The organism is Streptomyces sp. NPDC107562, from assembly GCF_055657325.1.
Genome location: NZ_JBVKBE010000013.1, coordinates 113,525 through 166,783, shown reverse-complemented (window position 1 = coordinate 166,783; position 53,259 = coordinate 113,525). Strand labels below are relative to the sequence as shown.

General features: G+C 70.4%; 71 protein-coding genes and 1 tRNA gene (1 of these 72 running past the window's edge). 57 read left to right on the top strand and 15 right to left on the bottom strand.

Features of this window, described 5'->3' with window-relative positions:
- Positions 1–71 precede the first annotated feature (71 nt).
- Positions 72–2,069: a Stk1 family PASTA domain-containing Ser/Thr kinase gene (pknB, locus tag ACZ7LV_RS30065; protein ID WP_471943885.1), complete on the top strand. Its 1,998-nt coding sequence runs from the start codon at positions 72–74 to the stop codon at positions 2,067–2,069.
- An 83-nt stretch (positions 2,070–2,152) separates the two neighbouring features.
- On the opposite strand, the gene ACZ7LV_RS30060 is transcribed toward pknB, so the two are convergent.
- From ACZ7LV_RS30060 to ACZ7LV_RS30040, 5 genes are all read right to left on the bottom strand, one after another.
- Positions 2,153–2,905 (bottom strand): class E sortase, encoded by a 753-nt coding sequence (locus ACZ7LV_RS30060; RefSeq protein ID WP_471943883.1) that lies wholly within the window; start codon positions 2,903–2,905, stop codon positions 2,153–2,155.
- A gap of 13 nt (positions 2,906–2,918) precedes the next feature.
- The gene (locus ACZ7LV_RS30055; RefSeq protein WP_471943882.1) at positions 2,919–4,088 is read right to left on the bottom strand and encodes a class E sortase; all 1,170 of its coding nucleotides are present in this window, start codon (positions 4,086–4,088) and stop codon (positions 2,919–2,921) included.
- Entirely contained in the window at positions 4,085–4,723 is a 639-nt protein-coding gene (locus tag ACZ7LV_RS30050) for an aminodeoxychorismate/anthranilate synthase component II (RefSeq protein ID WP_471943880.1), read from the bottom strand. Before ACZ7LV_RS30050 ends, ACZ7LV_RS30055 begins: the two co-directional genes overlap by 4 nt.
- A gap of 212 nt (positions 4,724–4,935) precedes the next feature.
- Entirely contained in the window at positions 4,936–5,631 is a 696-nt protein-coding gene (locus ACZ7LV_RS30045; RefSeq protein WP_471943878.1) for a class E sortase, read from the bottom strand.
- A 21-nt stretch (positions 5,632–5,652) separates the two neighbouring features.
- Entirely contained in the window at positions 5,653–6,432 is a 780-nt protein-coding gene (locus tag ACZ7LV_RS30040; protein ID WP_471943876.1) for a DUF881 domain-containing protein, read from the bottom strand.
- A gap of 142 nt (positions 6,433–6,574) precedes the next feature.
- On the opposite strand from ACZ7LV_RS30040, the gene crgA reads away from it, so the two are divergent.
- On the top strand, positions 6,575–6,829 hold the full coding sequence (gene crgA / locus ACZ7LV_RS30035; protein ID WP_365457356.1) for a cell division protein CrgA: 255 nt from the start codon (positions 6,575–6,577) through the stop codon (positions 6,827–6,829).
- Positions 6,830–7,153: 324 nt separating this feature from the next.
- Here the strand turns inward: crgA and ACZ7LV_RS30030 are convergent, their stop codons facing one another.
- Together ACZ7LV_RS30030 and ACZ7LV_RS30025 are read right to left on the bottom strand one after the other, a co-directional pair.
- Positions 7,154–8,038, bottom strand: a complete 885-nt coding sequence (locus tag ACZ7LV_RS30030; protein WP_471943874.1) for a rhomboid family intramembrane serine protease — start codon at positions 8,036–8,038, stop codon at positions 7,154–7,156.
- A gap of 152 nt (positions 8,039–8,190) precedes the next feature.
- Positions 8,191–8,724: a peptidylprolyl isomerase gene (locus tag ACZ7LV_RS30025; protein ID WP_471943872.1), complete on the bottom strand. Its 534-nt coding sequence runs from the start codon at positions 8,722–8,724 to the stop codon at positions 8,191–8,193.
- Between the two features lie 319 nt (positions 8,725–9,043).
- On the opposite strand from ACZ7LV_RS30025, the gene ACZ7LV_RS30020 reads away from it, so the two are divergent.
- Positions 9,044–9,757, top strand: a complete 714-nt coding sequence (locus tag ACZ7LV_RS30020) for a DUF5324 family protein (protein ID WP_471943871.1) — start codon at positions 9,044–9,046, stop codon at positions 9,755–9,757.
- Positions 9,758–10,303: 546 nt separating this feature from the next.
- Here ACZ7LV_RS30020 and ACZ7LV_RS30015 read toward each other — a convergent pair.
- Positions 10,304–10,376 (bottom strand) — tRNA-Ala (locus tag ACZ7LV_RS30015).
- A gap of 182 nt (positions 10,377–10,558) precedes the next feature.
- On the opposite strand from ACZ7LV_RS30015, the gene ACZ7LV_RS30010 reads away from it, so the two are divergent.
- Both ACZ7LV_RS30010 and ACZ7LV_RS30005 read left to right on the top strand, forming a co-directional pair.
- Entirely contained in the window at positions 10,559–11,107 is a 549-nt protein-coding gene (locus tag ACZ7LV_RS30010) for a helix-turn-helix domain-containing protein (protein WP_471943869.1), read from the top strand.
- Between the two features lie 187 nt (positions 11,108–11,294).
- Positions 11,295–12,983, top strand: coding sequence for a serine/threonine-protein kinase (locus tag ACZ7LV_RS30005; protein ID WP_471943867.1), 1,689 nt, complete (start codon positions 11,295–11,297; stop codon positions 12,981–12,983).
- 58 nt (positions 12,984–13,041) lie between these two features.
- Here ACZ7LV_RS30005 and ACZ7LV_RS30000 read toward each other — a convergent pair whose 3' ends face one another.
- Together ACZ7LV_RS30000 and ACZ7LV_RS29995 are read right to left on the bottom strand one after the other, a co-directional pair.
- Positions 13,042–14,103: a hypothetical protein gene (locus ACZ7LV_RS30000; protein ID WP_471943865.1), complete on the bottom strand. Its 1,062-nt coding sequence runs from the start codon at positions 14,101–14,103 to the stop codon at positions 13,042–13,044.
- A gap of 592 nt (positions 14,104–14,695) precedes the next feature.
- Positions 14,696–14,824, bottom strand: coding sequence for a DLW-39 family protein (locus ACZ7LV_RS29995; protein ID WP_003999697.1), 129 nt, complete (start codon positions 14,822–14,824; stop codon positions 14,696–14,698).
- A 371-nt stretch (positions 14,825–15,195) separates the two neighbouring features.
- Between ACZ7LV_RS29995 and ACZ7LV_RS29990 the strand changes: the two genes are divergently transcribed.
- Positions 15,196–15,579 carry a DUF6344 domain-containing protein gene (locus tag ACZ7LV_RS29990; RefSeq protein WP_471943863.1) on the top strand — a complete coding sequence of 128 codons (384 nt, stop codon included), beginning with the start codon at positions 15,196–15,198 and terminating at the stop codon, positions 15,577–15,579.
- Between the two features lie 349 nt (positions 15,580–15,928).
- A complete protein-coding gene (locus tag ACZ7LV_RS29985; RefSeq protein ID WP_471943861.1) occupies positions 15,929–16,804 on the top strand; it encodes a hypothetical protein in 876 nt (291 codons plus the stop codon).
- A 30-nt stretch (positions 16,805–16,834) separates the two neighbouring features.
- Here the strand turns inward: ACZ7LV_RS29985 and ACZ7LV_RS29980 are convergent, their stop codons facing one another.
- Complete coding sequence (locus ACZ7LV_RS29980; RefSeq protein WP_471943859.1) at positions 16,835–17,230, bottom strand: HGxxPAAW family protein; 396 nt, start codon at positions 17,228–17,230, stop codon at positions 16,835–16,837.
- A gap of 84 nt (positions 17,231–17,314) precedes the next feature.
- On the opposite strand from ACZ7LV_RS29980, the gene ACZ7LV_RS29975 reads away from it, so the two are divergent.
- Entirely contained in the window at positions 17,315–17,815 is a 501-nt protein-coding gene (locus ACZ7LV_RS29975) for a MarR family winged helix-turn-helix transcriptional regulator (protein WP_471943858.1), read from the top strand.
- Here the strand turns inward: ACZ7LV_RS29975 and ACZ7LV_RS29970 are convergent, their stop codons facing one another.
- From ACZ7LV_RS29970 to ACZ7LV_RS29955, 4 genes are all read right to left on the bottom strand, one after another.
- Positions 17,816–18,535 carry a hypothetical protein gene (locus ACZ7LV_RS29970; RefSeq protein WP_471943856.1) on the bottom strand — a complete coding sequence of 240 codons (720 nt, stop codon included), beginning with the start codon at positions 18,533–18,535 and terminating at the stop codon, positions 17,816–17,818. It abuts the gene before it with no gap.
- A 433-nt stretch (positions 18,536–18,968) separates the two neighbouring features.
- Positions 18,969–20,399 carry a tyrosine-type recombinase/integrase gene (locus tag ACZ7LV_RS29965; protein ID WP_471943854.1) on the bottom strand — a complete coding sequence of 477 codons (1,431 nt, stop codon included), beginning with the start codon at positions 20,397–20,399 and terminating at the stop codon, positions 18,969–18,971.
- A 15-nt stretch (positions 20,400–20,414) separates the two neighbouring features.
- Positions 20,415–20,660, bottom strand: a complete 246-nt coding sequence (locus ACZ7LV_RS29960; protein ID WP_471943852.1) for a hypothetical protein — start codon at positions 20,658–20,660, stop codon at positions 20,415–20,417.
- Positions 20,661–20,876: 216 nt separating this feature from the next.
- Positions 20,877–21,308 carry a helix-turn-helix domain-containing protein gene (locus ACZ7LV_RS29955; RefSeq protein ID WP_471943851.1) on the bottom strand — a complete coding sequence of 144 codons (432 nt, stop codon included), beginning with the start codon at positions 21,306–21,308 and terminating at the stop codon, positions 20,877–20,879.
- Between the two features lie 240 nt (positions 21,309–21,548).
- Here ACZ7LV_RS29955 and ACZ7LV_RS29950 point away from each other — a divergent pair, with 240 nt between their 5' ends.
- From ACZ7LV_RS29950 to ACZ7LV_RS29710, 49 genes are all read left to right on the top strand, one after another.
- Positions 21,549–22,061 carry a hypothetical protein gene (locus tag ACZ7LV_RS29950; protein WP_471943849.1) on the top strand — a complete coding sequence of 171 codons (513 nt, stop codon included), beginning with the start codon at positions 21,549–21,551 and terminating at the stop codon, positions 22,059–22,061.
- An 82-nt stretch (positions 22,062–22,143) separates the two neighbouring features.
- A complete protein-coding gene (locus ACZ7LV_RS29945; protein ID WP_471943847.1) occupies positions 22,144–22,737 on the top strand; it encodes an RNA polymerase sigma factor in 594 nt (197 codons plus the stop codon).
- On the top strand, positions 22,734–23,420 hold the full coding sequence (locus ACZ7LV_RS29940; RefSeq protein ID WP_471943845.1) for a BN159_2729 family protein: 687 nt from the start codon (positions 22,734–22,736) through the stop codon (positions 23,418–23,420). Before ACZ7LV_RS29945 ends, ACZ7LV_RS29940 begins: the two co-directional genes overlap by 4 nt.
- On the top strand, positions 23,417–23,707 hold the full coding sequence (locus tag ACZ7LV_RS29935; protein WP_471943843.1) for a hypothetical protein: 291 nt from the start codon (positions 23,417–23,419) through the stop codon (positions 23,705–23,707). The genes ACZ7LV_RS29940 and ACZ7LV_RS29935 overlap by 4 nt, the downstream gene beginning before the upstream one ends.
- Positions 23,704–24,969 (top strand): AAA family ATPase, encoded by a 1,266-nt coding sequence (locus tag ACZ7LV_RS29930; RefSeq protein WP_471943841.1) that lies wholly within the window; start codon positions 23,704–23,706, stop codon positions 24,967–24,969. The genes ACZ7LV_RS29935 and ACZ7LV_RS29930 overlap by 4 nt, the downstream gene beginning before the upstream one ends.
- Before the next feature lie 75 nt (positions 24,970–25,044).
- Positions 25,045–26,514, top strand: a complete 1,470-nt coding sequence (locus ACZ7LV_RS29925) for a UvrD-helicase domain-containing protein (RefSeq protein ID WP_471943839.1) — start codon at positions 25,045–25,047, stop codon at positions 26,512–26,514.
- A 92-nt stretch (positions 26,515–26,606) separates the two neighbouring features.
- A complete protein-coding gene (locus tag ACZ7LV_RS29920) occupies positions 26,607–27,032 on the top strand; it encodes a hypothetical protein (protein ID WP_471943837.1) in 426 nt (141 codons plus the stop codon).
- Between the two features lie 77 nt (positions 27,033–27,109).
- Positions 27,110–27,538: a WhiB family transcriptional regulator gene (locus tag ACZ7LV_RS29915; RefSeq protein WP_471943836.1), complete on the top strand. Its 429-nt coding sequence runs from the start codon at positions 27,110–27,112 to the stop codon at positions 27,536–27,538.
- A 75-nt stretch (positions 27,539–27,613) separates the two neighbouring features.
- Positions 27,614–28,684 (top strand): hypothetical protein, encoded by a 1,071-nt coding sequence (locus tag ACZ7LV_RS29910; RefSeq protein ID WP_471943835.1) that lies wholly within the window; start codon positions 27,614–27,616, stop codon positions 28,682–28,684.
- Positions 28,681–29,379, top strand: a complete 699-nt coding sequence (locus tag ACZ7LV_RS29905) for a hypothetical protein (protein ID WP_471943834.1) — start codon at positions 28,681–28,683, stop codon at positions 29,377–29,379. The genes ACZ7LV_RS29910 and ACZ7LV_RS29905 overlap by 4 nt, the downstream gene beginning before the upstream one ends.
- Complete coding sequence (locus ACZ7LV_RS29900) at positions 29,376–29,663, top strand: zinc finger domain-containing protein (RefSeq protein ID WP_471943832.1); 288 nt, start codon at positions 29,376–29,378, stop codon at positions 29,661–29,663. Before ACZ7LV_RS29905 ends, ACZ7LV_RS29900 begins: the two co-directional genes overlap by 4 nt.
- The gene (locus ACZ7LV_RS29895) at positions 29,660–29,959 is read left to right on the top strand and encodes a hypothetical protein (protein ID WP_471943830.1); all 300 of its coding nucleotides are present in this window, start codon (positions 29,660–29,662) and stop codon (positions 29,957–29,959) included. Before ACZ7LV_RS29900 ends, ACZ7LV_RS29895 begins: the two co-directional genes overlap by 4 nt.
- The gene (locus ACZ7LV_RS29890; protein WP_471943828.1) at positions 29,956–30,177 is read left to right on the top strand and encodes a DUF6011 domain-containing protein; all 222 of its coding nucleotides are present in this window, start codon (positions 29,956–29,958) and stop codon (positions 30,175–30,177) included. Before ACZ7LV_RS29895 ends, ACZ7LV_RS29890 begins: the two co-directional genes overlap by 4 nt.
- Entirely contained in the window at positions 30,168–30,494 is a 327-nt protein-coding gene (locus ACZ7LV_RS29885) for a hypothetical protein (protein ID WP_471943826.1), read from the top strand. The genes ACZ7LV_RS29890 and ACZ7LV_RS29885 overlap by 10 nt, the downstream gene beginning before the upstream one ends.
- Positions 30,491–31,003: a single-stranded DNA-binding protein gene (ssb, locus tag ACZ7LV_RS29880; protein WP_471943824.1), complete on the top strand. Its 513-nt coding sequence runs from the start codon at positions 30,491–30,493 to the stop codon at positions 31,001–31,003. Before ACZ7LV_RS29885 ends, ssb begins: the two co-directional genes overlap by 4 nt.
- A gap of 8 nt (positions 31,004–31,011) precedes the next feature.
- A complete protein-coding gene (locus ACZ7LV_RS29875; RefSeq protein WP_471943822.1) occupies positions 31,012–31,293 on the top strand; it encodes a hypothetical protein in 282 nt (93 codons plus the stop codon).
- A 1-nt stretch (position 31,294) separates the two neighbouring features.
- Complete coding sequence (locus ACZ7LV_RS29870) at positions 31,295–31,468, top strand: hypothetical protein (protein WP_471943820.1); 174 nt, start codon at positions 31,295–31,297, stop codon at positions 31,466–31,468.
- A 60-nt stretch (positions 31,469–31,528) separates the two neighbouring features.
- Positions 31,529–32,098, top strand: coding sequence for a hypothetical protein (locus ACZ7LV_RS29865; RefSeq protein ID WP_471943819.1), 570 nt, complete (start codon positions 31,529–31,531; stop codon positions 32,096–32,098).
- A 182-nt stretch (positions 32,099–32,280) separates the two neighbouring features.
- The gene (locus ACZ7LV_RS29860; protein WP_471943817.1) at positions 32,281–33,828 is read left to right on the top strand and encodes a 3'-5' exonuclease; all 1,548 of its coding nucleotides are present in this window, start codon (positions 32,281–32,283) and stop codon (positions 33,826–33,828) included.
- A gap of 68 nt (positions 33,829–33,896) precedes the next feature.
- Positions 33,897–34,223, top strand: a complete 327-nt coding sequence (locus ACZ7LV_RS29855) for a hypothetical protein (RefSeq protein ID WP_471943815.1) — start codon at positions 33,897–33,899, stop codon at positions 34,221–34,223.
- Between the two features lie 2 nt (positions 34,224–34,225).
- Entirely contained in the window at positions 34,226–34,444 is a 219-nt protein-coding gene (locus ACZ7LV_RS29850; protein WP_471943813.1) for a hypothetical protein, read from the top strand.
- 88 nt (positions 34,445–34,532) lie between these two features.
- Positions 34,533–35,231 carry a hypothetical protein gene (locus ACZ7LV_RS29845; RefSeq protein WP_471943811.1) on the top strand — a complete coding sequence of 233 codons (699 nt, stop codon included), beginning with the start codon at positions 34,533–34,535 and terminating at the stop codon, positions 35,229–35,231.
- 48 nt (positions 35,232–35,279) lie between these two features.
- Positions 35,280–35,480: a hypothetical protein gene (locus tag ACZ7LV_RS29840; RefSeq protein ID WP_471943809.1), complete on the top strand. Its 201-nt coding sequence runs from the start codon at positions 35,280–35,282 to the stop codon at positions 35,478–35,480.
- Between the two features lie 294 nt (positions 35,481–35,774).
- Entirely contained in the window at positions 35,775–36,584 is an 810-nt protein-coding gene (locus tag ACZ7LV_RS29835) for a hypothetical protein (RefSeq protein WP_471943807.1), read from the top strand.
- Positions 36,585–36,594: 10 nt separating this feature from the next.
- Entirely contained in the window at positions 36,595–36,747 is a 153-nt protein-coding gene (locus ACZ7LV_RS29830) for a hypothetical protein (RefSeq protein WP_471943806.1), read from the top strand.
- A 6-nt stretch (positions 36,748–36,753) separates the two neighbouring features.
- Positions 36,754–37,272 (top strand): hypothetical protein, encoded by a 519-nt coding sequence (locus ACZ7LV_RS29825; RefSeq protein ID WP_471943804.1) that lies wholly within the window; start codon positions 36,754–36,756, stop codon positions 37,270–37,272.
- The gene (locus ACZ7LV_RS29820; RefSeq protein WP_471943802.1) at positions 37,269–37,898 is read left to right on the top strand and encodes a hypothetical protein; all 630 of its coding nucleotides are present in this window, start codon (positions 37,269–37,271) and stop codon (positions 37,896–37,898) included. Before ACZ7LV_RS29825 ends, ACZ7LV_RS29820 begins: the two co-directional genes overlap by 4 nt.
- 78 nt (positions 37,899–37,976) lie before the next feature.
- Positions 37,977–38,126, top strand: coding sequence for a hypothetical protein (locus ACZ7LV_RS29815; RefSeq protein ID WP_471943800.1), 150 nt, complete (start codon positions 37,977–37,979; stop codon positions 38,124–38,126).
- On the top strand, positions 38,123–38,332 hold the full coding sequence (locus ACZ7LV_RS29810) for a hypothetical protein (RefSeq protein ID WP_471943798.1): 210 nt from the start codon (positions 38,123–38,125) through the stop codon (positions 38,330–38,332). The genes ACZ7LV_RS29815 and ACZ7LV_RS29810 overlap by 4 nt, the downstream gene beginning before the upstream one ends.
- Positions 38,333–38,487: 155 nt before the next feature.
- Positions 38,488–38,877 (top strand): hypothetical protein, encoded by a 390-nt coding sequence (locus ACZ7LV_RS29805; RefSeq protein ID WP_471943796.1) that lies wholly within the window; start codon positions 38,488–38,490, stop codon positions 38,875–38,877.
- Positions 38,878–39,025: 148 nt separating this feature from the next.
- Positions 39,026–39,427: a hypothetical protein gene (locus tag ACZ7LV_RS29800; protein ID WP_471943794.1), complete on the top strand. Its 402-nt coding sequence runs from the start codon at positions 39,026–39,028 to the stop codon at positions 39,425–39,427.
- 184 nt (positions 39,428–39,611) lie between these two features.
- On the top strand, positions 39,612–40,046 hold the full coding sequence (locus ACZ7LV_RS29795) for a PASTA domain-containing protein (RefSeq protein ID WP_471943792.1): 435 nt from the start codon (positions 39,612–39,614) through the stop codon (positions 40,044–40,046).
- Between the two features lie 71 nt (positions 40,047–40,117).
- Positions 40,118–40,618, top strand: coding sequence for a helix-turn-helix domain-containing protein (locus ACZ7LV_RS29790; RefSeq protein WP_471943791.1), 501 nt, complete (start codon positions 40,118–40,120; stop codon positions 40,616–40,618).
- Positions 40,602–41,855, top strand: coding sequence for a PBSX family phage terminase large subunit (locus ACZ7LV_RS29785; protein WP_471943789.1), 1,254 nt, complete (start codon positions 40,602–40,604; stop codon positions 41,853–41,855). The genes ACZ7LV_RS29790 and ACZ7LV_RS29785 overlap by 17 nt, the downstream gene beginning before the upstream one ends.
- The gene (locus tag ACZ7LV_RS29780; RefSeq protein WP_471943788.1) at positions 41,855–42,010 is read left to right on the top strand and encodes a hypothetical protein; all 156 of its coding nucleotides are present in this window, start codon (positions 41,855–41,857) and stop codon (positions 42,008–42,010) included. The genes ACZ7LV_RS29785 and ACZ7LV_RS29780 overlap by 1 nt, the downstream gene beginning before the upstream one ends.
- Entirely contained in the window at positions 42,010–43,602 is a 1,593-nt protein-coding gene (locus ACZ7LV_RS29775) for a phage portal protein (protein ID WP_471943786.1), read from the top strand. Before ACZ7LV_RS29780 ends, ACZ7LV_RS29775 begins: the two co-directional genes overlap by 1 nt.
- A complete protein-coding gene (locus tag ACZ7LV_RS29770) occupies positions 43,562–44,701 on the top strand; it encodes a phage minor capsid protein (protein ID WP_471943784.1) in 1,140 nt (379 codons plus the stop codon). The genes ACZ7LV_RS29775 and ACZ7LV_RS29770 overlap by 41 nt, the downstream gene beginning before the upstream one ends.
- A gap of 276 nt (positions 44,702–44,977) precedes the next feature.
- On the top strand, positions 44,978–45,736 hold the full coding sequence (locus ACZ7LV_RS29765; protein ID WP_471943782.1) for a hypothetical protein: 759 nt from the start codon (positions 44,978–44,980) through the stop codon (positions 45,734–45,736).
- A gap of 12 nt (positions 45,737–45,748) precedes the next feature.
- The gene (locus ACZ7LV_RS29760) at positions 45,749–46,948 is read left to right on the top strand and encodes an SU10 major capsid protein (protein WP_471943780.1); all 1,200 of its coding nucleotides are present in this window, start codon (positions 45,749–45,751) and stop codon (positions 46,946–46,948) included.
- Between the two features lie 6 nt (positions 46,949–46,954).
- Positions 46,955–47,248 (top strand): hypothetical protein, encoded by a 294-nt coding sequence (locus ACZ7LV_RS29755; protein ID WP_471943778.1) that lies wholly within the window; start codon positions 46,955–46,957, stop codon positions 47,246–47,248.
- Complete coding sequence (locus ACZ7LV_RS29750) at positions 47,248–47,754, top strand: hypothetical protein (protein ID WP_471943776.1); 507 nt, start codon at positions 47,248–47,250, stop codon at positions 47,752–47,754. Before ACZ7LV_RS29755 ends, ACZ7LV_RS29750 begins: the two co-directional genes overlap by 1 nt.
- Positions 47,755–47,765: 11 nt before the next feature.
- Positions 47,766–48,185 (top strand): head-tail connector protein, encoded by a 420-nt coding sequence (locus tag ACZ7LV_RS29745; protein ID WP_471943775.1) that lies wholly within the window; start codon positions 47,766–47,768, stop codon positions 48,183–48,185.
- The gene (locus ACZ7LV_RS29740) at positions 48,179–48,496 is read left to right on the top strand and encodes a hypothetical protein (RefSeq protein WP_471943773.1); all 318 of its coding nucleotides are present in this window, start codon (positions 48,179–48,181) and stop codon (positions 48,494–48,496) included. Before ACZ7LV_RS29745 ends, ACZ7LV_RS29740 begins: the two co-directional genes overlap by 7 nt.
- Complete coding sequence (locus ACZ7LV_RS29735; RefSeq protein ID WP_471943771.1) at positions 48,493–48,843, top strand: hypothetical protein; 351 nt, start codon at positions 48,493–48,495, stop codon at positions 48,841–48,843. Before ACZ7LV_RS29740 ends, ACZ7LV_RS29735 begins: the two co-directional genes overlap by 4 nt.
- Positions 48,836–49,261 carry a minor capsid protein gene (locus ACZ7LV_RS29730; protein ID WP_471943769.1) on the top strand — a complete coding sequence of 142 codons (426 nt, stop codon included), beginning with the start codon at positions 48,836–48,838 and terminating at the stop codon, positions 49,259–49,261. Before ACZ7LV_RS29735 ends, ACZ7LV_RS29730 begins: the two co-directional genes overlap by 8 nt.
- 63 nt (positions 49,262–49,324) lie before the next feature.
- A complete protein-coding gene (locus tag ACZ7LV_RS29725; protein ID WP_471943767.1) occupies positions 49,325–49,774 on the top strand; it encodes a phage tail tube protein in 450 nt (149 codons plus the stop codon).
- A complete protein-coding gene (locus ACZ7LV_RS29720) occupies positions 49,771–50,265 on the top strand; it encodes a hypothetical protein (RefSeq protein ID WP_471943765.1) in 495 nt (164 codons plus the stop codon). Before ACZ7LV_RS29725 ends, ACZ7LV_RS29720 begins: the two co-directional genes overlap by 4 nt.
- A gap of 164 nt (positions 50,266–50,429) precedes the next feature.
- Complete coding sequence (locus tag ACZ7LV_RS29715; RefSeq protein WP_471943763.1) at positions 50,430–52,613, top strand: phage tail protein; 2,184 nt, start codon at positions 50,430–50,432, stop codon at positions 52,611–52,613.
- Between the two features lie 9 nt (positions 52,614–52,622).
- Positions 52,623–53,259: the start of a hypothetical protein gene (locus ACZ7LV_RS29710; protein ID WP_471943761.1), read on the top strand. It continues 3,122 nt past the right edge of the window; the window shows 637 of its 3,759 coding nt (coding positions 1–637); the start codon lies at positions 52,623–52,625; its stop codon lies off the right edge, out of view.

Here is a 53,259-nt window from a genome sequence, read left to right as displayed (position 1 = left end):
TAGGCCCGGACGGCAGTCTCCGGCCGCACGACATGCCGGCCGGGACCGACGGAGAGGGCTGGTAGGTAGCTATGGAAGAGCCGCGTCGCCTAGGCGGCCGGTACGAGCTGGGCCCGGTGCTCGGCCGTGGTGGCATGGCGGAGGTTTACCACGCGCATGACACCAGGCTGGGGCGCCAGGTGGCCGTGAAGACGCTGCGCGCGGATCTCGCACGCGACCCGTCGTTCCAGGCCCGCTTCCGCCGGGAGGCCCAGTCGGCCGCCTCGCTCAACCACCCCGCGATCGTCGCGGTCTACGACACGGGCGAGGACTACATCGACGGGGTCTCGATCCCGTACATCGTCATGGAGTACGTCGACGGCTCCACGCTCCGTGAGCTGCTGCACTCCGGCCGCAAGCTGCTGCCGGAGCGCGCCATGGAGATGACGATCGGCATCCTCCAGGGCCTGGAGTACGCCCACCGCAACGGCATCGTCCACCGCGACATCAAGCCGGCGAACGTCATGCTGACGCGCAACGGCCAGGTCAAGGTCATGGACTTCGGCATCGCCCGGGCCATGGGCGACTCCGGCATGACGATGACGCAGACGGCCGCCGTGATCGGCACCGCGCAGTACCTCTCGCCCGAGCAGGCCAAGGGTGAGCAGGTCGACGCGCGCAGTGACCTGTACTCCACCGGCTGCCTGCTGTACGAGCTGCTGACGGTACGCCCGCCGTTCGTGGGCGACTCCCCGGTGGCGGTCGCGTACCAGCACGTCCGGGAGGAGGCCCAGCCGCCGTCGGTGTTCGACCCCGAGATCACGCCGGAGATGGACGCGATCGTCCTCAAGGCGCTGGTCAAGGACCCGAACTACCGCTACCAGTCCGCCGACGAGATGCGCGCCGACATCGAGGCCTGCCTCGACGGCCAGCCGGTCGGCGCCACGGCGGCGATGGGCGCGGTCGGCTACGGCGGCTACCCGGACGACCAGCCGACGACGGCCCTGCGCTCCGACGGCCACGGTGGCGCGACCACCCTGCTGCCCCCGACCAACCCGGACGACGGCGGCTTCGGCTACGACGACCGGCCCGACCGGCGTCGTCAGAAGAAGTCCAACACCTCGACGATCCTGCTGGTCGTAGCGGCGGTCCTGGTCCTGGTCGGCGCGATCCTGATCGGTCGCTGGGCGTTCGGCGGGGACGGGGTGAGCAACGACTCGGTGCAGGTGCCGAACTTCGTGGGGCTCACCCAGGACGACGCGCAGAAACAGGCGACCAACGCCGATCTCGAGCTGTCCGTCAGCAACAAGCCCTGCGAGGACCAGCAGAAGGGCAACGTCTGCTCCCAGGACCCGCCGCGGGGCACGGAGGTCGACAAGAACACGGCGATCAACGTCGTGGTGTCGACCGGCGCCCCGAAGGTCGCGGTGCCCAACGTCATCAACGAGAACGTCGAGGACGCCACGGCGAAGCTCGAGGGCGACGAGTACGAGTTCAAGGTGAAGACGGAGGTCCGCGAGTCCTCGGACGACCCGGGCACCGTCCTGGAGCAGGACCCGGTCTCCGGCAAGGAGGTCGAGAAGGGCTCCACGATCACCCTGACGATCGCGAAGGCCGAGGAGAAGGCGACCGTCCCGAACGTCGGCGGCCAGTCCTGCGACGACGCCAAGAAGCAGCTCGAGGACAACGACCTCACGGGCAACTGCACCGACGTGCCGGTCACCGACCCCAACCAGGACGGCAAGGTCATCGAGGTCAACCCGCCCGCCGGTTCGCAGATCGACAAGGGCTCGACGGTGAACCTGAAGGTCGGCAAGCTCCAGCAGCAGAAGGCCAAGGTCCCGAACGTCGTCGGACAGACGGTGGGACAGGCCAAGCAGATCCTGAACGCGGCCGGCTTCACCAACATCCAGTTCGAGAACGGCAGCGACCAGAGCGACGGAGCGTTCGTCGCCGCGCAGAACCCGCCGGGTGACCAGGAGGTCGACAACCCGGGCGGGACGCAGATCACGCTGCGCACCGTGGGACTGGGCGGCAACAACGGAGGCAACAACGGCGGCGGCATCTTCGGAGGCAACGACGGCGACTGACCGCCCTCGCCGCACACGACGGAGCCCCGGCACCCCCTCTCAGGGTTGCCGGGGCTCCGTCGTACGTGGCCGTGCGGCGCGGTCTAGCGGCGCAGTTCCTTCGGCGGTGTGCGGTCGCCGTTCACCTTCTCCACGCGGTCCAGCTCGCCCCAGACGACGTACCGGTAGCGGCTGGTGAAGACCGGGGTGCAGGTGGTCAGGGTGATGTACTTGCCGGCCTTCTTGCGCCCGGACTCCGCGGGGATCGCGTCGAGGACCTTGACGTTGTACTTCGAGGTCTCGGGCAGGACGGCGTAGACCTTGTAGACGAACCACTTGTCCTTCGTCTCGAAGACGACCGGGTCGCCCTTCTTGAGCTTGTGGATGTCGTGGAACTTGGCGCCGTGGCCGTCCCGGTGGGCGGCGAGCGAGAAGTTGCCGTTCTTGCCGCTGGTGGGGAGGGTCGCCTTGACGGGGTCGGTGTAGTAGCCGGCGACGCCGTTGTTGAGCAGCTCCGTCGAGGTGCCCTTCTTGATCAGGATCTCGTCCCTGTTCATCGCCGGCACGTGCAGGAAGCCGATGCCGTCCTTGGTGTCCAGCCGGCCGGGACCGGTGGGCTCGGAGGTGGCCCAGTGGTCGCGGACCCTGTCGCCCTCCTGGTGCGCCTTGCGGTCGGCGAGGACGTTCGTCCACCACAGTGAGTAGACGACGAACAGGCCGAGCACGAGGCCCGCGGTGATGAGGAGTTCACCGAAGACGCTGACCGCCATGGCGATCCGTCCGGGTCCGCGGCGCCGTGGCTCGGGAGCCCCGGGAACGGCGTCGGTGTGCTCTTCACGATCGGTGGTCGCTGCCACGTGTCATCTGCCCTTAACTGACGAGCGCATCCGGCTTGCCCTTGCTGCGCGGCCGTTCCTCGACCATCTTGCCCCAGACGATCATCCGGTACTTGCTGGTGAACTCCGGTGTGCACGTCGTCAGGGTGATGTAGCGGCCGGGCTCGGTGAAGCCCGACCCCGGGGGTACCGGTTCGAGGACGCTCACGTTGCTCGGCGAGGTCACCGGCAGGATCGACGCCATGTCGTAGACAAAGTACGTGTCCTGCGTCTCGACGACGATCGGATCGCCCGGCTGGAGCTTGTTGATGTAACGGAAGGGCTCGCCGTGCGTGTTGCGGTGGCCCGCGAGCCCGAAGTTGCCGGTCCTGTCGTCGGGCATCGCCGTCTTCAACGCGCCCTCGGCGTAGTGACCGACCATTCCCCGGTCGAGCACCTTGTCGCTGTTGATGCCCTCGGCGATCGGCACGACCACGTCCAGCTTGGGGATGTGCAGCAGCGCGAAGCCCTGCCCCGGCTGGAAGGCACCCGGGTTGCGCTTGCCGTTCGCCCAGTCGTCCTGGAGCTGGCTGGCCTCGTTCCCGGCCTGCGCGTGCGCCCGGACGTTGGTCCACCACAGCTGGTAGGTCACGAAGAGCAGCATCAGCACGCCGGTGGTGATGAACACCTCGCCGATCAGCCGGCTGGCCACGACGGCGGCACCGGGCTTGCTCTCCCGCGCGAGCCTGCGCGCCTCGACACGGGAGAGCGGCCTGCCCCGGTCGCCGCCCTCCGCGGGTGATCCGGCCGGGGTGGCGGGGTCGGCGTGGGCGCCATGGCGCCCGTGGCGGCGCTTGGCGGCCTTTCTGCGGGCCGCACGGCCACCCGGAGCGGCTCCGGCCGCACCGGAGCCCGCCGACGTTCCTGTGGCTCCTGTGGCGCCCGCGGCTCGTGTGGTCCTGCCCCGGCCCGCCGCGGCCCCCGTCGCTCCGGGTCCGCCCGGCGGCTCCGGTATCCGCAGGGCCATCGTCTCGTCGTCCACCCGGGCCCCGCCCGTCGGTGCGGGGCCCGGGACACCGCCCGCCGGCCCCGGGTAGGGCTGCTGCCCGTACCAGTCCCCGAACGCACCCGCCGCCTCGTACGGCTGCTGCCCGTACGAGGTGCCCTGGTCGCCGGCGTCGCCGTAGGCGGTGCCGGACTCGCGCTCGGGGCGCAGCGCGGTCACGCCGTGGCCCTGCCCACCACCGGGGCGAGCCCCGCCGACCTCGCCACCGCGCCCTCGTCGCCGCACTCCGTCAGCCAGTTGGCCAGCATCCTGTGACCGTGCTCGGTCAGTACCGACTCGGGATGGAACTGCACGCCCTCGACCGGGAGTTCGCGGTGCCGCAGGCCCATGATGATGCCGTCGTGCGTCCGCGCCGTGACCTCCAGCTCCGTCGGCACGGTCGGTGGCTCGGCGGCCAGCGAGTGGTAGCGGGTCGCGGTGAACGGCGTCGGCAGGCCGGCGAAGACGCCCTTGCCCTCGTGCTCGACGAGCGAGGTCTTGCCGTGCAGCAGCTCCGGCGCGCGGTCCACGACCCCGCCGTAGGCCACCTGCATGGACTGCATGCCGAGGCAGACGCCGAAGACGGGCACGCCGGTGGCGGCGCAGTGCCGGACCATCTCGATGCAGACGCCGGCCTGCTCGGGGGCACCCGGGCCGGGTGACAGCAGCACGCCGTCGAAGCCGTCGCCCGCGTGCGTGGTCGAGACCTCGTCGTTGCGCAGGACCTCGCACTCGGCGCCCAGCTGGTACAGGTACTGGACCAGGTTGAAGACGAAGCTGTCGTAGTTGTCCACGACGAGAATGCGCGCGCTCACTGGTTGTCCACCGTCACATCGTTGAAGGGCAGCAGTGGTTCGGCCCAGGGAAAGACGTACTGGAACAGGACGTAGACCGCGGCCAGGATCAGTACCAGTGAGATCAACGCCCTGACCCAAGCGTTCCCCGGCAGATGCCGCCAGATCCAGCCGTACATGCCGTCCCTTCCGTCGCACCACGGCACCAGAAACCCACGCCGTACTCCACCAGACTAACGGCGCAGGGCGGCTGGTTTCCCGGCCTCCACGGGCTGCGTGGAATCCAGATGGGCCCAGACGATCAGGCGGTGGCTGTGGCCCCACTCCGGTTCGCAGGTCGTGAGGGTCAGATAGCGGCCCGGGCGTGTGTACCCCGACATACGTGGCAGCGGGTCGATCACCTCAACGTCCGTCGGCACGGTCTTGTACGGCCCCTTGTCGACCCGGTACGTGAACCAGGTCGTCCCGTCCGTCAGCACCACCGCGTCACCGGGCCGCAGCCGCGGGAAGTCCTTGAAGGGGTCGCCGTACGTCCGCCGGTGCCCCGCGACGGAGAAGTTGCCCCGCTGCCCGAGGTGCGCCGTACCGGCGTAGTGCCCGAGGCCCTTCTTCAGGGTGTCGGTGCGGGTGCCTTCGAGGACGGGCTTGTTCCACGTGAAACCAAGCCGCGGGATGTACATGATCGCGAAAGCCCGGCCGTTCTCGTAGGCCGCGGGTTCCGCGGGCGCGGCGGGGGTGCCCGGGGCCGCCGCCGTCTGCGACGGACGGACCTCACCCTCGGCCCACTGCCGCTGGAGCCGGTCGATCTCGTCGTCCATGACCGTGTCGGCCTTCACGCCGGTCCAGAAGAGCACGTAGGCGACGAACAGCACGATCACGGTGCCGACGGTGATGCACAGTTCGCTGACGGTCCTGACGACTAAGCGCACCGGCGGCTCCTGGGAAGGCGCTCACTCCATGGGCTGGGCGTACCGCAGATCCACTGTGCCCGAGTAGCCGGGCAGAGTCACCGTCCCGTTCTCCTCGACTTTCCAGCCGAGGCCGTACACGTTGACGTACACCATGTAGTTCTGGATCGCCGGGGAGGCGGAGAGCGCCTGCTGGAGCTTCTCGGGGTCCCCGACCGCGGTGATCTTGTACGGCGGGGAGTAGACGCGGCCCTGGAGGATCAGGGTGTTGCCCACGCAGCGCACGGCGCTGGTGGAGATCAGCCGCTGGTCCATGACCTTGATGCCCTTGGCGCCGCCCTGCCACAGGGCGTTCACCACGGCCTGGAGGTCCTGCTGGTGGATGACCAGGTAGTCGGGCTGGGGCTCGGGGTAGCCGGGGAGCTTGGCCGTGGCGTTCGGCGGGGCGTCGTCCAGGGTCACCGAGATCGCCTCGCCGGTGAGCTTGTGGGTCCCCGCCTCCTTCTCCAGTGCGGCGAGCTTGTCGTCCTCCGCCTTGGTGCTGCCGTCGCCCCGGTCGGCCAGGGACTCCACGTCCTCACGCAGGGCGGCGTTGGCCTCGCCCAGTTCGCCGTTGTTGCGGCTGCGTTCGTGGATCAGGTCCGAGAGCTTCAGCAGGGACGTGTCCGTGCGGATGTTGGTGCCCTTGGCCGTGTGGAAGCTGGTGAAGAAAATGAGGCCCGCGAGAGCGAAGACCGCCACCGTGAGCAGCCGCACGGGCCGGAAGGCCCATCGGCGCCCAGCGCTGGATCCCGTCCCGGGGGAGTCGGCAGAATTGCTCAACGTACCCTTATCTCCTTCGGCGCCACGGAAGCACTACGCTAACGGACGCCCGGGGGAGCGCTCAGTGTCCCCTTGTACGCTGCCCCCGAGCCCGACCCAGTTCCCTGCGCGGCCACGCAGCGCATCGACAGGAGAGACCCTCGTGCCGAAGTCACGTATCCGCAAGAAGGCCGACTACACGCCGCCGCCCTCGAAGCAGGCGACCAGCATCAAGCTGACGAACCGTGCATGGGTCGCACCGGTCATGCTCGCCTTGTTCCTCGTGGGCCTGGCCTGGATCGTCGTCTTCTATGTGACCAACAGTTCGCTGCCCATCGAGTCGCTGGGCAACTGGAACATCGTGGTCGGCTTCGGCTTCATCGCGGCCGGGTTCGGCGTCTCCACGCAGTGGAAGTAGCCGGTCTCCGCCCGGTGCGCGGCCCGTCGAAGGGCAGGCCACCGGGCGGTGAACGGAGTTCTGCCCACGGCTATCCGCTGAGTTATCCACAGCCCGGGGAGAATTTCCACACCTGACCTGGGGAAAAGACGACGATCTGTGGATAACCCATCGGACGTTGACGCCGGTACGACCGTCACACGATCCCCCGAATGCCCGTTCGCCCCCTTCCTGACCTGTACAAACACCGGCCAGCGACAGGGGGCACATGTGTTCTCGCACAGCGTGCACAAGATCCGACACACGCTGTGGACAACTGTCCAGCTCAGTGGATAACCCTCGGGCTCAAGTGAGCTGCGCTGTTCGCAGCAGCGTCACTCCGACCACCACGGCCAGCATCAGCGCGCAGACGCCGTACTGCACCAGGGCCCTGCGCTCACGCGGGGCGTGGACCATCACGTAGCCGATCACCAGGCCGGCGAAGAGACCACCCACGTGCGCCTCCCAGGCGATGCCGGCCACCGTGAACGTGAAGATCAGGTTGATCACCAGCAGCGCGAGGACGGGCCGCAGATCGTAGTTGAGCCGACGCATCAGGACGGCTGTCGCGCCGAAGAGCCCATAGACCGCACCGGAGGCACCGAGCGAGGAGGTGGTGGGAGCCGCCAGCAGGAAGGTCAGGGCACCGCCCGCGAGTCCGGAGATCAGGTACAGCGCCAGGTAGCGGACGCGGCCGAGGGCCGCTTCCAGGGGGCCGCCGAGCCACCAGAGGCTGAGCATGTTGAACGCGATGTGCCAGATCGCCTCGTGCGTGAACATCGAGGTGACCAGGCGGTACCACTCGCCCTCGACCACGCCCTCCGTTTGTCCCCAGGGCGCGGGCGGCCACGCACCCGTGAGCACCAGATCGTTCAATACCGAGGGACGGGCCTTGACGAGGAGGAAGACCGCGAGGTTGATCCCGATCAGGATCTTGGTCATCAGCCGGGGGTCGGCGGCGACCGTGCCGCCCGCGAGGGTGCGGGGGCGGGAGGCACCCGGCGCGTGACCGGTGCCGGCGGAGCCGCGGACACATTCGGGGCACTGGAAGCCGACCGAGGCGCTGATCATGCAGTCGGGGCATATCGGACGATCACAGCGCGTGCAGCGTACACCGGTCTCACGACCCGGGTGGCGATAGCAGACGGGCGCGCTCTCCGCGTCCGGCCGGCTGCCCTGCGCCTGGTCCATGAGCTCCCCTAAGTCGTCGTCGTGGCACTGCAACGCCCCGCTCATCTTTACGGACGAGCGGGGCGTTTGGTTCCCCACCGGGAGGTCTCGGGCCCCGCGTCAGGGCCCCGACCTCGGCACTCACGGGAACCAAGCCCGTGCGGGAGCCGGACTCAGGCCTCGCGGGACTCGACGACGACCGACTCGATGACGACGTCGTTGAGCGGACGGTCGGTGCGCGGGTTGGTCTGGGCGCCCGCGATGGTGTCCACGACCTTCTGGCTGGCCGCGTCCGTGACCTCGCCGAAGATGGTGTGCTTGCGGTTCAGCCAGGCCGTCGGGGAGACGGTGATGAAGAACTGCGAGCCGTTGGTGCCCGGGCCGGCGTTCGCCATGGCCAGCAGGTACGGCTTGTCGAACTGCAGGTCGGGGTGGAACTCGTCCCCGAACTGGTAGCCCGGGCCGCCCGTGCCGTTGCCCAGCGGGTCGCCGCCCTGGATCATGAAGCCGCTGATGACGCGGTGGAAAACCGTGCCGTCGTACAGCTTGTCCGTGGACTTCTCACCCGTCGCGGGGTTGGTCCACTCCCGCTCGCCGCCTGCGAGCTCGACGAAGTTCTTGACCGTGTTCGGCGCGTGGTTCGGGAACAGCCGAACCGCGATGTCGCCGTGGTTGGTCTTCAGGGTGGCGTAAAGCTGCTCAGCCACGATCTGCCTTCCGTTGTCTTCCTGTGACTCCACGATCCTCGCACGGTCCACGCCCGGCGTCGCCCGGCGCCCGCCTCCAGCCGTGTATCCGGGCGTTTCGCTTGCGGAATTCCCGACGAGTCGCCCCGGGACACGGGCGCTCAGCCCCGATCCGTGGCATTGTCGACGACAAGCTCCTGTTGTCCCTTATTCATCCGCTATTGCACCGCAATCGTGACCCGGATGCCCGCCCTCGCATGCCGCATCGCGCTCCGACAGGCATGATCCGTAAAAGGGTGGAAAGTCGAATTACCGTACGCCACCGAGGAGGAGGAAACCCGTGACCCGCATCGACAGCGTGCGCGCCGCGACCGGCTCGGCGAAGGACAGCGTGCTGCACGCCGCGGAAGTGGTGGCGCCCTACGCCGACACGGCCAAGGACCGGGCAGCGCACTACGCACACGAGGCACGCGTACGGCTCGCGCCCAAGGTGTCCCAAGCCGCCGGACAGGCTCGTGTCCAGTACGCCGCGCATCTCGCGCCGCATGTGGAGCAGGCCCGCTACCAGGTCCGCACGCATGTGCCGCCGAAGGTCGACCACGCCGCCCACGAGGCCGCGTCCCGCGCCCGCGGGGCCGCCCGCCAGGCCGCCGACTACTCCCTGCCGAGGATCGAGCAGGCGGTGGCCGCGGCCGGACCCGTCAAGGACGAGGCCGCGGCTCGGGGCGTCGCCGCACTGGCCGCGCTGCGCGGCCAGGTCTCGCCCAAGGAGATCCAGAAGCTCGTCCGCAAGCACGAGCGCCGGGCCCGGACCGGCCGGGCCATGAAGGTGCTGGCCGTGATCGGCGTCGTCGCGGGTGGCGCCTTCGCCGCCTGGAAGTGGTGGGACAAGCAGGCCAACCCCGACTGGCTGGTCGAGCCCCCCGCCGCGACCGAGGTCTCCGAGTCCGGCCGGCTCACGTCGGTGGACGGGAGCGGCCAGTCCGTTCTCGACCCCGAGGTGCAGGCCAAGCAGGCCGAGGACGAGGCCGCCCACCGCGACGACCGCGGCTGAGCCGAGATCGCCGAACGACTGTGGGGCGGGTGACCTGAGGGTCGCCCGCCCCACAGCGATGTTTCACGTGGAACCACAACCGACCTCCGGTGGCGGACATTTGGGGCCCTGGAGGTGCGGCGAGCCGCATGCGCCGCGATGAGAGTGATCGCGGATGCAATGGCGAGCCGGGTTCGTACCTCGTCACGGTGTGACGGGAGAGATAAGCGGCGGGCATTTGCGCAAAGGGGAGACCGCTCTGCTGGGCGGTCGGCCTGCCGAGGCCGCTGCCGATCGGCTCTCAGGTCGGCTGGGCTCTGCCGGGCTCGGGTCCCGGGCCCGAAGACGCACGCGTCACGGGCGGGAGGCCCCGGGGGGCCGACCGTGGCGCCGATCAGCGCTCCCGAACCGGCACGGCGGTACCGAGGACAGGGGATCGACCGGTGCCGTCGGATCGGACCGGGGCGTCGGCCCCGCCGATGCACCAACCCCGCCCGCCCGGCCCGCCCTCCCCGACGAAAAAAGCCCTCTGCACCGCGTTTCCGCAGTTCAGAGGGCTTTCTGCTGTGGAGCCTAGGGGAGTCGAACCCCTGACATCTGCCATGCAAAGACAGCGCTCTACCAACTGAGCTAAGGCCCCGAAAAGAGGACATCCGCCGGAAGTACCGCGTACCGGCAGGCGCCGCAGACCAGAGTAGCGGGTCACCCCCGGTATCCCGCAAAAAGATTGGGGGGTCCCCGTGAACGACCACTCTCCGTAAGATGCTCGGCGTGGTTCGCGACAGCGAACCGCCGTTTTAGGGGAAGCGATGGGGAGACGCAATGGACGCCGCACAGCAGGAAGCCACCGCAAGAGCGCGGGAACTGCAGCGGAACTGGTACGGGGAGCCGCTGGGGGCGCTCTTCCGTAAGCTCATCGACGATCTTGGTCTCAACCAGGCTCGTCTCGCGGGGGTGCTGGGACTGTCCGCACCCATGCTGTCCCAGCTGATGAGCGGTCAGCGGGCGAAGATCGGCAATCCGGCCGTGGTGCAGCGGGTGCAACTGCTCCAGGACCTGGCCGCACAGGTGGCGGACGGCAGCGTGAGCGCGGCCGAAGCCACCGACCGGATGGACGAGATCAAGAAGTCCCAGGGGGGCTCGGTGCTCAGCAACACCACGCAGACGACGAACAGTTCGGGGGCACCGACGGTCAAGCGGGTGGTCCGTGAGATCCAGTCCCTACTGCGGTCCGTCGCCGCCGCGGGGGACATCATCGACGCCGCGGACACCCTCGCCCCGACCCATCCCGAGCTGGCAGAGTTCCTCAGGGTGTACGGCGCGGGCCGCACATCGGACGCCGTCGCGCACTACCAGTCGCACCAGAACTGAACCGGGCGCCGGTCACGGCAGCGGGTGCCGCCGGGGGGCGCGGCGCCCACCCGTGACCGGGTGTGCCGCAGGGGGTGCGGCACACGTCCGGGAGGGGTTCTCCCACATGTCGAGGGGCAGGCAACGGGGGAGCCCCAGGACCGAACTGGGACTGAAGGGACCGCAGGGGGAGGAGCGACGCACCGCGATGGGAGAGATCTTCGCCGGGCGGTACGAACTGGTCGACCCGATCGGACGCGGAGGAGTGGGCGCCGTCTGGCGCGCCTGGGACCACCGCCGCCGCCGTTATGTGGCCGCCAAGGTGCTGCAACAGCGCGACGCGCACTCCCTGCTGCGCTTCGTCCGTGAGCAGGCACTGCGCATCGATCACCCCCATGTCCTCGCGCCGGCCAGCTGGGCCGCCGACGACGACAAGGTCCTGTTCACCATGGATCTGGTCGCCGGGGGGTCCCTCGCGCACGTCGTCGGGGACTACGGTCCGCTGCCGCCGCGCTTCGTCTGCACCCTGCTGGACCAGCTCCTGTCGGGTCTGGCCGCGGTGCACGCGGAGGACGTGGTGCACCGCGACATCAAGCCCGCCAACGTCCTGCTGGAGGCGACCGGCACCGGGCGGCCGCGACTGCGGCTCTCCGACTTCGGGATAGCCATGCGGCTGGGCGAACCGCGGCTGACCGAGACCAACCTCGTGGTGGGGACGCCCGGATATCTCGCACCCGAGCAGATGATGGGCGCCGAACCGGACTTCCCGGCCGACCTGTTCGCCGTGGGGCTGGTCGCGCTGTATCTGCTCGAGGGCGCGAAGCCGGACGCCAAGGCGCTCGTCCAGTACTTCGCCGAACACGGAACTCCGGGCGCGCCCACGGGCGTTCCGGAACCGCTGTGGCAGGTCGTGGCCTCGCTGCTGCAGCCGGATCCGATGGCCCGGTTCCGCACGGCCACGGGGGCGCGGAAGGCGCTCGCAGCGGCGGCCGAGTTGTTGCCGGAGCCTGGTCCTGACGACGAGCAGATCGAGATCTTCGACCAAGTCGGTCCGCTTCCATCGGGGTTCGGGGCGAGCGGACCACTCACGCCGGCGCGTGCGGCGCGGGCGACGGGACCGGCCGAGGGCTCGCACGGCGGACGCGGAGAGGTGCGGCCCGAGCGCTCCGGAGCAGCGGGGGGTGACCCCGCGTCCGTGGCCTCGCAGCCCCAGGGCTCGTCCGCGGGAAGCGGCTTCGTGCCGGGCGAAGGCCTGCCACCGAGCGCCGGGTCCATGCCATCCGGGATGCCACCCGCGGGCTCGCGCCCAGCTGGCGGTGCGCCGCCGCCCGAGGACCCATGGCCCGGCACGGGTTCGGGAACCGGCAGGGCCGGCGCCGTGAACGTACCCTCTGATCCCCGGCACCGGCAGGCACCGCCGGCGCAGCCTGCCGGCATGTCCGACACCGGCAGCTTTCATCTGCCCCCACCGCAGCCGAACGTCACCACGCGCCGACCCTCTGCCAGTCCGCCACAGCGGCAACAAGAGACCCAGCAGCCCCAGCAGCAACACGCCACCCCACCGCGCCCCCAGCACCACCCACAGCCCGAGCACCCGCGACCACAGCACCCTTCCTTCGCCTCCCCCCAGCCGCACACGCCGCGCCCTGCCCCCTCGGCGCCCCTTGAGGCCCCCTCGGTGTCGTCGCAGCGCGCTGATCCCTCTACTGCTTCGTACACCGCTCAAGACCCGCAGGTTCCGCCTTCCGCGCCCTCAATTTCCCGGCCGCCCGCCGGGCATCGCCGCGGCGGGCGACGTGCCCGGCGCCCCGGCCCACCCGCAAAGGCGGTGATCCCCCTGCTCCTGCTGGCCCTGGCCTGCTACGCCCTGGGGTTCTGGGCGCTGACCCGTATCTGACGGAACGACGCCCGAGGGAAACGCACCTGACGGCGGCACCGTGGAGAGGGGCCCTCGCCTATCCGGCGATCCCAGCCCTCCGCCGCGCGACGGCCGTCCACACGCCGAGCCCCACGAGGATCACGCTGCCCGCGCCGATCCCGCCCACGGCCAAGGCCGTCATGGCCTCGTCACCGCCGTCTCCCTGCCCCGCACCCCCGACCGCCGCCCCCCGGCCGCCGCCCAGGCCGCCTGCCCGCACGGCGAAGAGGCCCTCCGGCACGGACTCCCCCGCATAAGCGGGCCCGTCCTGCGCGTCCCCCTTCACGCCCACGCGCAACGTCAGCCCGAGCGGCCCGTCCCCGAACTGCTCGGCGACCTCCGAGGAAAGATGCACGGCAAGGTAATAGGAGCCCGCGAAGCGCATCCCGTCCACACGGCTGCTGAAAGAGAGACGGTTGGCGTGGTCGACCGGCGGAAGCGGAGCCAGCGCGGCGGCCCGCTGTTTGCCGTCGTACCCCACGCTCCTGTCCGCGACGAGGGCGCGCACGGGGTTGTAGAGGGAGAGGTCCAGCGCACTGCCGGCGTAACCGGAACCTCCAGTCGCCGTGCCGAGCTCGGCCGTGGCGGACACCTGCTGGCCCCAGTCGACCGGGACCTCGTAGAAGAGGGTCTGCCCGGGTGCGATGTCGTCGGTCCAGACACCGTGTCCCAGCGCGGCCGCCGTAGCGAACCCGGCACCGCCCCGGCGGCCCCGGGGCTCGTCCGTCGGCGGTGCGGGCGTGGCGAAGTCCCAGTCCTCCGGCGCCTGTGTGGCGCCGGCCCGCGTCAGCCCGGGCTCCTGGACCGCGGTGAGCTCGAGTTCCCACTCGGCAGGCGCGAAGTCGCTCGTACCCGAGCGTTCGACGACCACGTAGTACGTTCCGGCGCCCTGGCAACGGCTCCCGCCGACCTCGCGCGCACCCCCCGCCGCGATCGGATGCGGGCTGCGCGCGGCCCCGAAGGTGGTGGTCTCGGACGAGCAGGACCTGCCGTCGGCGTCCTGCACGGACACCTTGATGCCCTCGATCGCGGAGACGGCGGCGTCCGGGTCGGGCACGGCGGTGGCGGAGACGTACGCGTTCGAGGTGGCGTCGAGCACGAGGCGGTAGTACGCCTCCCCGCTGCCCGGCAGCGCGCTCCGGTAGGTGCGTCCCGGCTCCAGGCGAGCCGCGTCAGTGGTACCCGAGGCCCCGGGGACGGACCGGGCGTCCTCCGCGAACGCGAAGGACGAGGACGATGACGATGACGAGGTTGAAGACGAGGACGAAGACGAAGACGAAGACGACGAAGGGGACGACAAAGGGGAGGTCGAAGAGAAGGCCGAGAAGGTCGACGGTGAGGAAGCGGACGACGAGGACACCCCCGGCGTCGCCTCACCAGCCACAGCGACCCCGGACAGCCCCAGCCCCGAGGACGACCCCGCCGGCCCCGATCCCACAGGCCCCACCAGCCCCGCGAGCCCCGCAGAACCCGGCAGCACCAGCACCACCCCCGGCAGCGCGCGACTCACCGCCCGCCCCCACGCCGTACACCGCCGCCCGATCACGCGCAACCCACCCCCGGGAGTTCCGACCACGTACCGTCCGTGCCTGGCACATCCTGCACCCCGAGCACCTCGGCGAGCACCCGCATCACACGCAAAACCCCGACCGCAAGGCGGCCGGGGTCTGTTCAGATTCGGTTGTCGGTACTCACGAACCCGTGGGCACGGAGTCAGTCGCCTCCGTCCACAGATCCTGCTCGGCGCGATCCGCCTGGATCTGGCGGTACACGAGGAGCCCGCCGATGGCGGCCAGTGCGACCAGGAGAAGCTTCTTCACCGCGCGACCTCGTCTTTCCTTGACGTAGGGGACCTCTGGCGCCCGACTATACACACCGGCCGATATCGATCGGTGACCTGCGTGGGCGCCCCAACTTCCCTCCGGAATCGCGCACTAGAGGCCGAGCCGAAACCGAGTCACGACGGACCGCACCACCCCCCTCCCCGTGTGATCACCCCCTCACGGAGGGTGAGATTTGCCCCGACTTCGCCTCCCTCGCCCCGGCTTCCCAGCTTTTCTGGCCTCTTGCGTCCATCCGAGTGGTGTTCATCCGAAGATCCACGCGCCGCGGGCGTCGGTCCAACACTTCGCGAGCCCCATACACATCATGAGGAAAGTACGCAAATCGCCCAACCCGAAAGTGAGGGGCCATGGCCCGGAACTCGGTCATGAAACTGTGGAACGTCCTCGTCACCGCCTTCCTCGCGCTGTTCACGGCGCTCGGTCTCATTACCACCTCCGCCTCCGCGGCGGTACCGCAGCCCGAGCCGGCTCGCAACAGCGCCGCGAGCGTCACCGTGCCGACGATGTCTCCCTGGGCCTGGGTACACGCCAGGTCACTGCCCCCCACGATGAAACAGCGGATCCGGGCCGAGGCCCACGGAAAGTCACCGAGCTGCCGGAACCGTCCGCTCGCCGAGACCGACCAGACCACGGCCGAAGCCCCGGACACCGCCACCGCCGAGCGGACCGAGGACTGCGAGGCACAATCACCGCTCACCTCCGGACCCGAGTCGATGCCTCTCCAGCGCTGAGGCCGCCACTCCGCCTCCTCTTATCCCTTCTGCTCCACCTGCACCACCTGCTCCACCGCACCTTCTGCTCCTCCAGCCCCACCCATCCCTCACTCTTCACCCAGTCGTCGCGGCGAACTTGCGTACCCCGCGCCCAAGCCGAGGCCCGGCCACTCCACAGTGGCCGGGCCTTCGTGTTGTCGGCTCGCCTTTCCTGCCGTCCATCCCCTCCGTCACGTCCCCTCTGGGGGAAAATCGATGACGACGGCCCGCACGACGGCCACTCCTGAGCCACCCCTGAGCCACTGCTGGACACCCCTTCGCCGTCTGTGCCTCATGCGCCGCCTCCGTCACGTCGAGAGGAACGCCCGTGGACTTCGACACCGTCGCCGACGAGCTGTACGCGCTGCGGCCGGAGCAGTTCACGAGCGCCCGCGACACCCACGCCGCGGCGGCCCGCAAGGCCGGTGACCGCGCCCTCGCCGAGAAGATCGGCAAGTTGCGCCGCCCGAGCCTGTCCGCGTGGGCCAGCAACCTCCTGGTCCGTGAGCGGTCGGACGAGGTCGCCCCACTGCTGCGACTCGGGGAGGGCCTGCGCCAGGCCCACCACGACCTGGACGGCGCCCAGTTGCGCGAACTCATCCGCCAACAGCGCCTCTTGGTGGGCACCTTGTCCCGACAGGCCGCCCAACTCGCCGCACAGGCAGGCCGTCCGATCACGTCGGACGCCCAACGCGAGGTCGAAAGCACCCTGCAAGCCGTCCTCGCCGACCCGGACGGCGCCCGGGAGTGGGCGGCAGGCAGGCTGGTCAGACCCCTCGCCGCCGCCGTCGGGTTCCCGGCGGCGGCACAGGGCGCCGTACGCGCCGCTCCCCCCGTCTCCGAGGCGCCGAAGCCGGCCGCCGAGCGTCGGCGCGCGGCGGACGAGACCCAGCGGGAACGTCTGACGAAGGCACGTGCGGAGGCCGGTGCCGCCGAGGACGGCCTCCGGGCCGCGGAAGAGGAGGCATCGGCGGCCGCGCACGACGCGCGGAACGCCAAGAGCCACGCCGACGAGCTGAGACAGCGTGTCAGCGACCTGGGCGAGGAGCTGGCACGGGCCGAGGAGGAGCACCGGCAGGCCGCCGCCGCCGAACGTCAGGCGCGGGAGCGTACCCGCTTCGCCGAACGTCGCGTGAGTGAGGCCCGTCGCAAGGCCAGGACAGCGGCCGCACGCGTGGAACGCCTGACGACGGAAAGCCGCTGAGGCCCTTTCGGAGCCCGTCAAGGGCGAAGCTCACCAGGTCGGACCGGCCTCCGGCGCCCCGGACGACACGGTCGGCCGTGCGGCAGGTGCGGTCGACGCACCAGGCGTCGTCCGCCCGGCAGCCCCCTCACCCCGCCGCCCCGCCGCCCGACAACCAAGGCACCCCGCATGCCCCGCTCGTGCGGCCGTGTCCCTCACCCGCAGCCCCCATTCCGCCTCGGGCCGCGGCCCGGACGGCTTTCCCCACCCGGCGAGATGCAGACCCCAGGTGACCAGTGCGGCCACGACCACGACGCCCGCGCCCAGCCACAGGCCAGGCCGCCACCCGCACACCCCGAGGCCCAGCCCCGCGCACCCCACCGTGGCGATCGCGACCCCCGACCACCCTGCGATGGTGTGTCCCTCGTCGTATTCATGTCCGCCCACGTCTGCTCACCCCTCGGTCCTGTCCGTCCATGCCTACACTGCCTTAGCAGGTAAGCAATTTAACTTAGCAACTAAGGGATTTCAATGGAGGGCTCGCCCCCACCCCCCGCGCCTGTCTGGGCCGCGATCAACGCGATGGACGACTTCGTGGCGACGGCCATGTTCGGCCAGCAGGAGTTCGCCCGGAACCTGGGCCTGAGCGTCACCGACCTCATCTGCTTCGCGTACGTCCTCCAGGCCGGCCCGGACTCCCCCCTCACCGCGGGGGACCTGGCGGAGCGCGTGCACGTCACGACGGGCGCCGTGACCGGCATCCTGAACCGTCTGGAGCGCGGCGGCTTCGTGACCCGGCAGCCCGACCCCGCCGACCGCCGCCGCGTACGCGTGGTCGCCGTCCCGGCCGCCGCCGAACGGGTACGCGCCATCTACGAGCCGTACTACGTGCTTCTCGCCGAGTTCTTCACGCGCTACTCGTCGGACGAGATCGCGCTCATCACCGACTGGTTCACCCGCGCCGGCACGCTGTCCCGCACCTACCTGGAGCAGTCCCGCGAGGGCACGAGAGCCGACCCCGGCGCTCGTTGATCAGGGAGCGGACGGCACGGCGGCCGTGGGATCGTCCTCGCCCAGGGCGCCGCGCAGGGCTGCGGCGGCGAAGGCGACCATGGAGGCCACGAGCAACAGTGCGAGCGGGCCCCAGACCGCCGGGATCGTCCACAGGGGCCAGTCGCCGGCCTGCTGCGCCCACAGGGTCAGGATGGCCGCGGCGCCCAGGCCCACGCCGTGCCACCGCACCACGGCCGCGGCTCTCATGTGGCGGCGACCGCCTCGCGCGAAGAGCGACCACAGCGCTCCGACGAGGGCCGTCGCACCGAACGAGATGCAGGCGAGCGCGCCGCCGAGGCGGTCCTCCGGCCACTCCACGGGCCCCTCGGACGTCTGCTGCCGACGCCCGTCGCCGTCCCGCACCTCCACGACCTGCCCGTACCAGATCAGGCCCACGATCTTGTCGCCCGGCCCCAGCCGCGACGCCACGGGGTCCGCGGTGCGGAACGTCACGTCCCACGTCTTGCCGGACGGCAGCACCAACTCCGCCTCAGGCGACTCGCCCCGCGCCCCCCTGTGCATGTCGGCCTTCCGCACGGTGAAGTCCTGCTTCCACACGCACCCCGACACCTCCACCGGTACGGAGGCGCATGCCGGCGCGGCACGGAACTCCCGCTCCCGTTCCAGCACCCCGGGGACCTCGAAGGCCATCGCCACACCCACGACGAGCGACACCAGAGCGAGCACCAGCCACGCCACGGCCCCGCCGACTCTTTCCGCCTTCGACTCCACCGCTCCCCCTCACACTTCCCCAACCCCTCACCCCCGCATCCGAACACACCGGCCGACGGCCTCCCATGCCCCTGCCCAGCAGCACACAGCGCCTCGAAACTGCCGGACCCGGGAAACCAGCGCCGCCCCCGACCCTGGTCGCACCTCGACGGGTGCCGCCCGGACATGCCAAAGACCCCCGGCCCAAGTGGACCGGGGGTCTTCGTGCTGGTGGGGCTAACAGGATTTGAACCTGTGGCCTCATCCTTATCAGGATTCAGGCCTAACTAGTCGATCTTCGCAGGTCAGTTGACCTGTGCCGCGACCTGGCATCTACCGGCGTCTACCTCGCCCGTACCCTCTCCGCCCCAACCCCCATTAGGTCGCTGCTGGGGTAGTTCTGGGGTAGCCCTGGGGTAGCTCACGCCGCCGACACCGACCGCAGCCGACGCTTCGGCGGCCGCGCCGCACCGGGCTTCCGCTCCTCCAGCGCCGCAAGCACCTGCCCCGCGTAGTCGGCCGCAGCGTGGGTGTAGATCCACGTCACCTCGCCCGCGCGCTCATGCCCGAGGATCTCCTGAGTGATTACTTCGGGCACGCCGCGGTCGTGCAGGCGCGACGCGAAGGCGTGCCGACAGTCGTGGAAGTCGGGCCACCAGTCCGTGCGGTCGACCTTGACCGCGCGGGTGCGGCCGGTCTGCTCGTCGAGCTGCTGGACAGTCACGGTGCGGACGGTCTTCCGTACGACGCCGGCCTTGTCGATAGCGTCCGTCCACACGCGGCGGAAGGCGCTCCGTCGGAGCGGGGCGCGGTACGGCTCCCCCACAGAGCCGTTCACCCGAGATCCGCGGCGGACCTTGTTCCTGCCGTGGAAGACGAGTTCGTCCTCGCACAGTCCGTCCTTCGGCTCCGAGACGTCACGGCTCGGAGTGCCCTCCGCGCTCTCTTCCGCCCACAGGTCCCGGAGCACCCGAGCCGCGAGCCCGGTGAGCGGCACGGTGCGCAGGCCTGCGTCGCTCTTGGGGTACGACTTCCGCTTGATCTTGCCGCGCGGCTCCACCAGGACCTCGCGGACGTGGATGCGCCGGCCGTCGAAGTCGACGTTGCACCACCGCAGTCCGGCGAGCTCCTGAAAGCGGAGCCCGGTCTCCTGGGCGACGATCAGCACCGCGTGGAAGTAGTCAGGCAGCTTCTGCCGGATGAGCCACAGCTGGGCGTACGTCGGCGGCCGCCGGTCCTCGGGGTGCTTCTTCTTGATCGTCGGCAGCCGTACGCCCTCGGCCGGGTTGTAGGGGACACGGCGGTCCCGCTTCGCGGACTCCAGCATCCGGTCCAGGACCTGGAAGCACTTCGTCACCGAGCTGGCGGCGAGCGGACCGCCGTTCTCGTCGTGCAGGCCGTTCACCCAGGTCTGGATCTCCAGCCAGGCCAGCTCGTACAGCTTGTAGCTGCCGAGGGTGGGCGCGATGTGGATGCGCCACATCCCCTCGTCGCGCAACTGGGACTGCGTCCAGTCCTCAATCTGCGTGCGGCCCTTGGTCTGGGTCGGCCACCACAGCTTCCACCAGGCCGCGAGGATGATCTCTCCTCGGGCAGGGTCGATCCAGGTCCGCTGGCGCATCTCGGTGCGAGTCTGCTCCAGGGCATGAACGGCTTCGGTGTACGTGGGCCTGAACAGGCTCCGGCTTTTGCCGCTGGGGTCGGTGTACCGGCCTTCCCATGAGCCGGTGTGCTCGTCGGTGGGTGAGCGGTCGCCGGGGTGCCGCTTCAGGCAGGTCGGACAGCCGCAGCGCTTGGAAGGGCTGGGCCTCGGGTTGTTGGTAGGCCTGGTCTGGGCCTTCTTGCGCGCCATTGAGCGTGCTCCTGATCAGAGAGTGGCGCCGGCGGGCAGTGCGTCGATGGTGAGCTCGCTGGGAAGCTCTACGCGCGTACCGCAGAAGCAGAAGACGGCGCCGGGAAGGTCGGGTGCGCCGAGGTCCACAGTGAGGATCGCGTGGATCTCTCTGATCAGGTCGTGGGGGTGGGTGCCCCTGTCTACGAGGATGGTGACCTCGTCCGGGTCCCAGATGGCGATCGTCGAAAGGTCGTCGACCACAGCGATGCGAATGCACACAGGTGTCCCCCAGGATGTGCGTGCGGGCACGGAATGGGCCGCTCCGGGAGGACAGCGGGTGACTGATCGTACCTGTGTGTGAAGGACTTGTGCAGAGTGATTGGCATATTCGCTGGGTTTGTTTTAGCTCTCAACTATGGCCCCATACGCCCCCCTACCTGGGCAGATCGGACACCTAAAACAGGACGTATCCACTAAGGCAACCCTTAGTTTCTGTCACGAGGCGCGGCTAGCCCGCGCCGCCGCCTCGGCGTCCTTGAGCATGACGTCAGCGAGTCGCACGAGGTCGCGTTGCTTGGCCTCCGGAAGCTGACGGTAGAGCCGGAGCAACCGGGCTTCCCGTTCCTGGTCCGCGCGACCAGGCACTGGGCGACCGGACGCGCTGAACATTTCGGCAACCGACACGTCCACGCCCCATCGGCGGAAGACGCCCGCCAGGTCTCGGAGGGTGTCGGGCTCGATACGCGATGTGCCCCTCGTCCTGTTCATCCAGGCATTGAGGGTCGGATAGGAGATGCCGGCCTCGGCCGCCAAGTCCTTCTGTGTCCTGTCACGGACCTGATCGAGTAGGCGCTGGAGTAGAGCGGCCAAGTCTTCCGCCTGGTCCGCCTTGTCCGGCTCGACGGGATGGCTCTGGTCGCGGGTCACGGTAGGAGTTTCCGGGATGCGCATCTACATGCGCAAGTAGATCGAAGATTGATGGCCGGTCCTTGACCCCGATTTTCCGCCAGAGCGGGGAATCTACACGGCCCCTGTGCGCCCCAGTTGGGCACTCCAGCGCCCTCGTGTGTCTCTCTTGACGCGATATGCATCTACACGTAGATTGTAGATATCGCAGGTCAACAAGACCGGCGAACCCCCTACTGGCCATGCGCCGGAGGTTTCACCATGCGACGACTGGAGAAGGGAGCTCCACTCCGCGACGCCATGCGGGCGGCCGGATTGGACATCCCGCGCCTCGCCGCCGCGACGAAGAACGTAGATCCGAATGGCGAGGGACTGTCCCGAGCCTCGGTGGGCCACATCGTCGGCGCCGGCAAGACAGCCCGCGAAGAGTGCAGTGACCGAGCCGCGGAGCTCATCACAGCCGCACTCGCTGCGGCCCTCAACCGGGAGGTCACGGGCCTGTTCGAGGTGCCCGTTTTCACGCCGGAGCGATCTACATCTACACGCAGATCGCAGATTCCGGGGCCTCGGATGCCGCAGCTGCCAGAGCAGCTGATGACGCAACCGGAGCTCGCTGCCTTCCTCCGCAAGTCCCTGAGCTGGATCGATTCCCAGATCTCGGATGCGAGGGAGCGGGGCGAGGTCTGGCCCGGCCTGATCTACGTCGGCCGCAGCCGACGGTTCGACCCGCATGCGGTGCTCGCCGGCATGAAGCGGCAGCACGTCAACGCCTGACACCACGAAGGCCGCCCCGGACGCGACCCGGAACGGCCCTCACCACAACCCGCGAAACCCCTACGTCAAGGAGAAACAGGCCGTGACCTCAAAGGTTAACGACAAGATCAGCCCGCCGGGAGGCCCCAACCTGGTGGCCCAGGCCGTGGCGGGTGACCGCGACGCTTTCGCTGCTCTGTACAACGAGCACCAGCCCGCCGTGTTCGCCTACCTGTACAGGCGGACCCGGAACCGCGCCCTCGCGGAGGACCTGACGCAGGACGTCTTTCTGCGCGCCCTGAGCAAGCGGGAGACCTTCACCGGCGCGCGTGGTGGTGGCTTTGCCGCGTGGCTGACCGTGATCACGCGGAACATCCACCTGGACTACGTGAAGTCGTCCCGGGCCAGGCTGGAGGTGCCGGTTGCCGACTTCTTCGAGGAGGAGCAGCGGGACCGGTCCGCCGAGGGCTCGGCCCTGCGTGAGCTCGACATCGCCGAGGCCACCGAGACGGTCGTGACGGCGATGCGCAGCCTCAACCCGGCGCAGCGCGAGTGCGTGCGTCTGCGGTACATCGAGGGCTTGTCGGTGCCGGAGACCGCCAAGGCCATGGGGAAGGCCGTAGGCGCTACGAAGACCCTCACCTTCCGCGCCATGGAGAAGATGCGCACCGAGCTCGCCCGGGCGGTGGCCGCGTGAACGGGAACCACATCGAGCGCGGCCGTGTGCTGCACCGTACGCCCGCCGGCGGATGGTCCGAGCAGCCGCAGCCGCAGCAGGAGATGACCGAGCTGGAGCGGCAGGCACTCGCCTGGGACCAGTCGTGCCAGCGGGCCCGGACCGTGGCGGCCGTCATCGTTCGCGAGCTCGGCGAGCACCCCTCGTACCAGAACGTGCAGTTGGACGGAGACAGGGTCTTGGTCGCGCTGCACATCACCGACCAGGCCCAGTGGGTCGAATGGCGCCGCTACTTCAGCATCACGCACGACCAGGAGCAGCCGCTCCCGTACGCGGTGGCCGGGGTCGGCTACCGGGACGGCGTTCGGGTGTCGGTCGTGGCCTACGACCTCCCGGCGGTGCAGACCCGCACGGAACAGTCCGCAGCACGTCCGTTCCGCCTCGGCGGCATCGTCTACGACCTGGCGCTGCCGCAGCGCGACTCCCACGGCGACGTCTGGTACTTCCAGGGCGAACGCGCCTCGGACGGCATGCCGTTGCTGTCGCTGGACGGCCGCCCGGAGCGCTGCTCGCTCGCCAACATCGCTGGCCACGTCGGCCCGCTGACGCCCGTCACGACGGACGACATCTCGCCCGACCGTCCCGACCGCCTTACGCAGACCTTCGCCCCCACCCAGGTCCTTCGGGGAGAGGTGGACGAGTGAGCGCCTACACCACGGCCTACAAGGCCCTCACCAGCGGACGCCCTCTCCAGCCCACCGAGGCTGCCGCGCTTCTCGCCCAGCTCCGTAAGGAGTTCGGCGACGAGCTCGCGGCCGCCGTCGAGAAGGAGCTCGACGGCCGCTACCGGCGGACGGAGAAGGACACCGACGCCGAGTTCCGCAGGAAGCGCCGGCAGTACGGCGCCGCCATGCGCACCGTGAACCGCGTCCGCGAGTTCGCTGCCCTCCGCCTTTCCATGCCCGACCAGCGCAACCGGAGCACGTCATGACGACCTTCACCTTCGCCCCCGCGACCCGCGAGACTGCCAAGGCCCGGATTGCCCTCCAGGGCCCCGGCGGCTCCGGGAAGACGAAGACCGCCCTCCGCATGGCCGAGGCTCTCGCGAAAGGCGGGCAGATCGGCCTCGTCGACACCGAGCGCGGCTCCGCTCTCAAGTACGCCCCCGTCCCCGGTCGCCCGGACATCGAGGCCCACGAATTCGCCCACCTGCCCATGGGGTTCTGCTCCCCGGAGAACCTGATTGGCGCGGTGAACGCCGCCATCGAGGCGCGCGTCGCCGTCCTCATCATCGACAGCTGGTCTGCCTTCTGGGCGGGCAAGGGCGGACTCCTCGCCCGCGTCGACGAGGAGTCGAAGAAGGCTGGCAACTACGGCGGCAAGTTCACCGCCTGGGGCCCCGTGAACGAGCTGGAACAGGAGATGCTCGACGCTCTCCTCAACTTCCCTGGCCACGTCATCGTCACGATGCGGACGAAGAACGACTACGCGATGGAGGGGAAGACCGTCACGAAGATCGGCGTCAAGACCGTCCAGCGCGAGGGCGCCGAGTACGAGGTCGACGTCGTGATCGACATGATCGCGGGCACCGGCACGGTCACCAAGACCAGGTATTCCGCGCTGGATGGCGCTTGCGTCCACCACCCCGGCGAGAACTTCGCCGAGGCGATCCTGGAGCAGCTCGGCCAGGGCGTCGACCCCGTCCAGGTCATCGTGGACGAACTGGTCCGCGAGGGCCTGACCTATGACCGAGCGCTGGAGCTCCACGGCCAAGCCAACAACCGGCGCATCCTCGGCGCCGACCTGCTCCACCCGAAGAACAGCGAGCCCGCGAAGCTCGGCGACGTCATCAAGGAGTACGGGCAGGCCGTCAAGCCCGCCGCGACGCCCGTCACGACTGGCCCAGCAATCCCCTCCGCGCCGCCCGCCGAGCAGCAGCAGGACGCCCCGCCGGCCGGACCGTCGGACGCCCAGCAGGACCAGGGTCCGACGCCCGTCACGGCCCCGCAGATGCGGATGATGCACGCCTGCTTCACCAAGGTCGGTCTCGGCCACAAGGACAGTCGTGCCGCGCGGCTGCACTCGACGTCGCTGATCATCGGCCGTCAGATCGGCTCGGCGAACGAGCTGACGAAGGACGAGGCACAGACCCTGCTCGACACTCTCACGGCCTTCGGGGAGCGCGGGGAGACCGCGGCCGCCGACTTCGCCGAGATGGTCCAGGGCCTGGAGAAGGCCCTCACGTCCGCCTGATTCACCACTGACCGCGGGCCCGCCCCGACCCCACGCCGGGGCGGTCCCGCACCCCCTGAAAGGAGGTGCACCCCAGTGGTGAACCCCACCATCGAGCAGGCCGAGGCGATCGACGCGTACGGCGACGGGCTCGACCTGGTCCTCCAGGCCGGCGCAGGCTGCGGCAAGTCCGCGACGCTCAAGATGATCGCGAAGAGTGACCGGCGACGCCGGATGACGTACGTCGCCTACAACGCGTCCATCGCGGCCGATGCCCGCCGTTCCTTCCCGTCCAACGTGATGTCCAAGACCGGCCATGGGCTGGCCTTCGACCCGCGATACGGCGCGCGGCTCCAGCGGCCTCGCCAGACCGCGCACCAGGCCGCGCAGGCCCTCGACATCCGCTCGATCCTCGGGATCATCGGCGCGACCCCTACGGTCCTCACGGACCGGGGCGGGATGAAGGCCCTGACGTCGAAGATCATCATGCGGATGGCGCTGGACACCGTCGAGCGCTTCTGCCACAGCTCCGACCCGGAGATCATCCAAAAGCACGTCCCGCAATTCGACGGCCTGAAGAAGGCCCGCGGCGAGGTCGTGAAGCTGGTCCTGCCGGTGGCCCGGGCCGCCTGGGCAGACCTCCAGGACGACGAGTCCGTGCTGAACCTCTCCCACGACCACTACCTGAAGATGTGGGCGCTCAGCGAGCCAAAGATCCCGACGGACGTCGTGCTCCTGGACGAAGCTCAGGACACCAACGACGTCTTGAGCGCCGTACTGCTCGCCCAGGACCACGCCCAGCGCATCGCCGTCGGCGACTCCGCCCAGCAGATCTACAGCTGGCGCGGCGCCAACGACGCCCTGGAGGGCTTCGTCCAGAAGCTCGGCTGTCCCGAGCTGACGCTCAGCCAGTCGTTCCGGTTCGGCCCGGCCATCGCCGCCCGTGCGAACGTCTGGCTACACCTGATCGAGGCCCCGCTCCGGCTCGCCGGCTGGGAGGCCGCCGAGTCCAGCATCGGCCCGCTCGACGCCCCGGACGCGATTCTCTGCCGCACGAACGCAGGCGCGATGGGCATCGTCATGGAGGGCCTTGCGGCTGGCCGGAAGGTCGCCCTGGTGGGCGGCGGCAGCGCTATCAAGCAGCTCGCGTGGGCCGCCGAGGCGCTCCAGGGAGGCAAGCCGACCGATCACCCCGAGCTCATGGGCTTCACCTCCTGGGACGACGTCCGGCAGTACGCCGCCGAGGAGGACGGCTCGTTGGAGGTCCTCGTCAAGCTGGTCGACGAGCACGGATCCGAGCGGATCGTCACCGCAGCGGACGGACTGTGCTCGGAGACGCAGGCCGAGCTGGTGGTGTCGACCGCGCACCGAGCGAAGGGCCGCGAGTGGCCGACCGTCCGCATCCACGCGGACTTCCGCGCCCCGAAGCCGGACCAGAAGACCGGCCTGGTCATCCTGCCGCGCGAGGAGGCCCGCCTCGCCTACGTGGCCGTGACCCGGGCGCGCGAACAGCTCGACGACACCGCCCTCGCCTGGGTCCGCGACGTCACGGCGGTGACCGAATGAACCGCGCACAGCAGCCCCGACGCCCTCACATCCTGGCGTCAGCGATCACCGGGACCTGGATCCGCGTCCCGATCCCCTTCCCCACAGTGTGGATGGCCACCGCCGACGGACTCGCCTGCATCGACATGGTTGCCGTCGAGCGCGCCATCAACGGGCATCGAAACGGCTGGACGCTCACCAGCGACGAAGCCCAGTACGCCGCGAACCTGATGCTCAAGCAGGGTCACACGTACTCCTCCGTCGCCACCCTTGTCGGTGTCAGCGGCTCGACGATCAAGGACTGGTTCCCGGACCTGGCCGTCCCACACAGCGAGCGCGCCGCTCGCCCCCGGCCGCACACCCCGAAGGCTCCCCGCCGGGCACGCAGGGTCGCCAGGTGCGGCACCCGTGGCGGCTACCGGCGGCACCTCCACCGCGGAGAGCCCGCCTGCGAACCGTGCCGGACGGCCAAGGCCGCCGCGGAACGGCACTACAAGGAGCACGGGACGTACGTCGGCGCCCCGGTGATTGCCGCATGACGCCCGTCAGCGACACCCGTCATGCACCCGCAACCAGCGCGGATTCGTTGGATCTTGACCGAGCGAACGGAGGCCTCATGGACCGCGATTGGGAGCTGGAGGCCATCTGCAGGAACCAGGACCCGGAGATCTGGTTCTCCGGGGCGACCTTGGCGAAGGCCAAGAAGATCTGTCTCAACGAGTGCCCTGTGCGCGAGGAGTGCCTGGCGGCCGTCCTCGCCCGCGAGTCAGGCACGCCGGACACGTACCGCATCGGCATCTTCGCCGGCCTGACCGGCCCGCAGCGCGTCCGCCTCGCTCAAGAGCGACGGGGCGAGGCACCCGCACCGAAGAAGCAGAAGACCCCGGGGTCCGGCCGCGCGATTGCGCCTTGCGGAACCAGGTCCGCCTACGAACGGCACCGGCGCAACAAGGAGCCGATCGACGACGCCTGCCGGACCGCGAACGCCAGGACCAAGCGGCAGTACGACCGCACCGGCTCCACCCGATTCCCGGTCGGCGCCTGAGCACCGGTGGCCCGGCGGATGTGATCGGCCCCGCCGGGTCACCGGCCACCACCCCACCTACTGGAAGAGGAGCGCGTGAGCACTGAGGCTGTCTCCTGGGCGATGGACGACGCCCCGATGCTGCGGACGGACAAGGACCGGCCCGACAGCACGGCGCGGCACGTCCTCCAGGTCCTGGCCGAGCACGCGCGCCCCGACGGCTCCAACGCGCACCCTTCGATCCTGCGGATCCAGTACCGGACCGGCTACGACGAGCGGACCGTGCAGCGCGCCGAGCGCCGCCTGGAGGCCGGTGGCCTCATCAAGCGGACCGGTACCCGCCAGGGGCGCCCGGTGTGGAAGCTCCAGCTGCACTTGCGGCGGCCAGAGTTCGACTGGGCGGAGCTGGAGACGGAGGCCGAGGAGGGGCGCAAGCAGGCCGCGGAGCGTCAGCGGCGGGCCCGCCAGAAGCGTGTCACGCAGTCCAACGACGTGACCGTCACGCACGGAGAGTCCGTGACTGTCACGCACGCAGACGACGTGACAGAGGGGGGTGTCACGCACTCAGAGTCCGTGAGTCACGCACTCCCGATGCGTGACGTCACGCACTCTGCGTCCGAATGTCACGCACTCAGTGCCCCCCTAACCGTCATTAACCACCAGCAGAACCACCAAGAACCGTTCGCGGGTCCCGCCGACGCTTCCGGTCCCGCCGCCACACCCAGCCCTGGTGACACAGGAGCCGCGCCCGACGACGTGATCGACGTCGAGCCGGAAGACGACGCCGAGGCGGACGTCCTCGAGGAAGCTCCCGTCACCGCGCAGACGATCGTGGGCGAGTGGCTGGACCGCTGCACCGCGCGCCCGCCCAAGTCCGTCATCGGCCAGATGGCCAAGCAGATCCGCGTGCTCCTCGATGAGGACCAGATCGACCCGTACTGGATCCGCCGCGGCATCGCCCGCTGGATGGAACGCGGCCTCCACCCCGCCACGCTCCCCAGCGTCGTCAACGAGGTCATGAACGGCGCCAGCGCCTCGGCCGCACCTCGCCAGTCCGCCGGCGGCCCGGGCTACGACGCCGCCACCGGTACCGACCTCTTCGCCCGCGCCATGGAACGCGCCAAGGCCCGTGACGCCGCAGCAGCCGCAGAAGGAGGCACCCCATGAACAGCCAGGAGGCCACGGCCCTCTGCGCCTACGTCCACCAGCTGTGCCCCGCGCAGCGCTTCAACGAGCACACCCCCGACGTCTGGGGCGACGTCCTCGCCCCGTACGCCTTCGACGAGGCCCGCGCCGCCGTCGTCGCCGTCGCGTCCCGCCAGGCGTTCATCGCTCCCGCCGAGATCATCGCCGAGGTCAAGGCGCGCCGTGCCGAGCGCATCGAGCTGGCGAACATCGTCATCGACGGCGACCCGAACCAGACCGGCGCCGAGTCCGCCGCCGTCCTCCGGGAGATCATCCGAGCCGCTGGAGACGGCCACACGGGCCCCAGCAGCATCCGAGCCTCCTTGGGGGCCGGAGATCGGCTCGCGCTGCCTCCTGGCGCCGATCATGGCCCGTACGAGGGCCGTGCAGCCGCCGCCCGCGCAGCCATCGGCAAGATGCCCGCCGACCGCGACCCCTCCAGCGACCCTCGCGGCCGCGCCTGCCGACGCTGCGGTGCCGCACCCGGCAGCAGCTGCACCACCGGCAACCGCCGCCGCCAGGACGTCCACCCCGTCCGCCTGGAGGACACGAAGCGCGCGGCCGCCGGCCTGCCGCTGCTTGACCACGACGAGGCCGAGGCCCGCATCAAGGCCGCGGCCGCCGCCGCCCTCGCCCTGGCCGTCGACGACCAGGAGCAGGAGGCCGAGGCGTCATGACGCAGCCGATCCCCCGTCAGCCCGTCCCGTACCGGTTCGCCGCCATGGCGATCCTCTGCACCTGGTGTCGCGCCCGCCCGGGCCAGCTGTGCACGAATCAGCGCGGCACCTCGGACCGCCGCAGGGACGTGCACACGACCCGCGCCCTCGACTGGATCAGGGTCATGTCAACCCGGTGCCCTGAGCGCATCTGCCAGGCCCCCGACGGCCAGCCCTGCACCCTCGCCCCCAACGTCCACGCCGCCCGCGTCACCGCCGCGGCCCTCCCCACCACCACGCCATGACCAGACGACTCGCCACATGCCACGACTGCCGCCGCCCCATCCTCTGGACCATCACCGAGGCCGGGAAACGCCTCGCCGTCGACCCCACCCCCGACCCCACCGGCAACGCCGCCATCTGGCGCGACGGAACCGGCGCCGTCCGATCCCGCCGCCCCACGGACGAACTCCCCCTCTGCGGCTGGGAGCGACTCCACAAGCCGCACGTCGCCACCTGCCCCACCCGCGTACAGCAGCTGCCGCTCCCCGTCGGCGTAACCAGCCTCGCCGCACATCGTCGAAAGAGGCGACCCCGATGAAGTGCCGGTACTGCCCGCAGCCGCTCCGCACCGCCGAGTCCAAGGCCCGCGGCTACGGCCCCATCTGCGGCCGGAAGCTCGGCCTCATCCCGCCGCCGAAGCCCCGTCACACCCGTTCGCCCGGACCCGTTACGCCCGTCACGACGCCCGCCGTCCACCCCGACCAAACCGCCATCCCCATCCAGCCCCAACTACCCGAGGACACGACGTGGAGCTGATCTTCAAGCCGTGCGAGCCGGAGGACTCGCCCGACGAGCCCGCCCGGGACGAGTGCCCGTGCGAGAAGCCGGACGACCAGTACCGCCTGGAGATCGACGCCGGATCGGTGTTCCTCACGCACGCCGCGTGCGGCAAGCCGCCCCGGGACTCCAGCGAGATGGTCGAAAACCTCCAGCTCGGCCCGGTCCCGGTGCAGATCCGACCGGAGAGCGACTGCACCGGCTTCCACCACGAGTACTCCTGCGACTGCGACTTCTGGGCGCAGGCGACCATCCCCGGCCTGCCCACGCAGGCCACCACCACGAAGGAGAAGTGACCTTGCTGCCCACCCTGACCGGCGTCGGACGACTCACCTCCGACCCCGAGATGTCCTTCACCCAGTCCGGCAAAGCCGTCGCGAACGTCTCGCTCGCCTTCAACAGCCGCCGCCTCAACCCCCAGACCCAGCAATGGGAAGACGGAGAGGTCTTCTTCATCCGCGGCTCCGTTTGGGAGCGCCTTGCCGAGAACGTCGTCGAGACCCTCGCCAAGGGCATGGAGGTCCTGGTGACCGGCGAGATCCGGACCCGGTCGTGGGAGAAGGACGGCGTCAAGCACGAGCGGCCCGACCTGTTCATCCGCTCCATCGCCCCGAACCTGGCCTTCGCCGTCGCTCAGGTCTCCAAGGACGCCGCGAGCCAGCAGAACGGCCACGGCGGACAGCGCCAGACCCAACAGCGCCCCCAGGGACAGGGACAGCAGCAGCGGAACTCCGGGCCGCCCCCGCAGGACGACCCGTGGGCCGTCGACAACGCCAAGGGCTACAGCGACGAACCCCCCTTCTAGGAGAGCTCATGCAACGCACCATCGTGATCATCGCGGCCACCATCCTCGGAGCCGCCACCCTCACCGCCTGCAACAACACCGGCGACTGCGAGGACTTCGCCGCCCCCGCACCCGCCCCCCAGATCGCCCCCCACATCGCGGGCGAACGGACCGGCGGCTCCAGCGGCGGACGCTCCAGCAGCAGCTCCCGAAGCGGCAGCAGCGGCAGCAAGTCCCGGCCCGCCAAGACCACCACCGGAGGAACCGGCAGCCTCCACGCCGACCACGACGTCGACTGCGACGACGACTGACATGGCCACCGTCCTCCGCTTCGGCAGCCCCGACGAACTCGGCGAAATCGTCGAAGCACTCCTCACGGCCGCGGAGGCCAAAGAGACCGACGCACCCGAACTCGCCCTCCGCTGGCGCTGGCTCGCCAACGACCTCGGCGACGCACTCGACAAACTCCCCGCACCCAAGCAGTAACCACCACGGACAGGGGCCCCACGCAGGGACCCGCCCCGGACACAACACCGGAGGCACCCCATGTCCATGACACTCTGGCGACGCCGCAGGAACCAGGAACCGGAACCGGTTCGCCCCGAGGCCACGCGCGCGATCACCGCCCCGCCGGCCCCCGACCCGCTGACCCTCCTCGCCGCGCAGCTGATGCGAGCGCAGGACGACGCGAACCGCTGGAAGGCGCACGCGGACTCCTACGACCAGGAGCGCGAGCGCGCGGTGAAGGCCCTCGCCGACCGCATCCGCGAGCGTGACGGCGCGTACCGCGAGCGCGCCCACCTCCTGGCCTGGCTGGCCGCGCTGCACCCGTCATCGGCCGTCATCACCCCGGCCTCCGACATCTACGAGGAGGACGGCTGGCACCTGCTGTACCTCGTGGCCGGCGGCTGGCAGATGTCCTGGCACATCGCCCCCACCGACGTTCCGCTGTTCCGTCACGTGGAGCTGGTTGAGCAGTCCGACCCGCGCGTGCAGTGGGACGGGCACGGCACCGAGCAGAAGTACGAGCGGATGCGCGGGCACGTCCGGCTGCTGGCGCTGGAGAACGGGTCGTCAGCGCCCGTCACGCAGGAGCCGGAGGCGCGCAGTGCTTGAGGCCCTGGCCTTCGTCGTCCTGGTCGTCATCGTGGCCGGCCTTCCCCTCGGCTACGCCTACGAGCCCTGGCGCAAGCACCCGTCCGACGCACCGTGACGCCTCCCCGGTGACGCATGAGGCCGCCCCCGCAGCGACCGGGGGCGGCCCCCTTCAGCCTTCCACACCAGCCCAGGAGCAGCACATGAGCAAGCGTCCCGCCGGCCCTCCGTGCGGCAACAACCCGAACCACCGGCTGAGCGATGGCGACCGCCAGGCCGTCGAGGAGTTCCGCGCGTACCTCGCAGGCCGGGCCGCCCGCTACCCGATCGCGTTCGTGGACTGCGAGACCACGCACCTCGACGCGGAGGTCGGCAAGGTCTGGGAGCTCGCCGTCATCCTCCGCACCCAGAACGACGGCCAGCCCCCCATCGACACCGAGTACCTCTGGCAATTCGCCGTCGACGTGGAGACCGCCGACCCGGAAGCCCTGCGCATCGGCCGCTACCAGGAGCGCACCGTCATCGGCAGCAGCTGCGGCTGTCCGGCCGCGGCTATCACCCCCGAGCACATCACCTGCCTGTCCAGCGCGGACGCGGTCGACGCCATCACCGATGTGCTGTCCGGAGCCGTGATCGTCGGCTCGAACCCGGCCTTCGACGAGCGGTTCCTCCGCAAGCTCCTCGGCCCTGGCGGCGCCCAGTGGCATTACCGGCCGTACGACATCGTGCAGCTGGCCGCCGCCAAGATCGGCGCACAGCAGGCCGGCCCGCTCCCGTGGCGGACGCACGTGCTGTCCCGCGCCGTCGGTGTCGAGCCGCCGGCGGACGACGTCGCGCACACCGCCCTCGGCGACGCCCGATGGGCCCGCGACGTGTACGACGCCGCCACCCGTCGGCAGCCGTACGAGCTCACCGTCGAGGGCCGCGCGCAGCACGCCATGGGCCTGTACGTCGAGACGGCCGTCCAACTGGAAGACGCCCGCCGCGACCTGACCACCAGCGAGACCACGCTGGCGCGCCTGCGAGAGCGCCACACGAGCAGCATCCGACGCGCTGAAGAGATCAACAACGAGCTGATGGCCGAGGTCCAGCGCTACGCCATCGGCACGGAACGTCCCGTCCTCTGGTCCGTCTACAACCGCATGCACAACCGTGCGGCGACGGCCGGGGCAGCGATCGAGCGAGCCCGCGCTCTCCTCGCCCAGCCCTGGCTCGCCGCTCCTCACGGCGACGACGACCACGATCACCTCTGCCCCGACGAGGTCCGCAAGGCCGTCACCGAAGCTCTTGACGGCCCGTCGACGCCCGTCACGCGGACCGAGCGGGAGCACTGGGTGGACATCGCCGATGTCCTCAATGCCGCGCACGCCGCGGGCATGCCCGTGAGCATCGACCTCGACGGCACGCTCACCGACCACAACGCCTGGTCAGTGATCTGGGACTCGGACGCCCAGCAATGGGCCGTCGCCGGATACGACGAGGACGACGAGCCCCCGTGCACCTGCACCGTCGGCGAGGTCTGCGACCAGTGCGCCGACGACGACCAGGACGATGACGAGGAATTCGAGGAGACGGGCGACGCGGACGGCGACGTCCTGGAGCTGATCTCCGGGATCGCCTCCCGCCTCCGGGACGCGACCGACGGAGGCGAGTACCACGCCGCCGGCCTGATCTACGACCTCGCCAACGGCCTCAAGACCATCGCCGAGGCCCGCGCCGAGCTCGCCGAGATCACCTTCCGCCACGTCTGACCCTGTTCGGCCGCCCGCAAGGACCGCGGGCGGCCGGCCCCACCATCCCACCAGGAGCCCGAATGTCCATGGACGACCGCCCCCAGGCCCTCGACGCCCTCCTCAACCACGTCGCCGACAACCTGCCCGACAAAGAGGAAGCCGCGACCGGCCCCGCCCGCCTCGACCAAGTCCAGCCCGCTTACGACGCCGTGACCGCGTACATCCGCGGGCTCGGCGAGTACCTGCCGCCCGACCTGGTCCACCGCAACGCGACCATCTGGCACGCAGTCCACGCCGCGCTCGGCGCCACGCCGGTCGGTCGCTGTGTCTCCTCGCACTGCGTCGAAGGCGACCACATCCTGCTTGTCCCGCAGTCCGAGGCCCCGTACGGACCACAGCAAAGGAGCCGCTGACCATGGGATTCGGCAGCGCAGGACTGACCTTCTTCAACCCCGTCGCCCGCTCCCTCATCGAGGCCGGCGCCTCCGACGAGCTGAAGGAGCAGGTGCTCACCCAGCTGATCGCCGACCTCCAGGGCGAGGACTGGGACACCGAGCTTGACAGCCTCCAGCTGTTCCTCGACGACCCTGCGATCGTCCGCGCCTTCGCCAGCAACGGCATCACCTGGGACTGAGCATGCAGAAGGGGCGCGCCCGTAACCTCCCCAGGCTCGGCGCGCCCCCGGCAGTGATCACCGTACCCCCGCAACCCCCGGAGTCACGATGACCACCGCCAACCACCTCCAGCACGTGATCAACCACTGGCAGGACCTCACCGAGGCCCTCGCCACCAGCCAGGCCGACACCTGGCCCCCCGTCATGGGCATCGCCCGACTCCACGACCACCTCCGCGCCACCGAGGAAGCCACGGAACAGCGTGCCCAGGAGCGCTCCCCGGACCAGATCGGCGCCACCACCGCCCCGCTCCGCATCGCGATCCTCGACACCATGACCGCCCTCGACCAGCGCCTGGTCGACGGGGCCGACATCATCGCCAGCCACGTCCAGCGGGACCCCGTCGGAGCCCGAGTCCAGGTGGCCGGCCCCGGCGACGACATCGCCCTCCAGCTCCGCACGCTGATCCTCAAGGACGAGCACGACGAGCGGCGTTGGTCCTTCACCAACCCCCGGCGCAGGAGCGCGCCGTTCGCCGCCGCATGGCTCCTGGCCCGTCACGACGGGGCTCCCGGCCCCTTCAAGAAGCTCACCCCACGGGCCGAGGACGCCCTGGCCACGCTCGCCCGATGGGCTGCCGGGCAGGTCGACCAGGCCCTGGAGATGACCCGACGCACGCAGGTCCTGGAGCAGCCGTGCCCGCGCTGCCGGGGCGTACTGCGCATCGAGGGCGGGGACGGCAAGCCACCGGCCGTCCGCTGCCGTGACTGCGGCCGCACCTGGACCGAGACCGCCGCCGTCGCCTGAGACTTCCCCACCCGACCGGGTCGGGGACCAACCTGAAAGGAAGCCACCATGGCCGATCGGATGATCACCCGGACCGCCGAGGAGCAGACGCGCGCCCAACTGCTCGACGCGATCTGCCAGCAGGCCGACCAGGCGGCGAAGGACATTCCCCGCCAGGGCGCGGCCTCGCTCCGCGACCTCGCCGAGGCGTACGCGATCGTCACCGCACCCACCATGCCGCCGCTGTCGAGCCCGGCACACGAGGAGTGACGGGCGCTGACGGCCCCCGCGAGCCCCAGCCGTGCGACGTCCCCACCGGGGAGCACGCGCCCGGGCCCGCGCGGCTCTACCCCTGCGGATGGCGCTGCACCACCCACCGCCCGCGCCCCCGCGTGACGCCCGTCAGCCCGGTCCGTTGAACCCGTAGCAAGGCCCGCGCACCGCGCGGTACCGTCATGGACGGCAGATGCCCCCCGTAGGGCGTCACCTCCAGAAAATGTGCGAGCCCCGGACGCGGAGATACCAGCTCCGGCCGAGGCTCTGACCACAGGAGAGTGACCTCCTATGGCTGAGCTGCACCTTAGTGCGCCCGCCCACCCCGACGACACCCCGACGCCCCGATGGGTCTCCTGGCTGACCGACGGCGGACGCCCCGCCGTCGCCGTCTGGGTCATGATCATGTGCGCGCCCGGTGAGCACCACCTCGGCCGCCTCGCCGGATGGAACGACACCCTCGCCTGGGGCATGGCTGGAGTCCTTGCCGCATACGCCGGCATCGCGGCCGCCGTCGCCTCGAAGCGCCCCAAGGGCGCGCCCGGCAAGTTCTCCGCCGTCGCTGGCGCCTGGCTGTCCCTCGCGGCCGCCATGTCCGCCCAGCCGATCAGCCACCTCTTCGTGACCGGGCACTGGAGCGCCGACCCGCGCCCGCCCGTGTGGCTGGTCGTCTCCGTCAGCTGCGTCCCGCCGCTGGTCCTCGGTCACCTGCTGCACCTCGCGGCCACGCCCGCGCGCATGACGCCCGTCACCGCCCCGGCCGCGCCCGTCACGGCACCCGTCACCCCGGTACCTAAGCCCGCGGCCGCGCTGCCCTCCAGCGCCTGGACGCTGGCCGTCCCCGCCGGCGCCCGGCTGCTCCCGATCGTCCCGGCCACGGCACGGCAGATCGACTACAGCGACCCGCGCTGCGCTGTGATCCGCGCCCTGTACGAGACCGGCACCCGCCCGGGCACCAAGGCCATGAAGACCGCGCTCCTCGACGCAGGGTTCGGCGAACCGTCCGAGGGCGTCATCCGGGGCCAGCTCCGCGCCGAGGTCGAGCGGCACGAGCCGCACCTCGCGCAGCTCCCGGCCGCCCCCGTCGCTTTCAGCGCCTGACACCCAGCTGATGACCGCCGTGTTCGGCGTGTTCTGTGCTGCGTGCGCGCTGCTCGCGCTCGCCGGTCTGGCCCTCGTGGTCCCCCGCGACGTCCCCCCGATCACCGGGACCGTCGCCCTGATCTTGACCTTCGCCGCGCTCGGCGTGGCCATCCTCCGCTGAGGACCCATGAACGCGATCACCATCGGCGGTGTCACCGTCGGCTTCTGCATCCTCGCCTACCAGCTCGTGCGCTGGTGGCCCGGCAGCAAGGCCCTCCGCGCCGACCCGTTCCGCCAACTCGCCCGCCTCCTGCCGTTCGTCGCCGCCTGGTGCTACGGCACCCTCGCCGTCCTCAGCATCGGCGGCCTGATCGGCTGGCTCTTCGACTCCTGGCTGTGGATCTCCTCGTGGCTCGGCGACGTCGCCCTCGTCTGGGGTGTCGGCGGGCAGGGCGGCACCAGCGCGTCGGGCGCCGCGTACCTGCCGCTCACGCAGGCCGGCGGAGGTGTGACGCTCATCCTGACCGCCGCCATGCTCGCCGCCCTCAAGGTCAGCCCCCGCCGCGATGATCTGTTCTGGGGCATGTGGTGCGGCCTCACCCTCGGCACGAGCGCGGGCGTTGCAGGCCTCGCAGCGGTCCCGCTCGCGCAGGCCGTGAACTGGCTCGGCGGCACCCTGTACGGGCTGTCCGGGGCAGTCGCATGAGCACCGAAAAGATCACCACGGACGACACCGGGGGAGAGGACGACGCTCCCGGGCGCCTCGCGGGCGGGTGCGTCGCCCTGGTCCTCCTCGGCGTCCTGGTTCTGGTCCTCAAAGCCACCGTGTCCGTGGCTCCGTACGCCGCGTACTTCGTCGCCGGAGTCGTCGTCACCATCGCCTGGCAGAAGGTTGCAGCGTGGCTGCGCGGCCGCCGGGACGACGAGGGGGAGCAGCCGAAGGAGGCGACGCCGGACGTCGGCAAGGCCCTCCGCCGCCTGGTCGGCGACGACCGCGGCGTGCTCCTCACCCGTCTCCGCGACGACCTGAAGCTCCCCGACACGAAGCGCGTGAAGCAGCTGCTCGACGAGGCCGGCATCACGCACAAGGCGGTGCGCACGCCTCACGGGAACGGGCCCGGCGTACACCGGGACGACATCCCGCCCGCCCCCTCCCCTGTCGCCGAGGCCCATGGCGCGGGTTGTTGTTGCAGGTCAGGCGACAACGACAACAGCGACAACGCCGAGGAGCCCCCGCCGCGAGAGGGGTCGCGTGTACGGCGCATGCGTTTGCGTCGGGCGCTCTACGACCCGAACGACAACGTCCGTCGCCACCAGCGCGACGGAGCTTGAGCCCGGGGCGGCCGATCGCTGCCAGGCATCCCGGCCGCCCCGGTCCCCATCCCGAACACACGAGACAGGAGCGCCATCATGGCACTTGGATGGAAGACCCCTCCGGCGCCGGACGACCCCCGGCTCAAGGGGCACGAGACCGACTACCAGTCCTCGCGCGGGGGGCACTTCCCCGCGCCGGCCAAGCCCGTTCCGGGCACCCCGCAGGAGAAGGAGAGCACCCGATGAGCGAGCGCGTCAGGGTCAAGGTGCTGTTGCTGTTCGGCGACCAGGCCGAGGTCACGGCGGACGCGCCGGATGCGGCGGACCCGGTCCGGTACCCGGCGGCCGAGATCGCCGAGGCGGTGGGGCTGTCGCCGAGCCAGCTGCCGGGCAAGCGGCTGTACGCCACGGTGGGGCGGGATGATCGGCTGAGCGGCTGGGAGTTGGCCTGATTGCTGGTCAGGGCTCTGATCCTCGTGTGGGATCGGGGCCCTTTTCCCTCCCTGGAAGTGTTGCAATTCAGTGCACCACTGTGCCACAATAGACCTGTAAGCGGGAACGGGCCGCCAACCCGGACCCACCACCCACAAGCGGAAAGGCCGCCACAATGGCTGACGAAAACGACAAGCAGTTGGAGCAGCTGGCCATCCAGCTCGCCCTCGGATACGGCGAGATCGCCGTCGCTCTGGCCCACCTGCCCATCCCGATCAAGCTCCCCGAGGGCCTCGTGCAGCCGCACGACGCCGTCCAGGGCGTCATGCGGGCGCTCGACCTGGTCGAGTCCGAGCCGGTCCCCGAGGGCATCCGGACCGAGCTCCAGATCGCCTGCTGCGCCTGGCTGGCTGCGGAGGACCTCCTCCGCCTCCAGGTCGCTAAGCCCCGGCCCTACCGGATCGCAGCGGCCACGCTGAGCCTCATCAACGCGACCGAATCGGTCGTAGAGGCCATGGAATGGCTGGTCGACAACCAGGAAGACGAGGGCAAGGCCCAGAAGTAACAACCACAATCGCCCCCGGCAGCCAGCCGGGGGCGACCCCATGTCCAAGATCAGAAAGAGCGACCGGCAGGCCCGAGCCGAAGCCCAGACACCCGAAGGTGCTCGCCAAAACCTGCCGGTCCCACCCAGCCGAAAGGCCGGAACCACCATGGTAGAACCCACCCCCGAGGGCGAGACCCTCCGCGAGATCGCCGCCCGCCACGGCCGCGCATACGACACCCTCCGCAACCAGTGGTCACGACACCCCGCCTGGCCCGACCCCACCGGCAAGCGCGGACGCTCCTACGTTTACGACCCGGCCGCCGTCGACCGCGTCATCGCTGAGCACTTCGAGCGCCAGGCCGTCGAGCTGGAGCCCCGCCGCCTCTACACCGCCCAGGAGATCGAGGCCCTGACGGGCGTCACGGCCGCGACGATCCGCGCCGACCGCTCGAAGGACCGTTGGCCGGCACCCGACGGCAAGGAGGGCCGCGCGCACGCCTGGTACGGCGAGACCGTCACGGCAGCGCTGACGGCCCGTCGCGGATACCGGCGCGCCGAACGTGATTGAAATCGAGTGGATCATGCCGCATCCTGAGGGCAAGTCCGGCGTGCCCGGACACAGGAGGCCTGCCACCCGGCGGGCCTTTTGTCATGGCGCTCCCTCGTTCGCGTCACAGGAACGTCACTTGCCCTACACGGCTCCCTCACACATCGCATGATGCTCCCCCAGTCGCAACCACCAGGGGGACACCATGCGCACCCGCACCGCTGCCGCCGCACTGGCCGCCGCCGCCCTTCTCACGCTCACCGCGTGCGAGGGCACCGAGGACACCGGCTCCAGCAAGCCGGACACCGCCAGCCAGGACGTCGTCGAGCAGCCGAAGCAGGACACGGCCACGGAGACGCCCGAGGCGCCCGAGGACGACCCCGCAGAGCCTGACACCGAGGCCGAGGCAGCCGAGACTGCGGCGCTGCCCAACCTCGTCGGGCAGGACCTCCAGGCCGCCCAGGACGCCGCGCAGGCCGCAGGCTTCTTCGTCCTCGACGACCAGGACGCCAGCGGGCAAGGCCGCCTCCAGGTCATGGACCGCAACTGGACCGTGTGCAGCCAGGAGCCCGCTCCCGGCACGCACCCCACAGACACGGCCGTGACCCTGTTCGCCGTGAAGGACACCGAGAGCTGCTGACCCACCCCCGCTGACTGGCCCGGCCGCGCCCGTGCGAGGCCGGGCCTTCGCGCGTCCAGGAGGTGACCGCCATGGGCAAGGCCCGCCCGGTCACCGACGAAGACCGCCAGCGCGTCCGCGAGCTGCACGCCGAGGGCAAGGGCCGCAACGAGATCGCCGAGATCCTCGGCCGCGGCGGCCGCACCATCAGCACCATCGCCAAGGACCTCGGCCTCTCCTTCTCCCGGGCCGCCGAGGTCCGGCAGGCCACGGAGATCCGTCAGGCAGACCTCGAAGCGCGCCGCGCAGCCTTCGCCGTCACCCTCCAGGACATCGCCGAGCGCGAGGCCTCGAAGATGACGAAGCCGCACCTCTACTGGGACTGGGGCGGCAAGGAACATGACTTCGACACGTACGAGGCCACCGAACCGACCCCCGCCGACAAACGGGCCCTCATGGCCACCGTCGCGACCGCCCTGGACCGGTCGATGAAGCTCGTACCGCCGAAGGACGAGAACGGCTCTGGCGAGGTCGGCTCGCTGCTGACGGGCCTCTTCGACCGCCTGCGAGACAAGCATGGCGACGGCGGCTGATCCGCAGCTCTCCGACAAGCAAGAGATCTCCATCGCTCACTCCACGGCCTGGCTGAACGTGTGGGAGGGCAGCGTCCGTAGCGGGAAGACGATCGCGTCCCTGCTGCGCTGGCTGATGTACGTGGAGAACGCGCCGACTGGCGGAGAGCTGGTCATCGTCGGCAAGACCTTCGACACCGTGGCGCGCAACGTGTTCGGTCCGCTCACTGATCCTGGCCTGTTCGGCGAGGCCGCAAAGCTGGTCCACTACACGCGCGGGGCGTCCGTGGCGACGATCCTCGGCAAGCAGGTTGAGGTCATCACCGCCAACGACGCCAAGGCAGAAGGCCGCCTCCGAGGCCTCACGGGCGCCGGCGCGTACGTCGACGAGTGGACGCTGCTCCCGAAAGACTTCTTCAAGCGGCTCGTCGACCGGCAGTCGGCGCCCGGAGCACTGATCTTCGCCACCACCAACCCGGACAATCCGGGCCACTGGGCGCGGAAGGACTGGCTCAACAAGGCCTCGGAGCTGGGCATCCGGTCGTGGCACTTCACGCTCGACGACAACCCGGCGCTCCCCGCCGACTACGTCGCCCGAATGAAGCGGTCGTTCACCGGCCTCTGGTACCGCCGCTACATCCTCGGCCACTGGGTCATGTCCGAAGGCGCCATCTACGAGGCCTTCGACTCGGCCCGGCATGTCGTCGACGAGGTCCCCACGATCACGCGCTGGCTGTGCGACAGCGTGGACTACGGCACCGTCAACCCGTTCGCGGACCTGCTGATCGGGCTCGGCGCGGACGGCCGGATCTACGTCACGTCCGAGTACCGGCACGACTCCCGTGCCGCGCGCCGGCAGATGACGGACGCCGAGTACTCGGCCGCGCGCCGCGAGTGGCTTGCAGCCCAGGGCGTACGGCCAGAGTTCACGGTCGTCGACCCGTCCGCAGCGAGCTTCATTGAGCAGCTGCACCGCGACAACACCCCTGGCGTCGTCCCGGCGGAGAACACGGTCCTCGACGGCATCCGAACCGTGGCGAGCCTCTTCGCCGCGGACAAGCTGCGGATCCACCGCTCCTGCGCTGGCCTGATCGACGAACTCCCGGGCTACAGCTGGGACGACGAGGCCGCCGAGAAGGGCGAGGACAAGCCGATCAAGCAGGACGACCACTCCTGCGACGCCCTCCGGTACGGCCTCCGCACGACTGAGGCCCTCTGGCGGCCGCACATCCCGCTGCACCTGGAGGTGGCCGCGTAATGCCGACGATCGAGCAGGCCCTCGCCAACGCCGCCCGGCTCCTGGAGCAAGCCGAGCTGGAGCTCACGAACCTGCCGCTGATGGAGCGACTCGACGAACTGGCCACCTCGTGGCTGTCGCTCGCGCACCTGCTGATGGAGAGGGAGCGAGCCTGATGCCTCTGCCCACGAGTGACGAGGTGTGGCCGCCTGTCGACGACCGCGTTCAGTACGCGCTCGCCGACTGGGACGCCTGGTACTCCTCGGACCCCGATCGGCTCGAAGCGCGCTACAGCGGCCGCGGCAACCGCGAAGCGGTCGACCGCCCGTCGCAGCACCGCGGCGGAGTAGTCGGCCGGCTCGCCCGCTGGTTCTGGGGCCAGCCCACCCCGGAGGGCGAGAAGCGCGACAAGCTGCACGTTCCCCTCGCCGGGGACATCGCCCGCACCTCCTCGGAGCTGCTGTTCTCCGAGCCGCCCAAGCTGCTCGCCGCCGAGGACGCCAGCGACGCCACCCAGGACGCCCTCGACGCCCTCATGGAGAACGGCCTCCAGCCGACGCTCCTGGAGGCCGGCGAGATCTGCGCCGCGCTCGGAGGCGCCTACCTGCGGGTCGTCTGGGACGACGAGGTGTCGGACCGGCCGTGGATCGACACCGTGGCCGCTGACCGCGCGGTCCCTGAGTTCCGGTACGGCCGGCTGACCGCGGTCACGTTCTGGACCGTGCTGGAGTCCGAGGGCAGCGACCGCCGGGTGTTCCGGCACCTGGAGCGTCACGAGAAGGGCCGGATCTACCACGGCCTCTACGAGGGCTCCGCGTCCAGCCTCGGCGCGGCCCGGCCGCTCGCAGACCACCCGGTCACCGAGCCCTTCGCCGCCCTGGTCGACGCCGAGGGCGGACTGGACACGGGCGCACCCGACCATCTCACGGCCGCGTACGTGCCCAATGTGCGCCCTGCCCGGGCCTGGCGGCACATCCCCACCGCCAACTACTGGGGGCAGTCCGACTTCCAGGGCATCGAAGGCCTGATGGACGCCCTCGACGAGACCTACTCGTCATGGATGCGGGACGTCCAGAACGGCAAGGGCCGCATCGTCGTACCCAGCGTCATGCTTGACTCCCTCGGCCCCGGCCAGGGCGCCGCGTGGAACGAAGAGCGCCGGATCTACTCCGGGCTGAACATGCTCCAGCGGCCCGGTGACCCGAACCCCCTCACCGTGGTGCAGTTCGAGATCCGGGTCCAGGAGCACCGCGACACCTGCCAGGCCCTGATGGAGCAGGCCGTCCGGCAGGCCGGCTACTCCGCCGGCAGCTTCGGGGAATCCGACGGGGAGCCCGTCACCGCGACCGAGGTCAAGGCCCGCAACCGGCGCTCCCTCGGCACGGCAGGCCGTAAGGGCCTGTACTGGCGGCCCGGCGTCGCGGACATCAGCGCCGCGTACCTGGCAGTGCTGGCCGGGCCGCGCTTCCGAGTATCGGGCCTGGCCCTGGAGCCACCACAGGTGGAGCTCCAGGACGGCATCAGCGAGGGCCCGGCCGAGCTCGCCACCACGGCCGAGCTGCTCCGCCGCGCCGAGGCAGCATCCACGGACACCCTCGTGCGGATGGTGCACCCCGACTGGAACGACGAGGAGCGCATCCAGGCCGAGGTGGACGCGATCCTCGGCGAGTCCGGCCGGGTGACCGCTGACCCGACGTTGACCGGAGCCGAAGGCGAGGGGGCCCCGAATGCCGGTTTCCCCAGCGATGGCGGAGGACCTCGCGACTGAGGTCCGGCGTCTGTACGAGGACGCCGAGGACGCACTCCTTCAGCGCCTCACCAGGGCCCTGGAGGCCGACCTCGAGTCGCCGCTGTGGGCCGAGCTCAAGTTGGCTGCGCTCGGCAACCTGCGGACGGCCGTGGAGACCGTCACCGAGGCCCTGCAGCAGGACACCGACGGAGCCGTACGCCGCGCGCTGATCGCGGCGTACAACCGCGGCCGCCAGGCGGCCGTCGCCGAGATGGGGGCGCTGGACATCGGCCGCGAGCTGGTGGCCCGCGACACCCTGCCGAACGCGCCGGCCGTCGACCGGCTGGCCGCCTCGATGGCGGAGGACACCCGCCCGGTGTACGTGCGGATCACGCGCGCGGTCGTCGACGCGTACCGGCGAGTGGTCGCGCGTGCGTCCGGCAACGTCCTCCTCGGCACGCTGACCCGGCGGCAGGCCGCGCAGCGCGCACTGGACGACTTCGCGCGGCGCGGGATCACGGGCTTCACGGACCGGTCTGGCCGCTCGTGGGACATGGCGTCGTACGCCGAGATGGCCGTGCGCTCGGTCACCGCCCGGGCCGCTGTGGAGGGCCATATCGACGCCCTGGCCGAGATCGGCGTGGGCCTGGTAATCGTGTCGGATGCCCCGCTGGAGTGCCCGCTGTGCGCGCAGTGGGAGGGCGAGGTCCTCACCCTGAACGGGCCAGCCGGACCGCAGTCACTGCGCCTGCCGCGTGCGGTGCAGCCTTCGGGGCTGTTCGCCCGGGAGCGCACGGTCGTCGTCCACGTCGCCGGGTCTCTCGTGGAGGCCCGCGCGGGAGGGCTGTTCCACCCGAACTGCCGCCACAGCCTCGCGGCGTACCTGCCCGGGGTGACGACCAGGCCACCACACCACCCGACGCCCGGAACGACGTACGAGGACACCCAGCGACAGCGGGAGATCGAGCGGCAGATCCGGGCGTGGAAGCGCCGCCAGGTCGCCGCGTTCGACGACCGGCAGCGCCGACGCGCGGGCGCGTACGTCCGCGCGTGGCAGGCCCGCATGCGCGAGCACCTGGACGCGCACCCCGACTTGCGCCGTAAGCCGCAGCGCGAGCAGATCACGGCGGCCCGATGACCAAGTCCGGTCCCAGGTCACAGTCGTAGTTGCGGCACGGCCCCGACAGGGTTAGCAAGCGCGGACGCCGGAGCGTGCCCACGTTGCGGGTCTCTGGAGGCAACGGCTCACCGCACTCCAGGCAGCGGTTCTGGTCGTCACGCGCTTCTGCACTCGTCACGTGGCGGCAAGGTACATCGGCCTCCTTCCGATCCGCGAGCAGTCGTCAGGACTGCCCACAGACTCCCGGCACCCGCCGCACGGCGACCGCCGGACAATCCCGCACGGGAGATCACAATGCAGGTCCCTTTCAAGCACCCGCTGGCAACTCACGCAGCGGGCACGGTCCTTGGCCTTCGCCGCGACGGGTCGCCGGTCTACGCCATCGCGGGTGGCAACGGCGAGGGCGAAGGCGGCTCCGGCTCAGGCGGCCAGGGCGGCTCCGGTGACGGAGGCGCAGCGGGCGGCCAGGGCGGAGGCGACAACGGCGCGGGCGGCCAAGGTGCCGGCCAGGGCGGAGGCAACTCCGGCCAGGGAGCCGACGGCCAGTCCGGTGCAGGCTCCGGCAGCGGAGACAGCACGGACTGGAAGGCCGAGGCGCGCAAGTGGGAGAAGCGCGCCAAGGACAACAACACCGAGCTGGAGACACTCCGCGCCGCGAATATGAGCGAGCAGGAGAAGGCCGTAGCCGAGGCGGAGACGAAGGGCCGCACGGCCGCCGCTTCCGAATACGGCAAGAAGCTCGCCGCCGCCGAGTTCCGCGCTGCTGTCGCGGCGGCCGGAATGGACCTCGGCGAGGCCGCCGAGCTCATCGACGTGACCCGCTTCGTCGGCGACGACGGCGAGGTCAACGTCACCGCGATCAAGTCGGCCGTCACCAAGCTCTCCAAGCTCGCTCCCAAGGGCGCCGGTCGTTCCGGCGGCGACATGGGCGGCGGAGGCGGCTCCGGCGACCAGGCCGCGTCCCTGGACAAGCAGATCGCGGACGCCACCAAGGCGCGCGACTTCGCGACCGTCATCCGACTCAAGCGGCAGAAGGCCGCACAGAACACGTAAGGAGCGTGACCTATGGCCGGCATCACCGGGATGGGCACGACGTTCGACCTTCCCAACTACGCGGGCGAGCTGTTCGCCCTGACCCCGGCGGACACTCCGTTCCTGTCGGCCATCGGGGGGCTCACCGGCGGTCGCATGACCACCTCGCAGGAGTTCGAGTGGCAGACCTACGACCTGCGCGACCCGGCGCAGCGCACCCGGGTGGAAGGCGCCGCAGCGCCGACCGCTGAGGAGCGCGTCCGGGCGAACGTGCGGAACGTCGTCCAGATCCACCAGGAGAAGGTCAGCGTCTCGTACACCAAGCAGGCCGCCGTGGGCGCCATGGCCACGCCGGGCGCGGCCCCCTTCCGGGGCGTGAACGGGTCGAACCCGGTCACGAGCGAGCTGGACTGGCAGGTAGCCCAGGCGCTCAAGAGCATCGCCCTGGACGCGAACTACTCATTCATCAACGGGAGCTACGCCAACCCGACGACGAACGCGACCGCGCGGAAGACCCGCGGCCTCCTGGCTGCGATCACCTCCAACCGGATCGCGCGAGGCACCACGGTGACGGGCGCCAGCTCGGCCACCGACACCATCACGTCGACTGCGCACGGTCTGGTTGACGGCGACAAGATCGTGTTCACCAACACGAGCACGGCCACCGGCATCGTCGCGGGCCGGATTTACTACGTCGACCAGCTCGACGCGAACACCTTCAAGGTGTCCACGTCGTCAGGCGGTGCCGCGATCACCCTGGGCACGGCGTCCGGCATCGCGTTCACCAAGCCGTGGGCGACCGCGCTGACGCCGGACCACGTCGAGGACCTGATCCAGCTCGCCTACGACAACGGCGGCATCTCCGAGCAGGAAACAGCGACCCTGCTGGTCAACTCGGCGCAGCGGCGCGCGCTGTCGAAGGCGTACGCCGAGGCCTACGGGAAGTACCAGGAGACCTCCCGGACCGTCGGCGGCGTGGCCGTGGACACCATCGTCACGAACTTCGGCACGCTCAGCGTGATGCTCGACCGGCACATGCCGCAGGACAGCATCGCGGTCGCCTCGCTGGAGCAGTGCAGCCCCGTGTTCCTCAACATCCCCGGCAAGGGGGTCATGTTCGAGGAGCCGCTCGCCAAGACCGGCGCTTCCGACGAGGTCCAGCTGTACGGCGAGCTCGGCCTGGAGTACGGCAACGAGCGCGCCCACGCGGTGCAGACCGGTCTGAAGGTGTGATGCCGCATGGCGATCTACGAACGATCCTCCGGTGGCTACGTCGCTGAGCGCGTGAGCCCCGTCTCGGGAAGCGACGAGGCCGAGCGCTACGCGGCCCTGGCCGCCGACCCCGAGTCGGGCTGGCGCTGCGCCGAGCCCGACGAGAAGCCGGAGCCCGTCGTTCTGGAGCGGCCAGCCAAGTCCGCCTCCAAAGCCGACTGGAAGGCGTACGCCGTCCAGGAAGGCATGGGCGAGGACGAGGCGGACAAGGCCACCCGCGACGAGCTCGCCGCGAAGTACGCGGACGGAGGCGGCGACTGATGGCCCTCACCCGTACTCGGGTGGAGGTCAAGCTCACCGCCACCCAGACCAAGCCCGACGACCTGTCCGTTCCACAGGACGTGATCGAGTACCTCAAGGCCCTGTCCTTCGCGGACGGGGCCGGGACGGGTGCGGCAAACCTGGTCTTTCACGACCAGCGCACCCTCGCCGCGTCAGCGACAGAGAGCCTGGACCTGGCCGGGGTCCTGTCCGACAAGTTCGGCCAGGCGCTCACCTTCGCCCGGATCAAGATGGTGCTGGTCGTCGCGGCCGCAGCGAACACGAACGACGTGCAGGTGTCGCGCCCCGCAGCCAACGGGGTGCCGCTGTTCCTCGCCGCGAGCGACGGTATCCCCGTGCAGCCGGGCGGCCTGTTCCTCTGGGGCAGTCCGAGCGCGGCTGGCGTCGTCGTCACGGCGGGTACGGGCGACCTGCTGACCTTGACGAACAGCGCTGCGGGCACGTCGGTGACGTACGACGTGCTGATCCTCGGCGCGGCTACGTAAGGGGGTGCCCGGTGGCCAGGACCTACGCCACATCCGCGCAGTACCAGGCGTACACCGGGCAGACCCCGCCCGCGGACATCGACGCCCAGCTCGGCCGAGCCTCCAGGTTCCTGGACTCCGAGGTGTTCTGGCTGTGCTGGTACGAGGTGGACGAGGACGGCTATCCCGCCAACGACGTGGTGCGGGAAGCCTTCGCGGACGCGGTGTGCGCGCAGGTGCAGTGGTGGGGGGAGATCGGCGACGAGCTGGGCACGGCAGGCCGCTGGGGCTCGGTGAAAATCGGCTCCGTGGCCCTGTCCGGGCCCGGCTCGGCGTCCGGTAGCACGGGTCCGGTCGGCGGCCGGGAGGTCGCGCAGACCGCACTGGAGGCCCTACGCGGGCCGGATCTGACCCGGGACGTGTTCGTGCTGGGGATGGTGACCCAGTGCTGATCCCCGGCTACCTGCTCCGCCATGAGGTGACCGTTGAGCCGTACCTCGGTGACTCGGCGTACGGCCCCCGCTACGGGGACCCCGTCGCGGTGCGGTGCTTCCTCGAGGAGAAGACGCGCCTGGTGCGCGCCGCCGACGGCCGCGAGGTCACCTCCGGCGCCACCGTCTACTGCCGCCTCGGCGTCGTGGACGCCTTGCCGGAGTCCCGCGTCACGCTGCCCGGCGGCCGCCAGACCACAGTCATCAACCAAGCCCGGCGCGACGGAGGCGGTCTGTCCACGCCGGACCACCTGGAGGTGAGCCTTGTATGACGCAGTACACGCGTATGCGCTGGGAGGGCCACCGGCTGTGGACGTCGCGCGGCCGGCGCCTCGCCTCCGACGGGCTTCGCCGCGCGCTGGAGTACACCCTCGGCGTCTCCAACCAGCGGGTGCCGCTCGACGAGGGCACCTTGGAGCGGTCCGGGAAGGTCGACGTGGACGGCCTCGACGGGTCGATCTCGTACGACACGGTGTACGCGCGCAGGCAGCACGAGGAGCTGACCTGGAAGCACCTGCCCGGGCGGCGGGCGAAGTACCTGGAGTCCGCGATGAACGACTCGCGGGACGTCATGCTCCAGCTGATGGCCGTGACGCTGCGGAGGTTTTTCCGTGGCTGACCTTCTCGACGGCCTCGCCCGGCACCTCCAGGAGCAAGGCCTCCTGACGTACGAGACGGACGGCACGGGCGGGGACTGCTTCATCGACAGCATGCCGCCCGCGCCGGACGTTGCGGTGGTGCTGTCGACGTACGACGACGGGCGGGAGCCGGACGCGGGCCTGGGCTACGACGAGCCGCGCGTGCAGGTACGCGTGCGCGGCACGAAGGACCCGCGAGTGTCCCGGCAGCGCTGCCGGGACATCTACGACGAGCTCCACGGCCTGGGGCCGGTGACGCTGCCGGACGGCACCGAGCTGATCCTCTCCGTCGCTCTCCAGAACGGCCCGGCCTCGATCGGCACGGACCAGCTCGGCAGGCACGAGCACGTCTGCAACTACCGCATGGAGCACCGCGCGCTGACCCAACACCGCGAGTAGCCCAACCCCCTGTCCAGCCCGAGCGGTCGCCGCTACGGGCATTTCGTCATGCCCGGAGGAGACATGGCACTTCAGAAGTACAACGCCCGCGACGTGGAGTTCCAGATCGAGGACTTCCTGTCCCCCGGCACGTGGATCCCGATCGCCGGCATCAACACCTTCTCCAAGAGCCACGAGGAGGAGACGACCCCCACCACCACCTTCACCTCCAACGGGCAGGCCGAGAGCCAGAAGATGGAGATCGGAAAGCAGCTGGAGATCGAGGGCCTGCGTCTGCGGGACAACGTGACCGGCGCGCTCGACCCCGGCCAGGCGAAGGTGGAGGCACTCTCCGAGCGGCTCGGTGAGGACAGCCTCGGTCGTGTCCGCTTCTCGCACAAGCAGGACAGCACGTGGGAGGTGTGGACCGCGCACGTCACCCTGGGCGACCAAGGCGGCGGCAACAACGACAAGACATCGTGGGCGGCCACTTTCACCCGCTCCGGCGCGAACACCACGGCGGCAAAGCCGTGAGCCCCGCGCGCAAGCCCGCCGCCGGGCACGAATCGTGGGACGACTTCTGGGCCGAAGCCTCCGGCACCCGCACGGAAGTCATCCGCGGCGTGGAGATCCGAGTACCCACCGACATCCCGCTCGCCATGGAGAAGCGAGTCGAGGAGCTCCGCGACTCGGACGCCGAGGAGGACCTCGCCGAGCTGCTGCGGATGCTGTTCGGCGCCGACGTCCTGGAGCAGTGGATGGAGGTCGGCATGGGCGCGTTGGAGCTCCAGACCGTGCTCACGTGGGGCATGGCGCAGGCTGGCGGCCGAGACCTGACCTTTGCCGAGGCGCTGGAGTTCGTCCGGACGGGCGGCGGCGAGGGAAAAACGCTCGGCCCGAAGGGGCCGAACCGGGCAACGCGGAGGGCTGGCGGACCCGCGAAGCGATCCGCCGCTGGTGGTGGGCAGTCGAAGCGGACTTCCGCCGCGAGTACCAGCTCACGCCAGAAGGCATCGCGCAGCTGACCCGCCGCACCTTCTACACCCTGCTCGCGGGCCTGTCCCCGGAAGCGGTCTTCCGGCAGGTCTCCAAGGACTTCGTGTCCGTGATCGACGACGACGAGCAGATCCGGGCCGCCCTGCGCAGCTGACCACCACAACTCATCAGCGGACGGACGGGGGTGGGTGGGATGGCCCTGTCCATCGGCGAGCTGGTCGGCTTCCTCCACGCGGACGACAGCGGATTCCGGCGCGGCCTGGACTCGGCACGGCTGCGCATGCGCGGCCTGCGCCGCGACACCGACGGCCAGCTCCGCGACCTCCGCGGTCGCTTCATCTCCGAGGGGGAGGCGGCCGGCCGAGGCCTGGCCGACGGGATCCGAGCGCACGCGGAGAGGGCCGCACCGGCCGTCAAGGCGGTGGGTATCGCGGCGGCCGGGATCGGGGTGGGCCTGCCGGCCGTGACCGCGGTGGGGGCAGCCCTCGGCGGCATCGCGGCAGGCGCGGCCGCGGCCGGCCTGGCCGTGAAGGCCTTCCAGCTGGCCGCGAAGCCTCAGCTGGAGGCGGTAGCGGAGGCGACGAAGGCGGCGGAGACCGCCGAGGCCGCGCACGAGAAGGCCGCGCTGAAGAAGGCCGCCGCGCAGAAGCTCGCTGCGAAGGGCGGCGACGAGTACAAGGCCGCGCTGAGGGAAGCCGAGTCGGCGACGAAGGCCGCCAAGGAGGCCGACGCCGCGTACAAGCGCGAGCTCGAGGCGCTGCCGCCCGCGACGCGCGCGTACGCGGTCGCGTTGCAGGGGCTGAAGACCGACCACGAGGAGTGGTCGGCGTCCCTGGCCGACACGACGATGCCCGTCTTCACCAAGGGCATCGAGATCCTGCGGAGCCTCCTGCCGCAGCTCACGCCGTTCGTCCAGGCGGCGGCCACCGCTTTCGGTGACTTCCTTGGCCAGGTGGCCGTGGGAGTGAAGTCGGCTCGCTTCAAGGAGTGGGCGGCGGACATGTCCGCGGCCGCGGGCCCGGCCCTGGCCGACTTTCTCCAGGTGATCAAGAACCTGGCGGTCGGTTTCGCAGGCCTCCTACAGGCGTTCCTCCCGGTCTCGGACGACATGACCGGCGGCCTCGTCTCCATGACCGAGGCGTTCGCCAACTGGGGCACCTCGCTGGGCGACAGCCAGGGCTTCGCCACGTTCATCGACCTGGCCCGCGAGGGCGGCCAGACCTTCGGGGTGCTGGCAACCGCGGCCCTAGAGGTGTTCTCGGCCCTGTCACCGCTGGTCGGCATCACCGCCCAACTGGCGATCTTCCTCGCGGACATCATCAACGCGACGCCGCCGGGCGTCCTGTTGGCGATCGGTGCCGCCTGGGCAGCGATCACCCTCGCCATCAAGGCGTACACCCTGTACACGCGCATCGCAGCGATCGCGACCCGCGCATGGGCCATCGCTCAGGGCCTGCTCAACACCGTCATGATGCTGAACCCGGTCGGCCTGGTGATCGCTGCGATCGTGGCCCTGGTCGCGATCGTCGTGATCGCCTACAAGCGGTCGGAGACCTTCCGGGACATCGTGCACGCGGTCTGGGAGGCCGTGAAGAAGGCCATCATCACGTCCGTTGCATGGATCATGGACGCGATCGGCTGGTTCGCGAAGATCCCCGGCCTCATGGCGCGGTACTTCGGGCTGGCGAAGGACTGGGCGATCAGGAAGTTCTTGGAGCTGGTCGCGTGGCTGGCCGGTCTGGACGACCGCGCGAAGGCTGCACTCTCCGGCCTCGCGGGCGCGTTGCAACGGCGCGCGGCTGAGGCCGGCATCAAGCTGGTCACGGCGATCCGGCAGAAGCTGAACGACGCCGTGAACTGGGTCCGGGGCTTGCCGCAACGGGCGCGGTCGGCGCTGGGCAACCTCGGCGGCCTGCTGTGGAGCGCCGGGCAGAGCCTGATCCGCGGCTTCATCAACGGCATCAAGTCCATGATCGGCTCCGTGCGGGACGCAGCCTCCAACGCCGTATCGGCGGCGCGGAACTTCTTCCCGTTCTCCCCGGCCAAGGAAGGCCCCTTCTCCGGCCGCGGCTACACCACGTACTCCGGGCGGGCCCTGATGGAGGACTGGGTGAAGGGCGTCGAGGACCGCATGCCGGCGGTCCGGTCGGTGCTTGCGGGCATGGAGATGCCCATGCCCGCACTGGCGGCTGCTGGTGTCGGCCACCCCTGGACGGGCGCGCCTGCGGGAAGCACAGAAGGCAGCCGGGCCGTGCGGCACCTGCACCAGGTCAAGCTTCAAATCGCGGGCCCGGAGGAAATGACCAGGCTCATTCGAGGCATCGTCTCCGACACGGGAGGCGGAGACGTGCAGCTGACGTTCGGCAGGAAGTGGTAGGAGGCAACGATGGAGCTGGATCTTCGCGGGGAGTTCCTGATCGACGGGCAGTGGGTGGACGCCACTGGCAACCTGCTGAAACGCCAAGCGATCACGCACACGCGCGGGCGCCAGGACCAGGGCGCCCGCGTGGATCCCTCCACCTGCCGCCCACTGATCAACAACACCGATGGCAGGTTCAGCCTCGACAACCCGAGAAGCGAGTATTACGGGAAGTTCGGCCGTAACACGCCCTTCCGGCTCACCATCGCCGGCGGCCGGACCTCCCTGGCGACGACCGGCGCGACAGACCGGGCGGAGACGCCGGACGCTCCGGCGCTGGGCATCACCGGTGACCTCGACATCCGGGTGGAAGCCACGCTCACCTCGTGGCGGTCAGGGGACGTGGTCGAGCTCGCCGGAAAGTGGGACTTCGCCACCCAGAAGTCGTGGTTCCTCAGCCTGTGGTCCAACCGGATCCTGCTGTGGTGGTCGTCGGACGGGTCGGTCGAGCTGAGCGACTCCTCATCGGCTGAGCTGAGCGACCCGCCCTCGGGAAGGATGGCCATCCGCGCCACCCTGGACGTGAACAACGGCGCGGGGGGTCGCACCGCCACCTTCTACACCGGCCCGTCCGTCAACGGCCCGTGGACACAGCTCGGCGCCC

Excerpts from the sequence above, each read along its gene's own strand:
- pknB (WP_471943885.1), top strand. The coding sequence starts at position 72 with ATGGAAGAGCCGCGTCGCCTAGGCGGCCGGTACGAGCTGGGCCCGGTG.
- ACZ7LV_RS30030 (WP_471943874.1), bottom strand. The coding sequence starts at position 8,038 with ATGGACCAGGCGCAGGGCAGCCGGCCGGACGCGGAGAGCGCGCCCGTC.
- ACZ7LV_RS30010 (WP_471943869.1), top strand. The coding sequence starts at position 10,559 with ATGGACGCCGCACAGCAGGAAGCCACCGCAAGAGCGCGGGAACTGCAG.
- ACZ7LV_RS30005 (WP_471943867.1), top strand. The coding sequence starts at position 11,295 with ATGGGAGAGATCTTCGCCGGGCGGTACGAACTGGTCGACCCGATCGGA.
- ACZ7LV_RS29990 (WP_471943863.1), top strand. The coding sequence starts at position 15,196 with ATGGCCCGGAACTCGGTCATGAAACTGTGGAACGTCCTCGTCACCGCC.
- ACZ7LV_RS29975 (WP_471943858.1), top strand. The coding sequence starts at position 17,315 with ATGGAGGGCTCGCCCCCACCCCCCGCGCCTGTCTGGGCCGCGATCAAC.
- ACZ7LV_RS29965 (WP_471943854.1), bottom strand. The coding sequence starts at position 20,399 with ATGGCGCGCAAGAAGGCCCAGACCAGGCCTACCAACAACCCGAGGCCC.
- ACZ7LV_RS29950 (WP_471943849.1), top strand. The coding sequence starts at position 21,549 with ATGCGACGACTGGAGAAGGGAGCTCCACTCCGCGACGCCATGCGGGCG.
- ACZ7LV_RS29930 (WP_471943841.1), top strand. The coding sequence starts at position 23,704 with ATGACGACCTTCACCTTCGCCCCCGCGACCCGCGAGACTGCCAAGGCC.
- ACZ7LV_RS29920 (WP_471943837.1), top strand. The coding sequence starts at position 26,607 with ATGGCCACCGCCGACGGACTCGCCTGCATCGACATGGTTGCCGTCGAG.
- ACZ7LV_RS29915 (WP_471943836.1), top strand. The coding sequence starts at position 27,110 with ATGGACCGCGATTGGGAGCTGGAGGCCATCTGCAGGAACCAGGACCCG.
- ACZ7LV_RS29905 (WP_471943834.1), top strand. The coding sequence starts at position 28,681 with ATGAACAGCCAGGAGGCCACGGCCCTCTGCGCCTACGTCCACCAGCTG.
- ACZ7LV_RS29900 (WP_471943832.1), top strand. The coding sequence starts at position 29,376 with ATGACGCAGCCGATCCCCCGTCAGCCCGTCCCGTACCGGTTCGCCGCC.
- ACZ7LV_RS29895 (WP_471943830.1), top strand. The coding sequence starts at position 29,660 with ATGACCAGACGACTCGCCACATGCCACGACTGCCGCCGCCCCATCCTC.
- ACZ7LV_RS29890 (WP_471943828.1), top strand. The coding sequence starts at position 29,956 with ATGAAGTGCCGGTACTGCCCGCAGCCGCTCCGCACCGCCGAGTCCAAG.
- ACZ7LV_RS29875 (WP_471943822.1), top strand. The coding sequence starts at position 31,012 with ATGCAACGCACCATCGTGATCATCGCGGCCACCATCCTCGGAGCCGCC.
- ACZ7LV_RS29870 (WP_471943820.1), top strand. The coding sequence starts at position 31,295 with ATGGCCACCGTCCTCCGCTTCGGCAGCCCCGACGAACTCGGCGAAATC.
- ACZ7LV_RS29865 (WP_471943819.1), top strand. The coding sequence starts at position 31,529 with ATGTCCATGACACTCTGGCGACGCCGCAGGAACCAGGAACCGGAACCG.
- ACZ7LV_RS29860 (WP_471943817.1), top strand. The coding sequence starts at position 32,281 with ATGAGCAAGCGTCCCGCCGGCCCTCCGTGCGGCAACAACCCGAACCAC.
- ACZ7LV_RS29855 (WP_471943815.1), top strand. The coding sequence starts at position 33,897 with ATGGACGACCGCCCCCAGGCCCTCGACGCCCTCCTCAACCACGTCGCC.
- ACZ7LV_RS29850 (WP_471943813.1), top strand. The coding sequence starts at position 34,226 with ATGGGATTCGGCAGCGCAGGACTGACCTTCTTCAACCCCGTCGCCCGC.
- ACZ7LV_RS29845 (WP_471943811.1), top strand. The coding sequence starts at position 34,533 with ATGACCACCGCCAACCACCTCCAGCACGTGATCAACCACTGGCAGGAC.
- ACZ7LV_RS29840 (WP_471943809.1), top strand. The coding sequence starts at position 35,280 with ATGGCCGATCGGATGATCACCCGGACCGCCGAGGAGCAGACGCGCGCC.
- ACZ7LV_RS29835 (WP_471943807.1), top strand. The coding sequence starts at position 35,775 with ATGGCTGAGCTGCACCTTAGTGCGCCCGCCCACCCCGACGACACCCCG.
- ACZ7LV_RS29830 (WP_471943806.1), top strand. The coding sequence starts at position 36,595 with ATGACCGCCGTGTTCGGCGTGTTCTGTGCTGCGTGCGCGCTGCTCGCG.
- ACZ7LV_RS29825 (WP_471943804.1), top strand. The coding sequence starts at position 36,754 with ATGAACGCGATCACCATCGGCGGTGTCACCGTCGGCTTCTGCATCCTC.
- ACZ7LV_RS29820 (WP_471943802.1), top strand. The coding sequence starts at position 37,269 with ATGAGCACCGAAAAGATCACCACGGACGACACCGGGGGAGAGGACGAC.
- ACZ7LV_RS29815 (WP_471943800.1), top strand. The coding sequence starts at position 37,977 with ATGGCACTTGGATGGAAGACCCCTCCGGCGCCGGACGACCCCCGGCTC.
- ACZ7LV_RS29810 (WP_471943798.1), top strand. The coding sequence starts at position 38,123 with ATGAGCGAGCGCGTCAGGGTCAAGGTGCTGTTGCTGTTCGGCGACCAG.
- ACZ7LV_RS29805 (WP_471943796.1), top strand. The coding sequence starts at position 38,488 with ATGGCTGACGAAAACGACAAGCAGTTGGAGCAGCTGGCCATCCAGCTC.
- ACZ7LV_RS29800 (WP_471943794.1), top strand. The coding sequence starts at position 39,026 with ATGGTAGAACCCACCCCCGAGGGCGAGACCCTCCGCGAGATCGCCGCC.
- ACZ7LV_RS29795 (WP_471943792.1), top strand. The coding sequence starts at position 39,612 with ATGCGCACCCGCACCGCTGCCGCCGCACTGGCCGCCGCCGCCCTTCTC.
- ACZ7LV_RS29790 (WP_471943791.1), top strand. The coding sequence starts at position 40,118 with ATGGGCAAGGCCCGCCCGGTCACCGACGAAGACCGCCAGCGCGTCCGC.
- ACZ7LV_RS29785 (WP_471943789.1), top strand. The coding sequence starts at position 40,602 with ATGGCGACGGCGGCTGATCCGCAGCTCTCCGACAAGCAAGAGATCTCC.
- ACZ7LV_RS29780 (WP_471943788.1), top strand. The coding sequence starts at position 41,855 with ATGCCGACGATCGAGCAGGCCCTCGCCAACGCCGCCCGGCTCCTGGAG.
- ACZ7LV_RS29775 (WP_471943786.1), top strand. The coding sequence starts at position 42,010 with ATGCCTCTGCCCACGAGTGACGAGGTGTGGCCGCCTGTCGACGACCGC.
- ACZ7LV_RS29770 (WP_471943784.1), top strand. The coding sequence starts at position 43,562 with ATGCCGGTTTCCCCAGCGATGGCGGAGGACCTCGCGACTGAGGTCCGG.
- ACZ7LV_RS29765 (WP_471943782.1), top strand. The coding sequence starts at position 44,978 with ATGCAGGTCCCTTTCAAGCACCCGCTGGCAACTCACGCAGCGGGCACG.
- ACZ7LV_RS29760 (WP_471943780.1), top strand. The coding sequence starts at position 45,749 with ATGGCCGGCATCACCGGGATGGGCACGACGTTCGACCTTCCCAACTAC.
- ACZ7LV_RS29755 (WP_471943778.1), top strand. The coding sequence starts at position 46,955 with ATGGCGATCTACGAACGATCCTCCGGTGGCTACGTCGCTGAGCGCGTG.
- ACZ7LV_RS29750 (WP_471943776.1), top strand. The coding sequence starts at position 47,248 with ATGGCCCTCACCCGTACTCGGGTGGAGGTCAAGCTCACCGCCACCCAG.
- ACZ7LV_RS29735 (WP_471943771.1), top strand. The coding sequence starts at position 48,493 with ATGACGCAGTACACGCGTATGCGCTGGGAGGGCCACCGGCTGTGGACG.
- ACZ7LV_RS29725 (WP_471943767.1), top strand. The coding sequence starts at position 49,325 with ATGGCACTTCAGAAGTACAACGCCCGCGACGTGGAGTTCCAGATCGAG.
- ACZ7LV_RS29715 (WP_471943763.1), top strand. The coding sequence starts at position 50,430 with ATGGCCCTGTCCATCGGCGAGCTGGTCGGCTTCCTCCACGCGGACGAC.